Source organism: Haloactinopolyspora alba (genome assembly GCF_003014555.1).
In the GTDB taxonomy this organism is placed as follows: Bacteria; Actinomycetota; Actinomycetes; order Jiangellales; family Jiangellaceae; genus Haloactinopolyspora; species Haloactinopolyspora alba.
Map to the genome: position 1 here is coordinate 1 of NZ_PYGE01000031.1, position 45212 is coordinate 45212.

Below are 45212 nucleotides of genomic sequence, written 5' to 3' on the forward strand. Positions count from 1 at the left end.
AGCGCGAAGAACCCCTCACGCACCTCATACGGCAACGCCCTCGGCAATCACAACACCCTCTCCACTAGGCGTTGCTTACACCGATAGATTCCACCCCTCGTGATGCGTGCGAACGCCTGGTGATGCTGCCGCTGTAGCGCCGCGACGGTGAGGGCGGGCGCCGGAAGCCGCTCCGGTCAGGAGCGGCGGGTGCCGGTTCCGGTTCGGCGTCCCTGCAGCAGGCCCTGCGCGATGGCGTGGTCGGCGCTGGCCCGCCCGGCGCCGATGGTCGCGAGCAACAGGCTGGCCACGCCGAGCGCGAGCACCAGTTCCGCGCCGCCCTGGTCGACGAACATGCCGTTGCCCGAGTGCACGAACATGTACGCGCCCAGCATGTCGAGGGTGAGCAGGATGCCGAACAGCGGGGTCAGTACACCGAGGACGAGCGCCGCGCCGCCGATCAGCTCGATCAGTGCCGCGAACCACGCCGACGCCGTCGGCAGCGGGACGTCGGACTGCTCGAACCCGGCGATGACGGCGTCGATGCCGGTGGTCGACAGCTTCTGCCAGCCGTGGGCGACGAAGACGGCGCCGATACCTACGCGGGTGATGAGGATGGCGAGGTCACGGAGGAAGGGCTGCAACGCGGTCTCCCGGTCGGTGCGGCTGGGGCGGAAACATCGTTCCACAGGTGTCTGACATATCAACGGTCGTCCCTGGCGACGCTCCCACGGCCGCGACGATACCGTGACGCCGCCCGGCGGCTCCACTGCGCTGCGGCTAGGGTCGTGGACCGTGAGTGACATGACCTACCGCCAGCTCGGCGACTCCGGACTGACCGTCTCGGCTGTCGGCGTCGGCTGCAACGCTTTCGGTACCCGCATCGACGCCGACACGACGACGGCGCTGGTGCACCGCGCCATCGACCTGGGGGTGACGCTGTTCGACACCGCCGACGTGTACGGCCGCGGCGAGAGCGAGAAGCTGCTCGGCTCGGCCCTGGGACCGCGGCGCGACGACGTCGTTCTGGCCACCAAGTTCGGCATGGACATGCAGGGGGCGAACGGGCCGGACTGGGGCGTGCGCGGCTCGCGGCGTTACGTCCGCAAGGCCGTCGAGGCGAGCCTGCGCCGGCTGGGAACCGACCGGATCGACCTCTACCAGCTGCACACCCCGGACCCGCACACGCCCGTCGAGGAGACCCTGTCCGCGCTGGACGAGCTGGTGCGCGAGGGGAAGGTCCGCTACGTCGGATCGTCGAACTTCGCCGGCTGGCAGGTCGTCGACGCCGACTGGGTCGCGCGTAGTCACGGCTACGAGCCGTTCGTGAGCGCGCAGAACAAGTACTCGCTGTACGACCGGTCGGCGGAGACGGAGCTGGTGCCCGCGGCCGGGCGCGTCGGTGTGGGTGTGCTGCCGTTCTTCCCGCTGGAGTACGGGTTGCTGACGGGCAAGTACCGCCGTGACACCCCGGCACCCGACGGCAGCCGGCTCGCCGCGCAGCGGCAGGCGCACCGGCTCGCGGGCGCCGATTTCGACCGGATCGAGGCGCTCGAGGCCTTCGCCGCCGAACGTGGCGTCGGCATCCTTGACGTGGCCATCGCCGGGCTGGCGGCGGAACCGTCCGTGGCCTCCGTCATCGCCGGGGCGACCAGCGCGGGCCAGGTCGAGGCGAACGTCGGCGCGCTCGCCTGGAAGCCCACCCCCGACGATCTCGCCACGCTCGACGACTTGCGTTAGTGCTGCGAGGCATCGGGTCGCGCTCCGGGAACCTCGCCACGCCCGGCCCTGGCCAGGGAGTCGACAACGACTGGAGGAGGCGGTCGGTGAGTTCTCCCTTCTCGGCGAACTCGGGCGGCAGCGGGGCGTACCAGCCACGCCGTTCAGAGCGATTCGTCACGACTCCACCGCAGGTCGGAACGCCGGATGCGAGGATCCGAGTATGGCCGCTGTGGTTCGCCTCCTGACCTTCGTGGACATTGACGACAGGGCCGCTCCTCCCGAAGTCCGCGACGCTCCTGTCGTGGATCGCCCGGCCCCGGAAGGCGTGGAACCGGCCGTCGCCTCCATCGGTTCCGGACCATACGTTGACGATCCGCGCGAAATGTCGTGTTCAGCATTGCACCTGGCGGTCCTCGATGACGGTCGTCGGTTGACCTTGCTCGATGACCGAGGCTGGAGTGCACACGGCGCCCCCGACATTTGGCGCCGGACGTCGGTCGAGGAGATAGAGGCGGACGCTCGCATGGTGGTCGGGCCGGACGAGCCGTACGGCAGGCATGCGGCAGCGGACATGGAGGCGGAACACTGGGCGCATCTCGCCGGGATCCTCCGGCGACAGGGCGTGCTCGCCAATGCCGACGAATTGAGTCGGCTGCCGCACCATGTCGAGCTCAGCGAGCGGTTGCAAACCCGTATCACCAGCACATGACACCACGTCCACTCTCCTCTGAGCTATCACCATCGAGTCAGCTGCGGACGGCGTGCGCGGCCCGCACCATGGCCTCCAGCGCCGGCTCGACCTGCTCGTATGCGCGTGTCTTCAGCCCGCAGTCGGGGTTGACCCACAGCCGTCGGGCCGGGACGGCGTCGCGGGCTGCCTTGAGCAGCACCTCGATCTCGTCGGCGTCGGGCACGCGCGGCGAGTGGATGTCGTAGACGCCCGGCCCGATGCCGCGGGCGAAGCCGGACGCGGCCACGTCCGGCAGGATCTCCATCCGGGACCGGGCGGCCTCGATGCTGGTGACGTCGGCCCCGAGCCCGTCGATGGCCGCGACCACGTCGCCGAACTCCGAGTAGCACAGGTGGGTGTGGATCTGTGTCGTGTCCGCGACGCCGGAGGTGGCGAGGCGGAACGCCTCCACCGACCAGCGCAGGTAGTCGTCCTGGTCGGCGGCGCGCAGCGGCAGCAGCTCGCGCAGCGCGGGTTCGTCGACCTGGACGATGCGCAGCCCCGCGGACTCCAGGTCGGCGGTCTCGTCCCGGATCGCCAGCGCCACCTGCCGGGCGGTGTCGGCCAGTGGCTGGTCGTCGCGGACGAACGACCACGCGAGCATGGTGACCGGACCGGTGAGCATGCCCTTGACCGGGCGCTCGGTGAGCGACTGCGCGTACGTCGCCCAGTCGACGGTGATCGGCGCCGGGCGGGACACGTCGCCGTACAGGATCGGCGGGCGGACACAGCGCGAACCGTACGACTGCACCCAGCCGTTGATGGTGGTGGCGAACCCGTCGAGGTGCTCGGCGAAGTACTGCACCATGTCGTTGCGCTCCGCCTCGCCGTGTACCAGGACGTCGAGCCCCAGCCGTTCCTGCAGCCGGACGACGCCGGCGATCTCGGCACGCATCCGCGAGGTGTACTCGGCCGGGTCGAGGCGCCCGGCCGTGTACGCGGCGCGCGCGGCACGGATCTCGGCGGTCTGCGGGAACGAGCCGATGGTGGTGGTCGGCAGCGGCGGGAGGCCGAGCGCTGCCTGCTGCGCGGCCTCGCGGTCGGCGTAGTGTCCGCGGTGCAGTTGCGCGGGCTCGATCGCGGCGGCGCGTGCACGGACCCGGTCGTCGACGACGTCCGGCGCACCCGCGCGATCGGCGCGGGCAGCCGTGAGCGCGGCCGTCGCGGCGGAGCGGCCTTCGCGCAGTCCGCGGCCCAACGCGGCGACCTCGGCGACCTTCTGGTCGGCGAACGCGAGCCAGGACTTCAGCCGGGGGTCGAGTCCGGTCTCGGCGTCGACGTCGTAGGGAACGTGCAGCAGTGAGCAGGACGTGCTGACGGCGACGTCGCCGGCGAGCTCGCGCACCGCCTCGAGCCGGTCGAGGGCCGCATCGAGGTCGGCCCGCCAGATGTTGCGCCCGTCGACGACCCCGGCGACCAGGGACTTGTCCGCGAGTCCGGGTACATCGGCGAGCGCGTCGACACCGGTCCCGGCGACGAGGTCGACGCCGACGGCCTCGACCGGGGTCGACAGCAGTGCCGGCAGCGCGGCGCCGAGGTCGCCGAAGTAGGACGCGACCAGGAGGTTCGGCCTGCGTGTGACCGCACCCAGGCGCTGGTAGGCACGGGTGACGGCGGCGGTGTCGTCGTCGGAGCGGTCGGCGACGTAGCTGGGTTCGTCCAGCTGGACCCAGCGGACACCGGCGTCGGTCAGCGCGCCGAGCAGTTCGACGTAGACCTCGACCAGGTCGTCCAGCCGGTCGAACGGGCGGAACCCGTCCGATGCGTCCTCACTCGGCTTGGACAGCAGCAGGAAGCTGGCCGGACCCAGTAGTACCGGACGTGTCTCGATGCCCTGCGCACGTGCTTCGCGGTACTCGGCCAGCGGTTTGTCGCCGGCGAGACGCAAGCGTGTCTCCGGTCCGACCTCGGGCACCAGGTAGTGGTAGTTCGTGTCGAACCACTTGGTCATCTCGAGTGGGGCGACGTCGTCGGAGCCGCGGGCCATGGCGAAGTAGGTTCCGGTGTCGTCGAGCCCGAGCCGCGCGTAGCGTTCCGGCACCGCACCGACCAGGCAGGCCGCGTCGAGCGTCTGGTCGTACAGCGAGAACGTGTTGGAAGGGACGCTGTCGAGCCCGAGGTCGACCAGCCGGCGCCAGCTGCGCGAGCGCAGGTCCGCGGCGACGCGGTGCAGTTCACCGACGTCGATGCGGCCGGCCCAGTGGTTCTCGAGGGCGCGTTTCAGTTCCCGGTGCGGGCCGATCCGCGGGTAGCCCAGGACGGTGGCGCCGATGGGTTCATGGACGGGTGTCACGTGGCACTCCTCGCTTGCCGGTCCCCGCGATCGTAGGTGTGACCGGCTGCTCGATCGATGTACTGCCCATTATATAGACTATTTCGTCTCGTATTATGAGATAATGCTGTCTCATGCTCAGTGATCGACGCGCGTGCCGGCGCGGGGTGGATGCGGCCTGTCGGGGGACGGTGGTGCCGCCTGATCGCCGTTGGTCATCGTTTGTACAAACAATGAGGAATTCTTGCCCGTGCAATTTTGAGATTGTTCCGGCAAGTATTTCCGGCAAGGTCACCGAAATGGTCACCGCACGCATTTCTGAAATGGTAGGCTCCTCGCGGTTTCCGGTTCGGAGGCCACTTTCGGTTCATTGCCTGTCTGGTGGAGTGAGGTGATGCAACGCTGTTGACCTGCGTGAATGACGTGTCGAGAAGTGCCGCATTCAGCCGTAACCCCTTGTTCTCGCAAGAAAGGATTCATCATGAGACTTCGTAAGCTTGCCGCAGCAGTGATCGCCCCGACGGCCGTCGCGGGCCTCGTGTTCGCGACGCCGGCGGCCGCGTCCGCCGAGACGGAATCGTCGGCGCAGGCAGCGCTCGAGCTGGAACTCGAGTCGAGTCTCGAGTCGACCGTCGAGAGCCGTCTTGCCGCCGACGGCATCACCCTCGACGCCACGGTCGACGTCACCGTCGACAGCGCCATCGCGGTGGACGTCGAGCTCGAGGGCACGGTCGAGTCCGAGGTCGGCGCGGAGCTGGAGGCCGAGATCGAGGCCGACCTCGAAGCCGGCATCGACGCGGCCGTGATGGCTCAGCTCGAAGCCGAGTACGGACACGTCCTGGACCTGTACGCCTACCTCGGCCTCGAGACCGGCGTGGACGTCGACGCCGACCTGCAGGTCGACGCTGACGGCACGGCCGGACTCACCGTCGAGGTCGACGCGGACGCCGGCGTCGATGCCCTGCTGGAGCACATCGCCGGGTGAGCCCCGGCACCGTCGTGTGACGCCCGCGCCGCCGCGTGGCCGTCCGGTAGCCGCACCCGGGCATGGTGCGGCTACCGCAACCGGTCACGCGGCGGCGTCGTCGACGGCGCGCATGATCCGCTTCTCGGAGACCGGGTACGCGGTGCCGAGTTCCTGAGCGAACAGGCTGACCCGCAGCTCCTCGATCATCCAGCGGATCTCGGCGTGCTGCGGCCCGGGTGCGTGTCCCGGAGGCAGCGCGTCCACCAGCTCCTGGTACGCCTCGGTCACCCGCTCGACGGCGCCCAGCTGGGTGCGGTCACGTTGCGGGCTCGTCGGCAGCTTCTCGAGGCGTCGTTCGACCGCGCGCAGGTAGCGCACCAGGTCCGGCAGCCGGCGACGGCCGGTGGTGGTGACGAAGCCGGGCGCGATCAGCCGCGCCAGGTGCGCCTTCGCATCCACCAGCGACGCCGCCAGCGTCAGGCTCGTCGTGCTCTTCAGCGCGGCTTCCACCCGGTGTGCCACCGTGAGGGCCTTCTCGACGCCGGCGACGACGGCGAACACGTCCTCGATCAGGCCACCGCGGACCTTCTCGCGCAGGGCCGCGAACGCCGCATCGTCCCACGGTGGCCCGCCGGCTGCGCTGATGAACCCGTCGATAGCGCAGGTCACAGCGTCCTCGAGCAGGTCGGCGACGGACCCGTCCGGGTTTCGGCTCAGCACGAGTTTCGACTCGTTGGTGAGATGCCGCTGCACGAACGGCACCGGTGACGGAACGCTCAGCGCCAGCAGCCGGCGCACGCCGGTCCACATCGCGCGCGCCTGCTCTGCCTCGGAGTCGAGCACCCGGACCGCCGCGCTGTCGCCCTCGTCGACGAGCGCCGGGTAGCCGGTGACGACGTGCCTGCCGCGGCGCTGCTCGAACGTCCGCGGCAGTTCGCCCACGGTCCATTCGGTCAGCCCGGTCCGTTCGATGCTGCTGGCCGCGGCCGCCACCTCGGACCGGATCCGCGGGCGCAGCCGGTGTGCCAGCGCGGCGAGGTCCTTGTCCTCGCCGAGCGTGGCGCCGTCCGTGTCGACGACCCGGAAGGTCACCTGCAGGTGGTCGGGGATGCGGTCGAGCTGGAAGTCGCCGGGCGCGACCGGGACGCCACGCAGCTTCGTCAGCACCGTCGCCAGCGCCTCGGTCAGCGCCACGTCGGTGTCGCCGTCCAGCCGGGTCGTGGCTTCGGCGGCGGTGTCCGGCGCCGGGACGAACGAGCGGCGCAGCGTTTTCGGCAGCGACTTGATCAACGCCGTGACCAGGTCGGTGCGCAGCCCGGGCACCTGCCAGTCGAAGCCGGTGCCGTCGATCTGGTTCAGCACCGCCAGCGGGACGTGCACCGTGACGCCGTCGGCGCTGGTCCCCGGCTCGAACTGGTAACTCAGCGCCAGCTCGTGGCCGTCGCCGGTGTGCCAGACGTCCGGGTAGTCGTCCTGGCTGACGGATTCGGCCTCCTGGTTGATCAGCAGGTCGGTGGAGAACGTCAGCAGATCGGGCTGCTCGCGATGCGCCTTCTTCCACCAGCTGTCGAAGTGCCGCCCGGAGACGACGTGCGCGGGGATGCGCCGGTCGTAGAACTCGAACAGGGTCTCGTCGTCGACGAGGATGTCGCGGCGCCTGGCGCGGTGCTCCAGCTCTTCGACGTCCTCGAGCAGCGCCCGGTTGTCGTGGAAGAAGTCGTGGTGGGTGCGCCAGTCGCCCTCGACCAGGGCGTGCCGGATGAACAGCTCACGGCTGAGCTCGGGGTCGATGCGGGCGTACGGCACCTTGCGGCGCGGCACGATGACCACGCCGTAGAGCATGACCTTCTCGAAGGCCATCACCGCCGCCGCCTTCTGTTCCCAGTGCGGCTCGCTGTACGTCCGTTTGACCAGGTGCTCGGCCAGCGGCTCCGCCCACGCCGGGTCGATGCGCGCGTTCACCCGCGCCCACAGCCGTGACGTCTCGACCAGTTCGGCCGACATCACCCAGCGCGGGGGCTTCTTGAACAGCGCCGATCCGGGGAAGACCGCGAACTTGGCGCCCCGGGCGCCCTGGTACTCGTTGCCGGCCTCGTCCTTGACACCGATGTGCGACAGCAGCCCGGCCAGCAGCGACCGGTGGATCTTCTCCGGCGTCGCCTCCGTATCGTTCAGCGTGACGCCGACCGGCTTGACCAGGGAGCGCAGCTGGCCCTCGAGGTCCTGCCACTCCCGGACCCGCAGGTAGTTCAGGTACTCCGAGCGGCACAACTTGCGGAACTGGTTGGACGACAGCGCCTGCTGCTGTTCGCGCAGGTAGCGCCAGAGGTTCAGGTAGGTGAGGAAGTCCGACGTGGGCTCGGCGAACCGGGCGTGCTGGGCGTCCGCGGCGTCGCGGCTGTCGGCCGGCCGCTCACGCGGGTCCTGGATGGACAGCGCGGCGGCGATGATCAGCACCTCGCGGGTGCTGCCGTTGCGGTCGGCCTCGAGGATCATGCGGCCCAGTCGCGGATCGATCGGCAGCTCGGCCAGCGAGCGGCCGATCCGGGTGAGCCGGTCGGAGCCGTCCCGTGCCTGGGTGTCGGTCCCCAGCGCCCCCAACTCGACCAGCAGGTTGACGCCGTCGGCCACGGCCCGCCGGTCGGGTGGGTCCAGGAAGCCGAACTCCGCGACGTCGCCGAGCCCCAGCGCGGTCATCTGCAGGATCACCGCGGCGAGGTTCGTGCGCAGGATCTCCGGGTCGGTGAACGCCGGGCGGGACTCGAAGTCCTCCTCGGAGTACAGCCGGATGCACACGCCGTCGGCCAGCCGGCCGCACCGTCCGGCGCGCTGACGTGCCGACGCCTGTGAGATCGGCTCGATCGGCAGCCGCTGGACCTTGGTGCGGTTGCTGTAACGCGAGATCCGCGCCGTGCCGGGATCGACGACGTAGCGGATGCCGGGCACCGTCAGCGACGTCTCGGCGACGTTGGTGGCCAGCACGATGCGGCGGCCGACGCGCTGCTCCGGGTTCTCGAAGACGCGGTGCTGCTCGGCCGCGGACAGCCGTGCGTAGAGCGGCAGAACCTCGGTCGGCGGGCCCGTCGTGTGTTCGAACCGCTTGCGCAGCGCGTCGGCGGTGTCGCGGATCTCGCGCTCGCCGCTGAGGAAGACCAGCACGTCGCCGGGCGGTTCGAGGGCCAGTTCGTCGACGGCGTCGACGATGGCCCGGACCTGGTCGCGCGGCTCACTCGCCCTGTCGGTGTCGTCGACACCGTTGTCACCGGGGTCGAGCGGACGGTACCGGACCTCCACCGGATAGGTGCGCCCGGACACCTCGATGACCGGTGCGTCGAAATGCTCGGCGAACCGTTCCGGGTCGATGGTGGCCGAGGTGATGACGACCTTGAGGTCCGGGCGGCGGGGGAGCAGCTGCTTGAGGTAGCCGAGGATGAAGTCGATGTTGAGGCTGCGTTCGTGCGCCTCGTCGATGATCAGCGTGTCGTAGCGGCGCAGCAGCCGGTCCTGGCCGATCTCGGCGAGCAGGATGCCGTCGGTCATCAGCTTGACCAGGGTGTCGTCGCCGGCTTTCTGGGTGAAACGCACCTGGTACCCGACCGCCGACCCGAGCGGGGTGGCGGTCTCTTCGGCGATGCGCTCGGCGACGGTGCGGGCGGCGAGGCGCCGCGGCTGGGTGTGCCCGATGGTGCCGCGGACGCCGCGGCCCAGCTCAAGGCAGATCTTCGGCAGCTGGGTCGTCTTCCCGGAGCCGGTCTCGCCGGCGACGATGACGACCTGGTTGTTCTCGATGGCCGTGGCGATCTCGTCGCGGCGGGCGCTGATCGGCAGCTCGTCCGGGTAGGTGACTGCCGGGACGGCCGACGCCCGCCGGTGCACGCGGCGTTCGGCGGCCGCGACTTCGTCGGTGATCGCGGCGACGGCCTGTTCGCGCGCCTCGTCGTCGCGGACCTTGCGCAGGCCGTCGATACGGCGGCGGAGCCGGGACTCGTCGCGTAGCGAGACCTCGGACAGGCGAGCGCGGAGGTCGGCGACAGGGGAGGCGGACATACCGCATCCAGCTTACGGTGCCGGGCCGGCATGGTTCATCTCGTTATCTGGCGGCCCGGCCATGGCCGCCAGGTGACCGGCGAGCCGGGCGGCCGCCTGGCGCAGCTCCGGAGGCTCCAGCACCTCCGCCTCGAATCCCAGGTGGGCGACGTGCATGGCGATCCAGTCCGGGTCCTGCCCGCCGACGACGAGCACGCACCACCCGTCGTGGCCGTCCTCGACCCGGCCGACCTGGGGCGGCACCAACTCGCGCACCCGGCGCGCCGGCGCACGCAACCTGACCCGGGCGAGATGCCGGTACGGTGACTCGGCCACGGACGTCTGCACGTAGGCGACCGGGTCCGGATGCTCCCTCGGCGGGAATCGCCAGGTGGTCGCCACCACCTCGCGCATCCGGTCCAGACGGAACGTGCGCCAGTCGTCGCGGTCGACGTCCCAGGCCATCAGGTACCAGCGGCGGCCGGTGGCGACCATGCGCACCGGCTCGACCGTGCGCTCGGCCTGGTCGCCGTCGCGGGTGGCGTACCGGAACCGCACACGGACGGCGTCGCGACAGGCACGTGCCAGGGTGACCAGCAGCTCCGCGTCGATCTCGACCCCGGGACCGACGAGGGTCGCGGTGGCGCCGTGCACCGCGCGGACCTCGGCACCCAACCGGCGCGGCATCATCTGGTCGAGCTTCGCGAGCGCCCGCAACGCCGCCTCGCCGGCCCCGGCGACCGTGCCCCCGGCCGCGAGCCGCAGCGACACCGCCGTCGCGATGGCCTCGTCGTCGTCGAGCAGCAGCGGCGGCATCCGGGTGCCCGAGCCGAGCTGGTATCCACCACCGACCCCGGGCGTGGCCTGTACGGGGTAGCCGAGCGCACGCAGCCGCTCCACGTCACGGCGCACCGAGCGGTCGGTGACGCCCAACTCGGTGGCCAGTTCGGTGGCGGTCCAGGACGGCCGGCGCTGCAGCAGTGCGAGCAGCCGCAGCACCCGCTCGGTGGTCGCCTCGACGGTCACCGATTCATCGTCGCACGGAACACGGAACGAATCTGTCCGCTATCTGCGCCATGCTGTCGCCATGACCGACGAAATCTGGAACACGCTGCTACGAGACCAGCTCACCTGGCACTGGACCAACCAGCTGCGCGAGCGCCTCGACGGGCTCACCGACGACGAGTACTTCTGGGAACCGGCGCCCGACTGCTGGAACGTGCGCCCGCGCGGCACCGGCACGGCACCGGTGCAAGGCGGGTCCGGCGCGATGACCATCGACTTCGCGTTCCCGGAGCCCGACCCGCCACCGTTCACCACCATCGCCTGGCGCCTGGGGCACGTGATCGTCGGCGTGCTCGCGATGCGCAACGCCGCACACTTCGGCCGTACGCCCACGGACTACATGTCGTTCGAGTACGCCGCGACCGCCGACGAGGCTCTGGCCCAGCTCGACGAGGAGTACGCCACCTGGCTGGCCGGCGTCGAGGCGCTCGGTGAAACCGGCCTCGCCCGCCCGTGCGGACCGGCGGAAGGGCCGTTCGCGGAGAGCTCGATGGCACGGTTGGTGCTGCACATCAACCGCGAGCTGATCCACCACCTGGCCGAGGTGTGCCTGCTCCGCGACCTGCACCTGCACACGCACCAGCTGACCCGGCAGGAGGCGAGCTGAGATGGCCCGCGACATCCAGATCACGATCGACGCCCACGACCCGCGTGCACTGTCGATCTTCTGGCGCGACGTGCTGGGCTATGTCCATCCCAGCCCGCCCGGCGTCGACCTACCGGACGGTGGCGACCCGCTTGACGCGTGGGACGACTTCCTCGAGCAGGTCGGCGTGCCGGAGGAGCAGCGCAACTCCAGTTCGGCGGTCGAAGACCCGGCCGGGACCGGGCCACGGATCTTCTTCCAGCAGGTGCCCGAGGACAAGGTCGCCAAAAACCGCGTCCACATCGACGTTCGTGCGGCTCCGGGGCTCGAGGGCGACGTGCGGATGCAGGCACTGGAGGACGAGTGCGACCGGCTCGTCGCGTTGGGAGCCACCCGGCTCGAGCGTCATGAGCCCGCCCCGCCGCTCGGTGCGGGGTGGATCGTGCTGGCCGACCCCGAGGGCAACGAGTTCTGCCTCGACTGACGCGCGTCGTCCACGGTGACGCGGACCTTGTCACCAGCCACGCCTTCCGGCCGGACTGCAACGGTCTGGATCGGTGCTCGCGTCCGCGGCAGACTGTCGTCGTTCTTGTGGGGTGACACAGCGGTCATCAATTGCCTCCTGTGTCACCCCTTCGAATTGCGGCCCCGATCGTGTTCAACGTGCTCGGCGCTGTCCGCGCCGGACTCAAGGTCCCGGAGCGTCTGTTGCCGGGTGTCGTTCACGCCTCCTGCTGATCCGCGTCCGCCGTCGACGCGGGTGTGTCGAGCGGGAGAGGAGTGGCGCGGGCCGGGTCGAGCCCGTCACGCTGGGCGTGCCAGCTGAGCGTGATCTCGCTCAGTGGCCCGGACAGCGGCTGGATCAGCAGATACTCCTCGGCGTGCCCGGGCGGGAACTGGTCGAAGCCGAGTGAGCCCTCGTGCACGCTGATCTCGCCGACCTCGAGCCGGACCGCGTAAGCCGTGCCGGGGCCGTCGTTGTACAGCACGTACCGGTGCCGGCTGGTGTGCTCGAAGCGGAAGTGCGGCTCGTCGGGCGGACGTCGTAACTCCTCGGCGACCGGCGTCCGCTCCTGCTGCGACTGGCCGCCATACAGACGCACGGCCCACGCGGCCCAGAGCGAGATGAGGAGCGCGACCACCGACACCACCAGCGCTGCGATCTCCACGTTTCGAATCTAGCGTCCGGGGCTCGGCGCGGGCCATGGTGGGTCGTCAGCGGAAGTCGCCGGCGTGCTGGACGGCCCATTCGGCGAACGTGGTGGCCGGTCGGCCGGTGACCTCCTCGATGGTCGTGGTGGCCGGCTGCGGGTGCGCGGCCAGTTGGGCCATGCCGTCGACGTACCAGGCGGCGTACTCGCCCATGATCGGGGTGAGCTCTGCGACGGCGTCGTCGTGGGTGAGCTCGACGTACGGGACGGGGCGCCCCAGCGCGGCGCCGATCAGGGCGACCCTCTCGGCGCGAGTGAGTGTCTGCGGTCCGGTGAGCTCGTAGGTGCGGCCCGCGTGGCTGGCCTGACGCAGCACGGTGGCCGCGACGGCGGCGATGTCGCCCATCGCGATGGCGGCGTTGGCCGACGACGGGTAGCCGTCGCGGACCTGCCCGGTGGTGCGGATCTGCTCGGCCCAGAGGGCCGAGTTCTCCATGAACTCGCCGGCCCACAGGTGCGTCCAGGCCACGCCGGAGGCCTCGACGCCCGTCACGACCTCGTCCCAGCCGCTGCCCGGTTCACCGGACAGGTCGACGATGTGTCCGACGCCGGCTTCGGCGGCGAGCCGTCTGGGCGATCACGGGAAGATGTGGTGCGGGAGAGGGGACTTGAACCCCTACGTCCGAAGACACGACGGCCTAAACGTCGCGCGTCTACCTGTTCCGCCACTCCCGCGCGGGAGACATCGTATAGCGAACTCCTACGCTACGCTCTGCGGCTCGTCGTGCAGCCGAGGCAGCGTGGCCCGGGTCGGCCCGCGGCGGCTCAGCCCTCGGTGTAGGACATGGACGTGGGGCGCATCCGGCCGCCGACGACGGTGGCCCGTCCGTCCGAGTCGACCGACAGGATGAAGCTCACGCTCTGGGTGATCGACGAGCCGACGATCTCGGCGCCGCCGGGTATGGTGCCGAGCCCGTCGCCGTCGATGGTCACCCGATAGCCGGTGTTGGCGTTCATGGTCTGGGTGCATTCGATCGATGCCAGCGTCATGACGCCGAACTCGGTGGTCAGCCAGCGCACGTGGTCGGTGTTCCGGACCGTGCAGCTGCGGTCGAAGGTGCCGAAGCCGGCCGGCGCGTCGTCGAGCTGGAGCCCGTGCTCGGGGAGGCGGCTCACGCCGCCGGCGTTGGCCAGGTCGACGCCCTCCGGCTCGGTGCCGGTCTCGGCGAACGCCGCCAGTTCGTCGAGTACGGCCATGCCCTGCTCGGCGGCTTCGTCGTCCGCGACCACAGCGGCGCCGTCGGCGATGCTGGGAGCCGGCACGTCGACGTCCGACTCCGGGTGCACGGCGAGGCGGGCGCGCCACGGTGTCGCCGCGTCCGCGCGGGTGAGGTAGTACCAGGACGTGCCGTCGCCGTCGTCGGACTCGGTGGTGACGAACGACCAGAGCGGGTACTCGGTGAGCCTGGGGGCGGCCACGGACGACGGGGTGACGGTGAACGGCTCCCAGGGCTCTTCGCCCTGCGTCTCCTGCTCCTCGTAGCTGAACCGCGAGGTCTCGAGCAGCGTGCCGGTCTCGATGGTCGCGAGCAGCTCACGGTCGCGTTCGGCGTTGGCGGTGTTGTTGGCCTCGGTGTAGTGGGCGAAGAACTCGTCCGCGCCGTCACCGGTGATGGCCTGGACGGACATGACGCGGTCGCCGTTGTCGATCTGCTCGGGTACCTGAGCGCAGCCGGTGACCAGCACGCCGGTGCCCAGCAGCCCCGCCAGCACCGAGACCCGGGCGGTCGGTTTCGGCGGCTCCGGTGGCGGCGGCGCTGGCGGTCCCGGGCGCGGGCCGTGCAGCGGGATGACGTCGCCGTCCGCCTCCGCCCCGGGCCGCTCGTCGTCCGGTGTGGCGTCGCCGGAGGGCTCGGGAGCCGGTGCCGGTGCCTCGTCGCCGTCCTGGCCGGGTGGCACGACGGTGAGGCTTCCGCCGGTGGCGGTCGCGCGTGTCGTCGCGGGCTCGGCTGCCTCGTCACCGGTCTCGGCGGCGGTCGTGTCTTGGCCGGTGTCGCCAGCGGTCTCGTCCGTCGTGTCGTCCGTCGTGTCGGTGGTGTCCCGCCGCCGACGGCGCCGGCGCGCCGAGACGAGCAGCACGACCCCGCCGGCAATCAGCACCAGGCCGAGCACGCCCACGAGGACCGCGGTGACGAACAGGCCGCCGATCTCGGCGCCCACGGCCACGTCGACCGCCAGCGGCCCGCCCGGCGTCGGCTGCGTGACCACCAGCCGCAGCGGCCGTTCGGTGAGCTCGAAGCTGATGGACTGTTCGCCGCTGCCGGATGCGCTCTGCTGCCACCAGCCGAGCCCTTCCGGTGCGGCGCCGGGTGCCGAGGCCTCGCCGTCCACCGACGTCCGGGTGATCTCGCCGCGGAGACCGACCTCGGTGACGGACTCCTGCGCCACACTGTCGAGGTAGGAGTCGACATGCACCGGATGCGCGACACCGACGAACGTCTCGGCGTCGTCGGCGCCGGCGCTGACGTGCAGGGTCGGCCCGGTGACCTCGAACACGGAATGGGTCGTGGACAGCACCGAGGCGTCGGAGTCGATGGTCTCGTCGACGACCGGGACGGTGTCGTCGGGGCCGGTATAGACGGCGGCGCCCGCGCCCGCCAACAGCACCGGCAGGCCGAGCACGATCAGGACGACTCCGAAAACCGTGCGCATGGGTTCCTCGACGTTCGACTGCGTGCGCGGACATGGCGGTCACTGCGCGGACGCGCGACACGCTACCTGTGAGCCGGCCGCGTGCGCGGAGCGGTGTGTCAATCGCCCGCGGCGTCCACGCGGAGATCGCGGCGGAGTTTGGCGACGTGCCCGGTGGCGCGCACGTTGTACATCGCCTTCTCCAGCCGGCCTTCGGGATCGACGACGAACGTGGAGCGGATGACGCCTGTGACGGTCTTGCCGTAGAGCTTCTTCTCGCCGTACGCGCCGTAGGTCTTCATGACGTCCAGACTCTCGTCCGACAGCAGCGGGAACGTCAGCCCGTCGCGTTCGCGGAACTGCGCGAGCTTGTCCGGCGTGTCCGGCGAGACGCCCACCACCGCGAGCCCTGCCGCCTGGAGCGCGGCGAGGCTGTCGCGGAAGTCGCAGGCCTGAGTGGTGCAGCCGGGCGTCATGGCCGCCGGGTAGAAGTACACGACGACACGGTGGCCTCGGTAGGACGACAGCGACACCGGCGCGCCGTCGGCATCGGGCAGGGTGAACTCGGGGGCGGGATCGCCCGGGCTGAGTCGCGAATCGGTCACGCGGACACCGTAGCGACCCGATCCGACATGTTCTCGACATCGTCCCCTGACCGTGGCCGATCTCGGTACGGTAGGGGCATAGTCCGACCAGGAGGTGCCGGTGAACTCCACCGATCCCGCACTGCCGGCGTCCCGGCAGGCGGTCCCCGTGTCGCAAGAGGTACAGGCCGAGATCGACCGCAAGGGACGGTCGGCGGCCCAGATCGAACGCGACATCGCCCAGCGCACCGAACGGTTGTCCGCGACGGTCGACGAGCTCGTCGACCGAGTCGCTCCGGCACGGCTGGCCAAGGACGGCGCCGCCGAGGTGAAGTCGCGGGTGCTGACGCCGGCGGGCCGCCCGCGCCCGGAGATCATCGGGGCGCTCGTGGGCGCCGCCGTCGCCGCCGGTCTGGTGCTGTGGAGGTCGCGGCGCGGCTGACGTGGACACGACACGTACGGTGTTGGGGTGACCGACGACAACCCCGAGAAGCTGCCTATCAGGATGCTGCACGACCGCGTCCTCGTCTCGCTCGACGACGACGAGGGTGAGCGGCGCTCGTCATCCGGCATCGTCATCCCGGCCACCGCCACCATGGGCCGGCGCCTCGCCTGGGCCCGGGTCGTGGCCCTCGGCGCGAACGTGCGGACCGTCGAGATCGACGATCGCGTGCTGTTCGACCCCGAGGACAAGTCCGAGGTCGAGCTGCGCGGCGACACGTACGTCCTGATGCGCGAGCGTGACCTGCACGCCGTGGCCTCGGAACGGCTCTCGGACGGGCAGACCGGCCTGTACCTGTAGCCCGCGCGGGCACTCGCCCGGCTGCGTACCATCGTTGAGGTGCCAGGCGAGCCGAATGATCAACCGTCGGGGCGACGTACCGAGGAAGCGCTCGAGACGATCGCCCGGCGCTCGCGCGAGAGCATGCGCACCCGGCTGCGGCGGGTGCGTCACACGGCGTTGGCGATCGTCCAGTCCGCGTTGGGCGCGGCGCTGGCGTGGGGCATCGCCACCGGGCCGCTGATCGGGCACGACCGGCCGTTCTTCGCGCCGATCGCGGCGCTGATCGCGCTGGGTGGCGGGCTCGGGCAGCGGCTGCCGCGGGTGCTGGAGCTCGTCGGCGGGGTCGCGCTGGGTGTGCTGATCGGCGATCTGCTGATCGTGTGGATCGGCACCGGAGTGGTGCAGATCGCGGTGATCGTCGCGCTCGCCATGACGGTCGCGGTCCTCGTCGGCGGGGGCGCCGTCATCGTTACGCAGGCAGGCGCGTCGGCGGTGCTCGTCGTGACCCTGATCCCGCCCACGGACGGCGAGGCGATCAACCTCGACAGATTCGTGGACACGCTCGTGGGCGGAGGCGTGGCCCTGGCCATGAGCATTCTGGTGCTGCCGCTCAACCCGGTGTCCGCCGCGCGGCGACAGATCGATCCGCTGCTGGTCACGCTGGCGCAGCTGCTGGAGGAGTCCGCGCGGGTGCTGGCCGAACGCGACCGTGCTGCGGCGTCGCAGAACCTCGTGCAGGCCCGCGCCACCCAGGGTGACGTCGACGCCATGCACGCCGCGCTGGAGGGCGCCAACGAGGTGGCGAAGATCGCGCCGGTGCGGTGGCGCAAGAAGGGACACCTGCGCGACTACCTGGACGCCGCGGTGCCGCTGGACCACATGAGCCGCAACGTGCGGGTGCTGTGCCGCCACGTCATCGGGCTGCTGCGGCGCGGCGAGCCGGTGCCGCAGGTGCTGCCGCAGTCGCTGCGCGCGCTCGGCGGCGCGTTGCGGCTGCTCCGGCTCGACCTGGAGCGCGGGGACGAGCCGGGGGAGAGCCGCACGTCCGCCGTCGCCGCGGCCCGGATGGCGACGGAGGCGCTGGAGCACACCGGAGGGTTCTCCGGGCAGGTCGTGGTCGCGCAGGTCCGGTCACTGGCCGTGGACGTGCTGCACGCGACCGGGCTCGGCCGCGACGAGGCACAGGAGCTGCTGCCCGCGGTGCCGGAGGGCCCGGTCAGCTACGGCAACGAGTAGCCGCGGTCGAACAGCGGCGCCAGCAGGTCGCCGTCGTCGTCCACGCGCTCCAGCGCCGCGTCGGTGCCGAACTGCAGCGGTAACGGCCGGCGCGCACCGGAACGGGCAGCCTGCTCGACCTCGTCCCAGCCGACCGGCATGGACACCGACGGCGTTTCACGCCCGCGCAGCGAGTACGGCGCGACGGTCGTCTTCGCGGAGTTGTTCTGGCTCCAGTCGATGAAGACCTTGCCGCGGCGCTCGCGGCGCTCCATCCGGGACAGGATCAGCTTCGGATGGTCACCTTCGAGGCGCTCGGCCAGCCGGTGCGCGTAGTCGCTGACGGTGTCGCTGTCGGCGGAACCGTCCAGCGGGAGGTACATCTGCATCCCCTTCGAGCCGCTGGTCTTCGGATACGCGGGCAGCCCGTCCCGGTCCAGAGCTTCGGCCAGCAGCAACGCCACCTGGCAGCATTCGACGACGGTGGCGGGCTCGCCGGGGTCGAGGTCCACGACCAGCCGGTCGGGTGCCGTCGCCGCGCCGTCGTCGACCCTCCACTGCGGTACGTGGAACTCCAGCACGGCGAGGTTGGCCAGCCACACCAGCGTCGGCAGGTCGTCGGCCAGCACGTAGGTGACGGTGTCGCGGTTCATCGTGCTGCCCGGTGACGGCAGGTCGACGGTGCGGACCCAGGACGGTGTGCCGCGGGGAGCGTTCTTCTCGAAGAAGCTGTCCTCGTCGACGCCGTCGGGCCAGCGCTTGCGGGTGATCGGGCGTCCGGCCAGGTGCGGCAGCAACACCGGGGCGATCCGCGTGTAGTACTCGATGACCTCGCTCTTGACGGTGCCCGTCCGGGGGTACAGAACCTTGTCGAGGTTGCTCAGCGCGAGTCTGCGGCCGTCGACGTCGACGGAGACCTTGGACGATGCCATGCCTGAAGTGTCTCCCGGGCGTGTGGCGCGCTCCACCCCGTGGTGCGGTCGGGTGCCCCTCAGGACAGGTCCGCGTGGTCGGCGACCGCGGAACCGGTGGGCGACGGGGACGGCTCGGACGGTGTGGGATCCGGTGTGCGCGTCTGCGTGGGATCGGGGGTGGGATCCGGAGTGGGGGCCGGGGTGCCGGTGGGCGCCGTCGTCTGGCTGGAGCCCTGCCCGAGCAGGCACAGCCCGAGTTCGATCGGCGACAGGTCGAGCTCGAGGCACAGGCCGTCGGACTCCGTCCCGTCCGGTGACGGTGTGGGCGTCGGCGTCGCGGTCTGCGTGGGCGACACCGGTTCGGTCAGGACGGGGGTGTCCGGGTCGTCCGGCGACGATGTCGGTGAGGACGGGCCCACCGGCGCCGTGCCCGTGGTGTCGTCGTCCGGCGTTGTGCCCGCGGTGGGAGAAGCGGTCGAGGCGATGCCGGGAGTGCCTGTCGGGGCGCCGGTGACTCCGGTGCCGCCGGGGTCCGTCTCGGTGCCGCTGCCGGATCCGGTGCCGTCCGTGCCGGTGCCGCCGCCGTGACCTCCGGTGGAGGTGTCTCCGCCGGGCTCACCGTCAGTGACGCCGCCCGGCGACGCCTCGTCCCCGTCGTCGGACGGTTCGCCCGCGTCGGGGTCAGCCGTGTCCGGCGGGTCGTCGCCGGGTGAGTGGCCGTCCCGGTTCGCTTCACCGGCGTTGCGCTCGGCCTCCGTGGCCGTGCCTGGCGCTGTGTCCCGCGCCGACCCGCCGGAGGTGGCCAGGACCTGGGCGGGCACCTCGCTGATGCCGATGGCCTGGTCCAGGCTCGGGACGAGCACGTTGCCGAGGGTGATGCCGAGTGTCGCAGCGAGCGCGCAGACGGCGACGGCCGGGTACCGGCGGACCTTGGACGTCACCCAGCCGGGCAGCAGGCGGCGGGAACGGAGAAGCCGAGGACCTGGCGTGGGCCTGTCGCCGCGCCATCGCCCTTCGGACTTCTCTTGCCTGGCCTTGCTGATTCGACCGAGATCCCTTCTCACTCTCGGGGGAGATCTGTCGAATTTCGTACGAAGCCGCTACAGATCCGGCCCCCCGGTTGCGCAACCATACTCAGGTCGCTCGAACCCACAAAAGCACTTTGCCTGAATTCGCAGGTCAGGGCGTGTGTTCTGCGTCGATCAGGGGAGCGCCGGCAGCACACGCTTCACCGCGCGGTCGGGTGCCTGGACGTGCACCTGAGCGCCGGACATACAACTGAGCGTCGAACAGCGGCGTTGTCGGGGCTGTGTCCGTCGCTCAGTTGTATGTCGAGCGCTCAGGTGTATGCCGCTGTGGCGCGGCGAGTAAGTCCTGACGGCTTGCATGCTCGTGTGCCCCGCCTTCGCCGTCGCTGTCGAACGGGCGCCGCGGGGCACGTGTCGAGTGGGGTGCGACCCCGAAACCAGCCAGCGGCGGAGCCCTTCGGACTCCGCCGCTGGTCATAAGCGTGGATGCGTGCGCCATCTAGGACTCGAACCTAGAACCCACTGATTAAGAGTCAGTTGCTCTGCCAATTGAGCTAATGGCGCAACGGCTGGAAAGCCTACCATCAGGCAGCCGCGCTCATGAAATCGCGAATCGTCTCTGCCGGAGTGGGTTCGGTGACCCGATCGTGCGGGCCGTGAACCGGCCGGACGAGCCTTGCGTCTCCAGGGATGTGACGGTGAACGAGATCTCGGACGACGAGCTACTCCGGCGTATCGGCCGTGGTGAGCGCGTCGCGTTCGAGACCTACTACGCGCGCAACGCGGCTTGGCTGGCGGTGCGGATCCGGCGGCGGTGCGCCGGTGACGCCGAGCTGACCGCCGACGTCGTCCAGGAGACGTTCCTCGCGGTGTGGCGCGCGGCACGGTCGTACCGGGGGTCCGGCCAGTCGGGCGGCTGGTTGTGGTCGATCGCGACGCGGCGGCTCATCGACGCGCACCGCCGCCGTGCGGTTCGGGTGTCGACGGTCGACGAGCCCGGCGACGGCGCGGTCACGGTGGCCTCTGCCGAGGAGGAGGCGCTGGCCTCGTCGTACGGCGCCGAACTCGCGGCCGCCCTCCGGCGGTTGTCGCCCGAACTGCGGGCGGTGATGCAGGCGACGGTGCTGGACGGGTTGAGCGTGCGGGAGGCCGCGGTCGTCCTGGACGTGCCGGAGGGGACCGTCAATTCGCGCGCGATGCGTGCGCGACGGCAACTACGGGAGGCGCTGTCATGACGTGGCATGTTCCGGAGAGCACCATGCGCGCCTACGTCGGCGACACGATCGCCGACACCGACGCGTGGTCGATCGAGGCGCACCTGACGGAGTGCGAACGGTGCCGGCACCAGGTGGCCGTGACCGCCGTTGGAACACCGACAGCGGAACTGGTGGAACGGTCCTGGAGTGCGGTGGCGACCGCGCCACCGGGGCAGGGCCGGGTCCGCTGTGGTGGCCGGTGGCGCGCGTTCGTCTCGCTGGCCGCGTCCGGGGCCGCGGCGCGAGGCGCGTGGCTGCTGGCGATGGTCGTGATTCTGCTGGCGAGCATGGTGCTGGACCTGACCGGCGCCCGGGTCGGGGCGGCCGGTACGGGTGGCGGCGGACTGCCGTGGCTGACCTTGCTGGCGCCGTTGATCCCGGTGATCGGGGTGGCGGCGACGTACGACGCAGGGCTGGACGACGCCGGTGAGATCGTCGCGTCGACCCCTTCGGGTGGGTTGCGGCTGTTGCTCGTGCGCACGCTGGCGGTGCTCGTGGTGGTCGTTCCGGCGGCGTTCGTCGTCGGCCTGGTGTCCTCGCGGTCCGAGCCCGCGGGATGGCTGCTGCCGTCCCTCGCGCTGACCGCGTCCACGTTGGCGATCGGGTCGGCCGTGGGCGTGGCGACAGGCGCAGTGGCGGTCATGGTCGCGTGGTTCGGCGTCGTGGGCGGGAGGGCGTTCACCGCGCGGACCGAGCCCGCGTACCTGCCTGCCGACACGCCGTTGCTGTGGCTCTCGCTCGCCGCATTGGCGGTGGCCGTCGTCGCACTTCGAGCCGGCGCGTTCTCGCGCCTTCCGTTGCAAGTTTCCGTGTTCCGTCGAAGAGAGGCCGAGCGATGACCACTCCGACCATGATCGGAACCCATGTCGACGTCGACGACCTGGTCGTGCGGTTCCGCAGACGGACCGCACTGTGCGGGGTCGATCTGGAGCTCGGCCCCGGTGTCCACGGGCTGCTGGGCCCGAACGGCGCCGGCAAGACGACCCTGATGCGGGTGCTGGCGACCGTCGCGCGGGCTTCGTCTGGCTCGGTGACGCTGCTGGACCGCGACGTCACCCGGCACACGGAGTTGCGCGAGCTACGCCGCCGGCTCGGTTACCTGCCGCAGCAGTTCGGCTACTACCCGCGGTTTACCGTCCGTGAGTTCGTCGAGTACTTCGCCTGGTTGAAGGAGATGCCCGCCGACGAGGTCCCGACCGCGGTCGACCGCGCGATCGAACGTGTCGGCCTGCTCGACCGGGCGGATGACCGGCTGAAACGGCTGTCCGGGGGGATGATCCGCCGGGTCGGCATCGCGCAGGCGATCGTCAACGATCCCGATGTCCTGCTGCTCGACGAGCCGACCGCGGGATTGGACCCGGAGCAGCGGGTCGAGTTCCGGGACCTGCTCCGCACGGTGGGCGTTGACGCGTGTGTGATCGTCAGCACACATCTGGTCGAGGACGTCACGGTGGCGTGCACGGACGTGACGGTGCTGGACGACGGACGCGCGGTCTTCCGCGGCGGGCCGGACGAACTTGCTGCCGAGGCAGGCGAGGGAACCGACGGCGGCGACAGCCCGATCGAGCGCGGATACACGGCGCTGTTGCGGCGCGTGCGTGCGGAGAGCCGATGACGCGGCTCCTCCGGATCGAGCTGCGCCGTTCCGTCGCCCTGGTCCTGTTCGTCGCGACGGCGGTCGGCGGCACGGCGATGATGTTCAACGACACCGAACAGTGGGTGGGGCGCTGGTCGGGGCTGGCGGTGTATCTGCGGACGGCGCTGGTGGTGCTGGTGCCCATCGTGCTCGCGGCAGCCGCGTGGCAGGGCGGGCGCGAGCGACGGCGGCGCATGGACGAACTGCTGTCGACGGTTCCGCGTCCGCGGCCGCAACTGGTGCTGGTGCGTTGGGGCGTGGTGAGCGCGGGCGTGGTCGCGGGTTGCGTGGTCGTGTGGCTCGTCTGCGCCGCTTTCGTGGCACCGGTGGCGACCTACTCCGGCGGCGGCTGGTGGTGGTTGACCCTGGTCGCTGTCGTGGCCGTCGCCGCCGCGGCAGCGGTCGGCCTGACACTTGGGCAGGTGCTGCCGTGGCGGTTGGCTGCACCGGTCATCGGCGTGGCCGGCTATGCCGGCATCGGGTTGCTGAGCTTCGCCGGCGACTCGGGCCGCATGTGGCTCAGTCCGGTGCTGCCCAGCCACGTCGTCGGCGAGATCCTGCCGGCGTCGGCCAGCGCGCTGCAAGCAGCCTGGTTCGCCGGGCTCGGGGTGAGCGCGCTGACTCTGGCCGGGGCTCGCAAGCGAAAGGTCGTCGCCGCGCCGGCCGCGATGACGCTGGCCATCGGGGCGGTGATCGTGGTCGGTCCCGGCGATGAGCGCTGGACGGAGGACGCGGCCGCTGCCGAGCAGGTGTGCACCGGCGACGTCGTCGACGTGTGCGCCACCCGGCAGATGGGCTTCCTGCTGGACGACTTCGTCGCCGCGACAGGGGAGACGGTGCAGCGGCTGAGCCGGGTGCCGGGGGCGCCGCGGCGGATCCTCGTGAACGCGAACAGCGAGGCTCGGTGGTCGGCGTCGGATCCGGTGCGTATCGGGCTGGAGCGCTACGTCGATTGGCGTGGCGGGCTGTCGATGACCGACGCGTGGGGCTACCGGCTGCGTGACGAACTGGCGACGGCGGTGTTGCCGCCCACGCAAGGCTGCGCCGACTGGCCGGCACCCGACCGCGACCTCGCGGTGGTCTCCGTCGTGGCGCAGCTCTGGGCCGGCGCGACCGGCGATGCCGCCGGTGCCGACGCGGAGGTGCTGGCGCGGTACCAGCGCTTCGCGGACCGCCCGGAGGCCGCGCAGGCACGCTGGATGCAGCGGTACTACGAGGCCGCCCGGAACTGCGACGCTGCCGCTCTGCCCGCACTGAAGCGTGATCTGGCATGAGGGTGCTGTGGTTGCACTGCCGCGCCCGGTCCGCGCCGGCGGTGCTCCTGGGCATGCTCGTGGTCACACTGCTGGCCTGGTGGTTGGCCGATTGGCTGGTGCACCAGTCGTATGCACAGGGGCCGCTGGCTCGCCGGAGCGTGGTGGTTCTCGCGCCGGTGCTCGCGGCGGCACTCGTGTCGGTGTCGTTGGCTGGAGCGGACGACGAGCTCGAACGCTCGACCGCATGGCGGTGGCGACGGATCCGCACCGTCCACGTGACGATCGCCACAGTGGTGTGCAGTGCAGCGCTGACCCTGACCGCGTTGTGGGAACCGGCTCGTTACGGTGCGTACGAACTGGTGCGCAACACCGTCGCGTGCGTGGGCATGGCGGCGGTCGCGGCCTGCGTGCTGGGTGCCGGTCTCGCCTGGGTCCCGGTGCTCGGCTATGCCGCGGTGGTGTTCGTCGTCGGCGGAACTCCTGCGCCGGACAGCGCGTGGTGGACGTGGCCGGTGCAGCTCTCCGACGTGCCCGGGGCGTGGTGGGCCGCGGGTGTCTGGTGGTCCGTCGGAACGGTGCTCTACGGGCTCCTGGGAGCTCGGGTGACCCCCGACCGTGGCGTCTGAGGTGCCGGTGTGCTGTGGCACTGTTGACCCATGGCCAACCAGCCCGAACGCCGCGAGTACGACATCGACATCCCGACCGAGGTCGAATCCGGAACGTACGCCGACTTCGCCTCCATCTGGCACACCGCCGACTCGTTCGTCCTCGACTTCGCCGTGCTCAAGCGTCCGCCGAAGCCCGCCGTGAACGACGACGGCAGCCGCGTCGTCAAGGTGCCCACCCGTGTGGTCACGCGCGTGCGGGTGCCACCGAGCCAGGTGTTCGAGATCATGAAGGGGCTGGAGAAGCAGCTCTCGATGTGGGAGCGCAGCCACGGTTCCAAGCGCAAGCCCCCGGAGGAGGAGTCGTAGGCGACACTGTGGGCAACATCATCCGTATCGTCGTCGGTGTCGGCGGTCTCGTCGCGGCCGGGTGGTCGGCGGTGCGGTCGTTGCGTGCGCGACGGGCGGGGGAGCGGGACACGTTCGCCCGCGCGTGGGCGATACTCGCTGCGACCGCTGTGGTGATGGCGCTGACGCTGGTGCTGTAGCCGCCGGTTACGGCGTGTGCGTGTCGAGCCGGTCGAGTACCCGCTCCGAGAGCACGGTGAGGGCCTTGACGTCGTCGTCGGTGAGCACGTCGAAGAAGAGCTGGCGGACGGTCTCGACGTGCGGGGGCGCGGCCTCCTCGATGGCGCGGCGACCGTCGGGGGTCACGACGACGAACGCGCCGCGGCCGTCGTCGGGGCATTCCTCGCGGGTGACGAGGCCGCGACGGGCCATTCGGGCGATCTGGTGCGACAGTCGGCTCTTCTCCCACTGCAACGACCTGGCCAGGGCGGATACGCGTAGCCTGGCGTCGGGGACGTCGGTCAGGTGGACCAGCACCTCGAAGTCGGGAAGCGAGAGCTGGGAGTCCGCCTGGAGCTCACGCGCCAAGGCGGCTTCGAGCAACTTGTTCATGCGCAGATAGCTTCGCCACGCGTGCTGTTCCTCGTCGTCGAGCCACCGGGTCTCAGCCATGTGGGCTATTGTAGCGGAATAGTTGACACGTCATCCAGACGCGTTAATCTGATGACACATCAACGATATTCGCTCGACGGCTTCGAAGGGAGCCCTCATGACATCCGAGTCCACGTTCGACAACCTGACCGGCGACTACACGCTCGACTCCGAGCACACGCGCATCGGGTTCGTCGCCCGTCATGCCATGGTCACCAAGGTCCGCGGTTCGTTCAACGACTTCGAAGGGGAGATCCACGTCGACGGCGACGACCCCACGAAGTCGAGCGCCCGGGTCGCCATCAAGACCGCCAGCATCGACACCCGCAACGAGCAGCGTGACGGGCACCTGCGGACCAACGACTTCCTCGATGTCGAGACCTACCCGGAGATCACGTTCGTCTCGACCGAGATCCGCAAGCTCGACGAGCACTCGTTCGAGCTCACCGGTGACCTGACGATCAAGGACACGACCCGGCCGGTCACCATCGAGTTCGAGTACCAGGGAACCGCGAAGGACCCGTTCGGCAACGTGCGCATCGGCTTCGACGGTGCCGTCACGATCAACCGCAAGGACTGGGGCGTCAGCTGGAACGCTCCGCTGGAGACCGGTGGCGTCCTGGTCAGCGAGAAGGTGACGCTCGAGTTCGAGATCTCGGCCATCAAGGCCGCCTGATCGGTCGACACTGATCACGGCCTCCGGTTCCTGCCGGTGCACTCTGAGCGTCAGCTGCTGGCACAGGTGATGTGCGCGATCAGGTGACGTTCGCGCGGTGATCGGCGGCGAGGTGTCACCTGATCATGTCCAGCCATTGGACCGTGAATGATCAGGTGACACACTGAGGCGTTTCCGCGTCGATCCGTCACCTGATCGTCCAGTGACCACATGGTGGAGATGATCAGGTGACACCATGCGGAGCGGAGAGCGTCCCCTGCATGCGCGTGCCGCCCGTTGCTTGACCTTGTCGTGACGTCAAGGTTTCTACTGGCGGTATGCGTATCGGAGAGCTCGCCGCCGTCGCCGGCGTGACCAGCCGGACCGTACGGCACTACCACCGCGTCGGGCTGCTGCCCGAGCCCATTCGGCGGTCCAACGGCTATCGCCAGTACGACCTGCGCGCCGCGGTCGAACTCGTGCGGATCCGCAGGCTGACCGAACTGGGGCTGAGCCTGGACGAGGTCGCCGACGTTCTCGCCGACGACGAGGGCAGAGAGCTGCACGAGGTTCTCGCCGCGCTGGACGCGGACCTCGAGCGCCAGCAGGAGTCCATCCGGCTGCGGCGGGAACGCCTCGCCGGGCTGCTCGAACAGGCGCGGGACGGGACGCTCCCGGCCGAGGGGCCGGTGTCGGCGGAACTCGCCGAGCTGTTCGGCGCGATGGCGCGGACCTCGTCGGAACGGCCGGGCCCCGAGCCGGCGATGGCGGCGAAGGAACGCGAGCTCTTCGCGCTGCTCGAGGGATCGTCGACGGACGCGTCCGGCGGCTGGCTCGCCGGGCTCGTCGGTTCCCTCGGGTCCGACCCGGAGGCGCTGCACCGCGCGTACGACCTGTACACCCGGATGGACGAGCTGGCTGGAGCCGGCACCGACGATCCGCGGGTCGCGGAGGTGGCCGGTGCCGTCGTGGAGCTGATGCCCCAGGACGTCATCGACTCCATGGCCGGCGTCGAGGAGTTCGACGTCGACGAGGGTGACGGCTTCGTCGGCGCGTACTTCGCCGACCTCGCGCCCGCACAGGCCGAAGCGGTCCGGCAGGCGATCCGGCTGGTGCAGGAGCGGGTCCGATGATCGCGGCGGTGCAGCGTACGGCGGCGAAAGTATGGGCGGCCGTGCCGCGGCCGGTGCGCCGGCTGCTGCGGCACGAGCTGGTCCTGTGGGCGTGCCTGCTGCGGTGGGTCGCCCGCAGCGGACCGCACGGCGTGGGCCGTGGCGACACCGCCGCCGGCTACAACCGCGGACAGACCGCGATCATGTACGGGATACTGTTCGCCTCGGTCGTCGAGACCGTGGTGCTGGCGTTGATCATCCCGTGGCCGCTCGTACATCTGATCGTCTTGATCGTGGATCTGTGGGGCGTGTGGTTCGCGTTCGCGTTCATCGCCTCGTGCGCGGTGCGCCCGCACGTCGTCGGCGCCGACGGCTCGCTGCGGGTGCGTTACGGTGCGCTCGTCGACATCCGCATCCCGGCCGGGATGGTCGCGTCCGTGCGGGCCGACCGTCGCTACGCCCACGGCGGCGGGCTGCTGAATCTGAGTGATGACGACACCGTCGGCCTGGCGGTCGCCGGAGAGACGAACGTCACGGTCGAGCTCGCCGAGCCGGTGCGGTTCAGCCGGCCGATGGGCAAACCCGCCCGGGCGAGGACGGTGCGCTTCTACGCCGACGACCCGCGCGCCGTCGTGGCGGCTCTGGGAGCGGACCAGTCACGAATCCGGTGACGCGTCGTCGTCGAACCGGGCCCGCGCCTTCCGGACGTCGGGCAGGTTCGCCGTGCTCCAGTGCAGTAGCGCGTCGATGAGCTCTTGGAGCGTCTTGCCCAGCGGCGAGATGCGGTACTCGACGGCGACGGGTCGCGTGCTCGTGACGACACGCTCGACCATCCCGTTGCGTTCGAGGCGCCGCAGGGTGGCCGTGAGCGACTTCTGGGTCACGACCGGGATCGCCCGGCGTAGTTCGTTGAACCGCGAGGGCCGCTCGCACAACGCGTCGAGCACCTGCAGTGACCACTTGTCGAGCACCTGATCGAGCAGTTCGCGGTGCTCGGCCGTGATCTGGGAGTGGTCGAAGCCGGCATGGGTGGTTTCGGTCATGAAACCTAGTCTCGTTGAAGTTCCCTCTGTTCACCAAGTAGACATTGGATACCTACTCGAACGGCAACCGAAGGGACAACCCGTGACGGTCCAACTGACCACCCCAGAGGGCATGTTTCAGCCCGTCCCGTACCACCACGTCTCGATCGGCACCGGGACCCGTCAGGTGCACGTCGCCGGTCAGATCGCGCGGGACACCGAGGCGAACCGCGTCGCGACGGGTGACCTCACCGGCCAGGTGGCGCAGGCGCTGCGCAACACCGCACGCGGCCTGGCCGGCGCCGGAGCGAGCTTCTCCGACGTCGTGCGCCTGCGGTTCTTCGCCACGCAATGGAGCCCCGACAAGATGGACGACTTCATGGCCGGCATCGAACGCGTCACCGACGAGCTCGGCATTCCGCAGCCGCTGCCGCCCGCGTCGCTGATCGGCGTGGACTACCTGTTCGAGCCCGACGTGCTGGTCGAGGTCGAGGCGTTCGCCGTCCTCGACTGATGCGGTGACGACCCTTCGTAGCGGGTGGCGATCGCGGCGGCGCGATCACGCAGGGAGGTGCGCAGCCACTGCGGGGTGAGGGCTTCGGCGTCCGTGGCGAGCTGCCACAGCGCCCATTCGGCGTGTCTGGAGTCCTGGAAGGTCACGTCCAGCCGCAGCCATCCGTCCGCGTCGGATTCTTCGGCGCGGACGGCCAGCGCGGTGCCCACCAGCTCGTCGCGCCGCGCCGGATCCACCCGCACCAGCACGGCGACCTGCGCACCACCGGTACGGAATCGCGTGCTGCGTTCCTGCCAGACCCGGGCCAGATCGACCCGGGCGGCTCGCTGAGCGGGTTCGGTGAGTTCCTCGGCCGCCACCATCCGGGACAGCCGGTAGGTGCGGTCGGCCCCGGACCTCGTGGCCAGCAAGTACCCCTGGTCGCGCACGGTGACCAGACCGATCGGATCGACCGTGCGCCACTTCGGGGCCTGATCCGCCGCCGCGTAGTGGATGCGCAGCTTGTGTCCGGCGAACACGGCACGCCGGACCTCGGCGACGACGGAGTCGGGCACCTCGTCAGCGACCAGCCGCCGCGAGAGGAGGTCGGTCTCGGGATCGACGAGCAGCCGCTCGGCCACGTCAGCGGCGGCGCCCCGTTGGCTTTCCGGCAACGCGTCGACGACCTTGAGCATCGCCGACGCGAGCGCCGAGCCGAGGCCGATGGTGGGCGTGCCACGCCGGGACCCGGCGATCAACAGGGCGAGCGCTTCGTCGTGGTTCAGGCCGGTGAGGTCGGTCCGGAAGCCGGGCAGCAACGCGAATCCGCCGTGCCGGCCGCGTTCGGCGTAGACCGGGACACCGGCTGCGGACAGCGCCTCGACGTCACGGAGCACGGTGCGGCTGGACACCTCCAGCTCGCGGGCCAGTTCGGTCGCGGAGAGGCGGCCGCGCTGGCGCAGCAGCAGAACCAGTGAGACCAACCGATCGGCGCGCATACGCCGATTCTGCCGGGAGCGCACGACACCGGCTGTCCTGTGCTCCGGGAAGCTGCCACCCTGGCCTTCAGGCCGGTGAGGAGGTGACACACATGGAGCCGTCCGAACAGCCGGCGGAACTCCGTCTCGCCGAACTCCACGGGTTGCTCGTTGCCGACCGCGAGCGCACGTCCGAGCTCGTGTCTTCGCTCACCCGGAACTTCACGTCGATCGTCGAGGCGACGCGGTTCACCGCGACCGATGACGAGCACGACCCCGAAGGATCGACGATCGCCTTCGAGCGCTCACAGACGAGCTCGCTGCTGGCGAAAGCCAACAATCACCTGGCCGACGTGGACAAGGCCTTGGCGAGGATCGCCGACGGCAGCTACGGCCGGTGCGAGCGCTGCGGCGAAGCCGTCTCCCGCGAGCGGCTGCTCGCGCGTCCGGCGGCCCGCACCTGCATCGCCTGCGCGGAAGCACGACCCTCCGCAGACACCCCCGGACACTGACTCCGCCGACGAATACACGACCAAAGGTGTCGTGCTTTGCCGGAAGGCTCGGCGCCGTACGGACTCTCGGCGCAATCGATTGGAGCCGCTGTGGCAGTGGAACGAACGGCAGTCAACCCGGTGACGTGGTCGACGGAGATGGGGTTCAACCAGGGTGAGATCGTCTCCGGGCACACCCGCACCCTGTACTGCTCCGGACAGACCGCGACGAGCGGTGACGGCGGACCCCAGCACGACGGTGACATGGCCGCGCAGGTGGGGCTGAGCCTCCACAACCTGGAGGCCGTGCTCGGCGCGGCCGGCATGTCCCTCGCGAACCTCGTCCGGCTCAACGTCTACACGACCGACGTCGATCTGCTCGTCCAGCACTATGGTGTGCTGGCGTCACGGCTGGGCGCGGCCCGGGTGGCGCCGACCACCACGATGCTCGGTGTGACACGGCTGGCGATTCCCGGCCAGATGGTCGAGCTCGAAGGGACCGCCGTCGCGTGACTCGTCGACGAGCACCGCACTGAGAAGCGACGAGGGCCGAACCGTCGACCGAGGGTGACCCCGGCAGCCGACGGTTCGGCCCTCGCGCGTCGTGGGGTGAGTGACGGGATTTGAACCCGGCAAGTGGTCCCAGCTAGTCGAAGAATCTGCAGGTCACGACGGTTCTCCACCGTCCGTCAGCACCGCTCGTAGGCACTCAGACGTGCCTCGGGTGTTGCCATGGCAACAGGAGAATCCGTGTCCGACAGCGCATCCACCCCGGCTCCGAAGAAGAAGCACCGCTTCCTGAAGTTCGTCGGCGCCGTCATCGTCATCATCGTCGCGATCGCGATCTTCGCGCCCGGTGGCGACGACTCCACCACCACGACCACCGACGCCGGCGGCTCGTCCGGCGGCGACTCCGCGCCGGGCATCGGCGACGAGGCCGTCGACGGTGACTTCACCTTCGTGGTCCACTCCGTCAAGAACGGGCCCGACTCCATCGGTGACGAGTTCACCAGCATGCAGCCGCAGGGCAAGTTCGTCCTCGTCGAGATGACCGTGACGAACCACGGCGACTCCGCCGGCTCGTTCTTCGGCGACAACCAGTACCTGATCGACGCACAGGGCCGTGAGGCGAGCGCTGACACCGAGGCGGCGCTGTACCTGCCGGACTCGAAGTCGCTGTACGAGGAGATCAACCCCGGTAACTCGGTCAAGGGAACCGTCGTGTTCGACATCCCGGCTGACGCGAAGCCTGCCGAGCTGCGGCTGCACGACTCCGCATTCTCCGGCGGCGTCACGGTGGAGGTGCGCTGATGGCCGCCGTCCCTCCGCCTCCAGGTCCGTCGAAGCGTCGGCGCGTGTCGCTGACCGCTCTCGCTGCCGTCGTCGTCCTGGCCGTCGGCGTCCTCACCGGCTGGGCCGCCAGCGAAGGCCAGACCCGTGAACAGCAACTCGGCGTCGACGTCGCCGGCGCCGTGATCCCTGGCAGCCAGGACGAGATCGACGCGGCCGACTCCCGCGCCGACGACGCACAGTCGGAACTCGAGGACGTCCAGGCGCAGCGGGACGACTACCGGCAACAGATGCTCGAGGAACGCGCCGCCAAAGAGCGTGCGCAGCGCGAGGCCGATGAGCGCGCCGTGGCGCTCGACAAGCGAGAGAAGGCGCTCGACGAGCGAGCCGCCGCGCTGGACGAGCGCGAGTCCGCGATCAGTGAGACCGAACAGCAGATCGAAGCGTCGACGATCGGCGATGGGGTCTACGTCGTCGGCGAGGATGTCGCCGCTGGCGAGTACCGGACCGACGGCGCCGACGGCTCGAACCCGGTCGGGTGCTACTACGCGTTCAAGTCCGGGACCGGTGCCGACGCGGAGATCATCGACAACAACATCGTCGATGGTCAGGCGCGCGTCACGTTGTCCGAGGGCGACGTCTTCGAGTCGAAGGCGTGCGATGAGTGGACGGCGGTGTCCTGATGCACGCCGCTCGCGCCAACCGCCGCCCCCACGCCCTCGCGCTGCTCGGCCTGGTGGTGATCCTCGCGCTCGCCGCTTTCGCGCTCGTCTACGACGACCGGGCGAGCTCGGCACCGCCGGTGGAGGACTACCACGACCAGGGCCACTGGCCCGGGCCGAACCCGACCGTGTGCGTGCAGGACGAGACCCGCGGTTTCCCGGTCACGGAGGCCGCCGCCGAGTTCGCCGGAACGCCGGTGAGGTTCGTCGTCGAGACCGACTGCAGTGGCTACGGCAACGTCGTCCAGGTCGAGCCGGACATCAACCCGGACTCCACGGCGGCCGGATGGTTCCGGGCGCAGCGCGACGACGACGGCTACTACGAGTCCGCCATGATCTGGCTCAACGTCGACCAGGCATTCCGGCTCGACCCGCACGCCTGGCGGATGATCCTCGTCCACGAACTCGGCCACGCCGCCGGCCTGTCGCACACCGACGGACACGGCAGCGTCATGGACCCCGTCGACACCAGTGACGCCGACGGCCTCACCGACGCCGACCGGGCCCAGCTCGACGAGCTGTACGCCCGGTGACCGAGCCGGAGCCGCACCCCACCGACTGCAACTGCTGGTACTGCGAGAACGACATCCCGCCGCCAGCTGACGAACCTGACGAGGAGATCAACCCATGAGGCGACTCACGATCACAGCGGCGCTGGTGCTGCTCGCGCTGACCGGATGCACCAGCGACGCCGAGCTTGGCGACGGCGAGGTCACCGACCGCGGCGCCCTCGACACGGGCAAGCGGGTCGGCGGGTTCGACGAGCCGGCGAAAGTCGGCCGCACGTACGAACCGCCCGAGGACTCGCCGCGGTTCGACTGCCGCATCCACGGCAACGAGCGGTGCGGCGGCCCTGTCGGCGACATGTGGGCCAGCACCACCGCCGGCATCCCCGCGTGGCTGCTGCCGGAGGTGGACTGATGGGCATCATGTACATGGGCATCTATTCCGACCGGATCGGCGACCACGAGGGATACGCGGCCCAGCTCCTGCCCGACGGCACCGAGACCAGCATGGTCCTCGACCTGAGCGAGATCACCGGACACCGGGCCGCGTGCGAGTGCGGCTGGCGCGGCGCCACCGTGCACCCACCGACCGAAGCCGGCGAGCAGCAAGCCGACGACGAGTGGGAGGCGCGCCACCTCGAGCCGCTCGTCGACACCGAGGCAGCGCGCCACACCGTCACCGGCGCCGTCCTGGTCCGGTTCATGCGGGAACTCGCTCGGCAGGCCGATCGCCGTCCCCGCGTCGACGGCGACAGGTACGACGGGCACGCCCTTGGCCTGTGCGACGCGAACAATCAGCTCGGCGACCTGCTCGACGAGCTCACCCGACAGGAGGTCACTGCATAGATGGACGAGCCCGGCTCGGTGCTCCCACACCGGCCGGGCTCTTGCCCACCACCTGAATGCGCAGGAGGCAGACCATGTCCGACCCTATCGAGCGTGAGCGCCGCCGTCGCGGCCTCACCATCCTCACCGCCGTAGTGCTCGCGTGCGCAGCCTTCGTGCTGTACGTGGCGCTGTCGTGAGCGCCCCGCTACTGCCCGCCTGCGCGCAGCGGATCTACGCGCAGATCGAGGACTCTATGGCCACCTGGGCCGCCCGGTCCGCCGATCCGTCGCCCGGCTCGCTGGCCGCGCTGCGGACCGCGATCGACCGCACAGGGGATCTCATCGTCGAGCTGCAGGTGTACCGGGACCAGTTGCACGCGGAGTACACGGCGCACGCAGTATCAACGGTTGATACACGGATCGATCGAGGCGACACCGACCACGTCCGACCAGGTGCCACCTCGGAGGACTAGGTGGACAATCTTGCTTCTTCGGGCGGGAAGCACGAAGATCGCAGTCTGACCGTTGAGGACTTTGGGGGGCGGCTTTGCCAGACCCGGGCTACTACGGTGCCCGCAGTACACGTGATGGCGGGACGTGGCACTTCTACCGCGATGTGGCGGGGAAGGCGGTCGCCAAGCGGGAACTGTGGGCAATCTGCGAAGGAAGTGAGCAGGAACGAGCGATGCGGACTGCGGAAATTGGCGAAGTTCTCCGCCGTGCGACAGGTGGGGATCTTTGCTGGTGGAAGCCTGGGGAGGGTGGCGACGTCCGGGACATCCAGCGTGCACCGTACCTTCTCGAGCTTCGATGGGAGCTCGAGCCGTTCGACGGTGAGATCCCTCCCGTCCTGACGCGACTCTACTTTGCCGAGCCGGAAGACTACGTTGAACTGCTGCTGGGTCTTCGGTTCGGTACCAAGGACGTGCGCGACCCGGACAGCCACGACCGGCAGAACGATGACATCGATGTCGCGGAGCGGCGACGCGTAGAGGGTCGGCGATGGCACTGGGGTCTGGCGTAGAGACTTGAGTCTATGCAACAGTTGGCGCATGGATGAGCTAGAAGAACTGTTGGGCGTCAACTCCGAGAGCCCAGCGCAGCGTCTAGCTTCAATCTTGGTGCGCGAAGACGTCGACCTGCTCTCGGAGTTGCGAGACCGCCGTAAGGCTAGTGGTCTCACACAGGCCGAGGTTGCTGAGCGCTTGGGAGTAACTCAGGAGACCGTGTCAGCGTTCGAGCGGCTAGGCAACGACCCTCGACTGTCCACCGTACGCCGATACGCGGCGGCGATCGGCGTCGTAGTCCGTCACGAGACCGAAACCTTCGAGCCAAGCCGTGACTCAGTCCGACACGCATTCGGTACATCCCGCAGTCGTCGAGCCGCGATCCAAGACTTCGCCGGCCTGGCAGGTTGGGCGAAGCGGCACGACTCGGTGAAGGAGTGGAAGGTGCATGCCGGACAAGCTGACCGTTGATGACCTGCACTCGAAACTCAGACTGGAAGGTGTGACGGTCATCCGGCTCGAGGTGGAGGCTGTTACAGCGTCGTCCGCTGACGACTCCGAAGAGTCTGACGAGCACGACGACGACGGCGAACAGCTCCCGATAGCTGGCGTTCTCCCCAACGACAACCAGCTGTCGGTCGCTGCATCCTACGAATTGGTGAAGGACGACGTAGCCGCCAGTGCGCTCCTGTTTGCCGACTATCGCTCGGCCGATTCGCAGTTGACGATCGACAAGGACCGGGATGAGGAAGCGCTCACCGAGTTCGGCCGCCAGATCGTCGACAGCGTGTTGCGACCGCGGATGGAAGCTGTAGTCGCGTGTGGGATCAGCCTGATCGGCCCGATGACACGGGTACCTGCCTTACCGCCCGACGCTCCGTTCTTCGTCGGCATGCCTGACGGCTCCGATGACATAGGTGAGTAGCCGCAACGCACGAACGCCCCGCCCTCGACTCGAGGGCAGGGCGTTCGTCTGTTGGCCTACCTGCAGTGCCGCTGACGCCACCACGCGAGCGCCCAGCAGGTGGGCGAGGCGCAGAGATCTAGCGATTCGCGTGCGCCGGCACCCGGCGGCCGGTACGGTGCGGCTCGTGTCGGTCGGCTTGGTCTCGTCCTTGTGAGCATTAGACGCTGGGCTGGCCGGCACCTTTAGGCGCCCGAGGTGGTGTCAGGGCCAGGCATGTTCCCGTCCCGCCTTTCTCCCGCGGGGTGGGGCGGGACGCATGTCCTCGAGCTGCGCATCGATGCTGGCGCCTACTCGCCGCACTCGACGCAGTAGACGATCTCTTCCGGGCGGAGCGGGTCGTCGTAGTACGTGGTGGAGTCGTGCTCGGTGACACGGCCACAGTGGTCACAGTGCTGGCGTCGGGTCGTGACGATGCGCATACCTCGACGATGCTCAGCGGACTCCACCCCGGTCGACAGTTTTGACACCCTTTGACACCGATCTTCATTGACCCGGAGCAACGGCGCGTGTGAGGTTCGAAGTGCCTGTGCAGGGACGGAACATGGGAGGTCGAAGTGGTGGAGTTCATCGGCATGGACCCCGGCTCGCCGACGGATGAGTGCCCGGCGGTGTACGTGGACCCGATGACCGGAGACATGTACCAGCAGGGACGGGTCGTCACCGACCCCGAGCTGCTGGCGTCGATCACCGGGCACGCGCCGATCGCCGCGGATGAGGCGGTCGTGTGGCAGCCGGCGCGGCTCGCGCCGACGGTGGCGGAAGCGGCCACGGGACAGTACGACGCTGGCCCGGCAGGGCCCTGGTGAGCTGACGTTCGAGCGGTTCCTGGCGACGGCGCGTCGCTCGGCGATCCATGTCGAGATGCGCGAGTCCTACGGCGAGAACCCTGACTTTCAGCGGTGGCGCGAGACGGGGTCGACGGAGTTCGACTGGTCGAAGTGGCACGAGATCGTGGGCTCGGCGGTCGAGCGCGGTGTGCAGATGCGCCGCGTGCGGGTGGTCTCGGAGCCGGTGTCGGACTACATCCGGTGGGAGCACGCGATCAGCGACGGCAACGTCAAGGCCGGCGAGGATCTGCGCTGGCTCCCGCGTCGGCAGGCCTACGACCTGCTGCTGCCGGGCGCGGATCTGTGGATGATCGACAACCGGCTGGTGCGGTACAACTTCAACGCCGGCGACGGCACCAGCCTGCGGCAGTACGAGTACGTCAGCGACCCGCGGAAGGTCGCCCAGGTGGTCGCGGCCGTGGAGATGATCTGGGAGCGCGCCATCCCGCACGCCGACTACGTACCTACGTGAGTTTGTCGATCGCGTCGCGGATCAGCCCGGCCGCGGCGTCGCCGTGCACGGCGAGGGCGAACAGGCGCTGCCAGGCACGGACGTACATCTCGACCTCGGCCGGGTCGGTCACCGACAGATATCCGGAGACGAGCTCGACCGACACGAGCCGCTGGTCGATGATGTTGAATGACTCGTCCGGGGACATGCTGCTGCGGTAGGTGTCCATCGGGATGATCCCGAGCGAGACCGACGGCCAGTGCATGACGTTCAGCAGGTGCTGCAGCTGCTCGATGTGCACCTCGACCTGGTACGGGCGGTAGCGCAGCACCGGCTCCTCGAGCACGAACACCCACCGGGCCTCGGGGCGCAGCAGTACGCGCCGGCGGTCCATCCGTTCGGCGACGGCGGCGGGGACGTCGTTGACCTCGACGCCCTGTTCGCGGCGGATCATGGTCAGTGCCGCGGTGGTGTAGGCCTCGGTCTGCAGTAGGCCGGGGATGACCTTGATCTGGTATGCCCGGTACTGCGTCAGGTTCTCGAACATGTCCCGCACCGATTGCTGCGCCGACTTCAGTCCGCCGCGGTTGAGCTGCTGGTAGGTCACCCACGTCCCGGCGACGGACGCCTGCTCGGCCAGCAGTTCCTCGGTGCGCAACTCGGAGGCGCCGCAGATGCGGCACCACAGCCGGACATGGTCCGGGCTGATGGTCCTCCGGCCGCGCTCGATCATCGACACCATCGACGAGTCCGCCCAGCCGGCGGCGCGTGCGAATGCCACTCCGGAGATCTGCACGTCGGTGCGCAGCTCGCGGAGCTTGTCGGCGAGTCTCGTCCGGGCGGCCTGTGCGGACGAGGACGGCGATGCAGGCATCGCCCCCTATCATCCCAGCGACGGCGCCAGCTCACTCCTCCTCCGGCCCCCGCCGGTGCACATCGCACGGCTTGAGCCACGCACCGGTGGTGGCGAGCCGCCGGTCGACGAACTCCACGTAGACGTGGCCGGCGTCCCACCGGGTAGCAGTCGCGTCGATCCACTCGACTCCGTCGTCCTCCCAGACGATCCGCGCCGTGACTGGGATGCCGTGGCGGTGCTTGTGGAAGTCGCGGGGTCGTCGCGGCCAGTGCCAGTTCAGCACCCGCCGGAGTTCGCGGACGTGCGGCGGTTGCTGGCGCTGACGGTCTGCACCCATGCCGCCAGTATCGAACACAAGTGCGGACATGCGAAAGCGCCCCGCCCACCCGTGAGGGTGAGCGGGGCGCGAGTTTGGTCCGGGGTGTGTGCTAGCTGCTACCTACCCGGGTCGGCGTGGTCTTGCGGCGGGCCAGCTCGACGCCGCCGGGCACGAGCACGGCACCGCCGAGGGCGGTCCACATGGCTACCGAGGATTCCTCGACGTAGCCGTAGACCACGAGGATCGCGAGGACCGGCGCCAGTAGCCCGTACAGGTAGCGCCGGATCGGCTCGGTGCGGGCGAAGAACTTCGTCATGATGGTGTCTCCTCTGCTGGTTCGTGCCTGATGCCGGAGCGGATCTGGTCGATCTCGGCGAGCGCGTCCATGAGCTGGGTGCGGATGCGGTCGATCTCAGCGAGGTAGTAGCTACGTTCGTCGGCCAGCTGCTGCCGTAGTCGGCCGTTGTCTGCCTCGAGTTCGTCGCGGGCCTTGGACACGGTGGCCAACGCCTGCGCCGTCGCTTGGAGGTTCACCGACTCAACCTCGGCCGGCTGGCGGCGCCGCCACCGCTCGCGTCCCCACTGGATGAGCGCGACGAGGGTGCCGCCGCCGGCGACTGCGGCGACGAGGCGGACAATGTCGGGCGCCGTCACTGGGCGCCCTCGTTCTCCACGAGGGTGGCCGCGAGCTCATCCATGGCTCGCCGCATCAGGGTCTCGACTTCCTCGGCCGTGGCGGGAACGCCACTGAGGTTCGTCGCGCGGTGGATGGCTGTGCCGAGCTGGCGGCCGTACGGCGAGTCGCGGTCGGCGGCGGCTTCGATCGCCTTCTTCATGTGGCGCCGCGTGAGCCGGCCGAACAGCGCGTTCAGGATGTCACCGAACTTGCGCCCGTACGGATTCCGCCTCGTCTGGGCGTCCTCGAGCGCCTGTAGCAGCCCGGCGCGCACGGCTGCCTGCACCTCTTCGGATGTCATCTCGTCCTCCTCCTCGCCGCCGACGATCTGTCGCGCGCGCTCGATGATTCGATCAACGGGCAGTGCACCCGGGTCGCCGTGGGTGTTTCCCGGCGCATGCAGGTGTCCGAGCCAGCCCTGGAACGCCGCGAACTGCGACCACGACATCCGTGCGCTCGTGTCGCCGTAGCTCGCCGGGTACGGCAGCCAGTTCTCGGCGGCCGTGATGGGCACGTCCCATTCCCGGTGCATCCAGGCCACGTACTCGGCAAGGTCTTCGATCGCGCCGTCCGACAGCTCGGTCACGTGCGGGTAGCCGTACTGCTGCGCGAATGACTCGTCCGACGAGCAGACGATCTCGATCTGGACGACGTCCTCGCGGTTCGTCTGCCGTCTGCCGTCGTTGCGCAGCGCGCGTGCCGATCGGTTGAGCGGGAAGTGCTGGCGCCACTCTCGCTTACGCGGGTCGTAGGTCAGCTGTGGTGCGGATGCCCCGCCCGAGTAGCCGGGCCAGCTGCCGGTCTCGGTCGTGTGCCACAGACCCTTGTTCGGCGTGATCGTGGCGTTCCCCTGGCCGAACCACTGTGCCGTGCGGTCGGCCTTCGGGTAGTAGATCGCCCTCGCCATGGCTGTCTCCCGTCAGAGCGGACGGAGATATTCGATCTCCATGAACGTGTACGCCTTGACCAGGCGGAGGTTCCTGCCGGTGTTCTGCGCCACGGTGAACATGACCGTCCCGCCGGCGTTGAGCGGCGCTATGACGCGGCTGCGGATCGTGAATGGGCGGCCGCCGGAGAATGTTGTGTACCTCGCCGAGATCGCGCCGAGATTCCCGCCGCTGCCGTCGGTTGGGTCGGTGACGTTGAGTCGAATGGTGACGTTCACCGACCCGACGGCGCGCGCGTTGTCGAACCTGGCGACGGCGTTCACCCGGTAGTAGCCGTCCAGCGGCACGGCGCGGTTCCAGGAGAACCCGTCCACGGTGAACCGGTTGCCGCCGTAGCGCGACGACAGGGTGCCCGGCGAGGTAGGGCCGGTGGGCTCGATGGTCTTGTGCTCCGCGGCGATACCGCGGTAGACGGGGGCGCGGTCGAGGCTGGTGTCGGCGTTGGTGACGGCGGCCGCGACGTCGGTCCGCAGGGTTGTGACGTCGCCGTCCTGGCGCGCGAGCTCGTCCTCGATCGCGGTGGCGAGGTCGACGCTCATGCCGGCGACGTCCGGCGGGTCCGTCTTGAGGGGGTACGGCAGGCCGTAGATCGGGGTCGAGTCAGGCATCGCTCACGCCGCCGGCCGGAGGAAGACGATCTCGTAGAAGCTCGCGTAGGAGTTCCCGCCGATGATGTTGACCGTGCCGCCGGTGTTCTGCAGCACGCCCATCTGGACGTTCTCGCCGGCCTGGAAGAACTCCGACGCCGTGGCGGCGGTGGTGAGGTTGCTGCCGTTGGTGTCGGAGACGCCGATGTCGGTGGCGATCGGCGTGCCGGTCGTGGGGTCGGTCGCCGAGGTGGAGTTCTTCCGGATGATCACCTGGAACGCGCCCGGGCTGCTCGCGCCTGCCCACAGAGCGACCATGTGCACCTCGTAGAACCCATCCAGCGGGAACACAACGATGTTCGACGAGCCACCACCGGTGAACCCGCCCTCGGCGATGGTGAAGTCGAAGAACCCCGGATCGGTCTCGCCACCGGATGGGATGCCGCCGGTGCCGCGCTTGATCGACCGGAAAATCGGCTTGTTCAGGACATAGTCGGTGAGGCTGGTTTCCAGTCCGTCGATCTCGCTCTGCGCGGTACCGATGTCGCCGTCGATGCGGGACAGCTCACGCTCGGCCGCGACGGCGAGGCGGCGGCCGAGGCGTGCACCGTTCGGGTCGTTACTCCCAGCGTCGTACGGCAGTCGATACTTCGGCGTCTCGGGCATCACAACCCCCGCTTCTCGATGCCGTAGGGCTGGCAGTTCACGGTGCCGCTGCCGGTGCCAGACGTGATGCGGGCGCGGATCTCGACCTCGACGGCGCCGTATGTTGCGTCCCGGACCGCCTGGGGCAGCATGGTCGGGCCGATGTCGTAGACCTGGCGCGCCGTCGAGCTGATAGGCACGGCGCCGAACTCGGTCTGGTTGACGAGCACCTGCAGCCTGGCCGTCGCGCCGCTGGTGACTTCTGCCCAGATGCGGCAGTACAGCGCGGGGTGGGTGAGGCGCAGTCTGCCCTGCCAGATGGTGTCGTAGGACGTCGAGCTGGTGGCCGACGACCCGTTGGTCCGCGTGTTGTACATGGGAACGTCGGTGTACGGGCGCGACAGGTAGCGCGGGTCGTTCTCGTCGGAGTCCATCGCGACGTACCCGGCGCCGGTCTGCAGCTGGAAGCCGCCGGCCTCCTTGGTGTGGAACACGAGCGTGCCGTCCGGGTCACGTATGTGGACGACCTCGGGCCCGCCTGGCGACGCCGGCGCGGCGCCGATCAGGTCGGTGCCGTCGTCCTGCTGGACGTAGAACCCTTGCCCGACGATCTCGCCGGTGGCTTCGATGATCACGCGCCCGGCGAAGAAGTGCGACGCGCCGTTGATGTGGTACGTGCCGACCTCGCCGCCACCTCCGAGCCGACGGCCGAGCCGCACGGCCATGTTGCCGTCGGTGTCGGTCACCTTGATCTCGCCGTCCTCGACGATGAGGTCGTCGCCGCCCTGCAGCAGGATCCGCCCGCCGTCGACGGTGAGGGTGCCCTGGCGGATGGTCACGTCGGCCGCGGTAGAGGGGTCTCCGATCAGGCCGAGCACCACGTACTGGTTGCGCCATTTCAGCAGCCCGACGACGTCGCCCGGCCGGGTGGACATCGCCTCGATGCGCCCGTACACCGGCAGGTCACGGAACATCACGCCGCCGACGTTGACCTCGTTGGTGCCGTGCTCGACGTCCCAGGCAACGACGGTGCCCTGCCGGAACTCCATCGTCGTGGGGGTGCCGGCCTTGAGGCGGGAGGCGATGTCCTCGGACCTACGCATCGGCTCGCCCCTCCTCGTCGGGGACATAATCGACCTGCTCGGTCATGGTCGCCGTCATCGCGCCCGCAGCCGTGAGCGGGATGGTCAACTCCTTGATCACGTAGGTGCGCTGCTCGGCGGTGTCGCGGTCGCGGACGCTGACCGGGTCGAGCACCTCGAGCGCGGGGTTCGGCACCGCGGACAGGTCCGCGGAGTACGGCAGGCCGAGGTTCTGCCGCAGCATCGACCGGGCGGCCTCGCGGCACTGCGCGTCCGTCTTCAGGAACTCGCTGGTGAAGAACTTCGGCACCTTGCCGTAGCGGCCGTAGTAGTACGTCGGCGACTCGGGGTTGTTGTCGCGCACCACCGCCCGCACCGGCGGCTTGTCGTCCGTGCCATCGCCTTCGGCAACCACGGCGTTGTAGACGCCGTCGCGCGACAACTCCCGCGACAGTTTGAGCAGTACCCCGCCACGGCCGCCGGTGAGCGTCGCAATGGGCACGGTCGGATCTGGTGGCGTCTCGACCCGGAACGTTCCGTCCTCAGCAACGTAGAAGACCTTGCCGTAGGACGCGGCCAAGTCGCGAAGGAACTCGTACCGCTTTCGCTCGACGACGACGGCGCGGCCGACCTGCTCAGCGTCGGTGCCGTCGTCGAACGTGACTGTCGCACTGGGGTAGATACCACGAACGAGGTCGAGGAAGATGTCGCCGACCGTCTGTGTGGCGGGGTACTGCACCGGCTGCTCGAGGCGGCCTTCGATGATCCCGGACATGCGGTCCCGGCCGCCGATCTGCACCGGCCGGTCGGAGTCGCCGTCCTGCGCGGGGTCCCACATCCGGTAGTACCCGAGGCCGACCCACTCGACCGTGACGCCGTCGAGGGACACGCCGCGCTCGACGAACAGCTCATTGCCGTACGGGGTGATCAAGCCGTCCGCGTGCGTGTCCCACTGGTAACCCGGCGTGGTCAGGTCGAGCGTGTGCCGGATCGCCGCAGACGCGTCGCCGTACACGTCGCCGCCGATGACGGGGATCTCCGTCCCGTCCGGGTCGAGGCTCTCCTGGTACGTCTCGACGACGCGGGCCCGCGCGGCCATCGAGTGCGAGCCGGCGACCGCGGCAAGGAACGCGTCGGACACGGGCCTCACGGGATGATCACCGCAGCCGGCGTGGCGATGTAGTCGAGCACGTCGGCCCACGAGTCGAACGACGCGACCACGTCGGCCCAACTGCCGAACTCCTCGATGAGCCCGTTCCAGGTCATGGTGTTCGCGACGATCTGCGGCGCCGGCGGTGCGACCTCGGTCAGCGGCAGCACGAACCGGCGCAACCCCGAGTGCACGCCGACACGATGCTTACTGGTGTCTCCGATGAAGAAGTACCCGGTCGGCACGTCGGGCTCCGGGTAGTCCGGCGGGATCTGCAGGAGCATGACGTCGCCCGCGGCGAGGATGAAGTCGAACTCGCGCGCGTCCTGGATGGAGTCGCGGTACACCGAGAGGTTGTACGAACGCGACCCACGCAAGTCGGTGACCGCGACTGGCAACGACCGGCCGACGACGTCGAACACGCCGCCGCGGGCCGGCTGGGCGACCTCGCCCGCGGTGGCGATTCGGATCGGCCGGTTCAGGAACGGCCGCGTCACGCTCTTGAGCCAGGGCCCGTCGATCGTCGGGGTGATCGACGCGACGTGCCGGTCCAGCGCATCGCGCAGCGTGCGGACCTTCAGCGACCGCGACGCGATCGCGTCCATGACCATGTCGAAATCCGACTTGCTGATCTGCGTCGTGGCGGTGACCGCCGGTGTGCTCACCCGGAAGTACGTCACGTAGAGGATCTCGTCGGACGCCGGAGTGTCGTCCATCCGTATCCGCACGCCCATGGTCGCGGCGCCGGCGGGGGCGGTGGCGGTGAAGCTGAACGTCTGCACCGCCGGGCCGAGCTCGATCTGCGCGCTCTGATCGCTGCTGATCGGGTTGCCCTGCGCGTCGTACCACCAGAACACGACGCTGGTCGGCACCGAGCGCGGACTGAGCACGTCCACGAACCCGGTCGCCTCGATGTGATACGCCCGCCCTTCGGTCGCCGCGATCCCGGACTGGCCCATCTCAATGGGCGTGACGCTGCCTGACGGCGTCACCTCCGCCGAGCCGCCCGCGGTGGACGACCACGCCAGGGTCCCGCCGGCGGTCGCGGCCCAGCCGGCGACGTCGCTCACGAACTCCGCGTTCGAGTTGATCGGCGCCTGGTCGCCAGGGCCTGCACGCATGTCGTCGATGTACAGCAGATCCGACGCGGCCGGCGTGCCGCCGATCAGCACGCCCGGGTTCAGGAACGCGGCGCTCGCCGGCGCTGACGCGGTGACGCGACCCTCGACCCACTCGCCTGCCGGAAGTGTGCCGACCTGGATCGTGTCCGAGGACAAGAACGCCCGCGCGTCGTCGAGCCACATGGCCCGCAACTCGACCCCGTCAACACCGTTCGGCGCGTACAGCCACACCGCCACCGTGTAGTCCATCCCGACCGTGACCGCCGGAGCCACGCTGTTGAACAGCGACACCGTCACCGTCCCGCTCGCGTCGGGCGTGACGAGCCCGGACGCAGCGCCGTCGTGCGCCTGCACAGTGGACCGCTCGAGGGTGGCGGCGGACACGAACCAGTCGCTGGTGTCGGTCTCGAAGCCGGGGTTGGGGTGCAGGTTCGTGGTGATCTGGTCGTCCACGATCTGGTGGAACACGAGGTTCATCCAGGCGGCGTCGTTCGACGCGGTCTTGTCGAGCATCCCGCCGGCAGCCACGAGATTGTCCGGGTTGAGTTGGTCACCGGAGAGCTCGCTGATGCTCGACGCCGCGTGGATGCGGTACGGCATGACCTCCGGGACGCCGGCGACCTGCAGGTGCGTGGCGCTGCCGACCGACGCGAGGATCGTGCGGCCGGACCGGAAGCCGGCCTTGCGCGTCAGGGACTCGACGGAGTTGCCGTCGGCGGTCGCGCCGTACCGCCCGTGCGGATACGCCAGGTTGTAGTGCCCGCCCGGATCGGGGTAGTTCGTGGCGAGCCAGTCGCGCAGCTCGGCCATGTCGGCCTGCGCCTCGGCCGTGGTGACGCCCTCGTAGGACGCGCCGTGCACCACGCCGGAGTAGGCGTGCCCGCCGATCTCCCACCCGGACGCGACCGCGTCGGCCAGGTCCGCCGACGTGACCGTGTCCGGGTCGCTGTCGACGCGGTCGGCGATGATGTAGGTCGTGGCAGTGAGGCCGAGCGCGTCCATCTTCGGCTTCCCCA

56 protein-coding genes and 2 tRNA genes are annotated in these 45212 nt (G+C 69.8%); 32 read left to right on the forward strand and 26 right to left on the reverse strand.

Going from position 1 to position 45212, the window contains the following annotated elements:
- Nucleotides 1-176: 176 nt before the first annotated feature.
- Nucleotides 177-668, reverse strand: a complete 492-nt coding sequence (locus CLV30_RS24685; protein ID WP_205741075.1) for a DoxX family protein — start codon at nt 666-668, stop codon at nt 177-179.
- Nucleotides 669-783: 115 nt separating this feature from the next.
- On the opposite strand from CLV30_RS24685, the gene CLV30_RS24690 reads away from it, so the two are divergent.
- Both CLV30_RS24690 and CLV30_RS24695 read left to right on the forward strand, forming a co-directional pair.
- Complete coding sequence (locus CLV30_RS24690; RefSeq protein ID WP_106539917.1) at nt 784-1719, forward strand: aldo/keto reductase; 936 nt, start codon at nt 784-786, stop codon at nt 1717-1719.
- A gap of 202 nt (nt 1720-1921) precedes the next feature.
- Nucleotides 1922-2410 carry a hypothetical protein gene (locus tag CLV30_RS24695; protein ID WP_165358738.1) on the forward strand — a complete coding sequence of 163 codons (489 nt, stop codon included), beginning with the start codon at nt 1922-1924 and terminating at the stop codon, nt 2408-2410.
- Between the two features lie 37 nt (nt 2411-2447).
- Here CLV30_RS24695 and metE read toward each other — a convergent pair whose 3' ends face one another.
- A complete protein-coding gene (metE, locus tag CLV30_RS24700; protein ID WP_106539918.1) occupies nt 2448-4724 on the reverse strand; it encodes a 5-methyltetrahydropteroyltriglutamate--homocysteine S-methyltransferase in 2277 nt (758 codons plus the stop codon).
- Nucleotides 4725-5184: 460 nt separating this feature from the next.
- Here metE and CLV30_RS24705 point away from each other — a divergent pair, with 460 nt between their 5' ends.
- Nucleotides 5185-5688 carry a hypothetical protein gene (locus tag CLV30_RS24705; protein ID WP_129711107.1) on the forward strand — a complete coding sequence of 168 codons (504 nt, stop codon included), beginning with the start codon at nt 5185-5187 and terminating at the stop codon, nt 5686-5688.
- Between the two features lie 84 nt (nt 5689-5772).
- Here the strand turns inward: CLV30_RS24705 and hrpA are convergent, their stop codons facing one another.
- Together hrpA and CLV30_RS24715 are read right to left on the reverse strand one after the other, a co-directional pair.
- Nucleotides 5773-9717 carry an ATP-dependent RNA helicase HrpA gene (gene hrpA / locus CLV30_RS24710; protein WP_106539920.1) on the reverse strand — a complete coding sequence of 1315 codons (3945 nt, stop codon included), beginning with the start codon at nt 9715-9717 and terminating at the stop codon, nt 5773-5775.
- A 12-nt stretch (nt 9718-9729) separates the two neighbouring features.
- Entirely contained in the window at nt 9730-10722 is a 993-nt protein-coding gene (locus CLV30_RS24715) for a helix-turn-helix transcriptional regulator (RefSeq protein ID WP_106539921.1), read from the reverse strand.
- Nucleotides 10723-10783: 61 nt separating this feature from the next.
- Between CLV30_RS24715 and CLV30_RS24720 the strand changes: the two genes are divergently transcribed.
- Both CLV30_RS24720 and CLV30_RS24725 read left to right on the forward strand, forming a co-directional pair.
- Nucleotides 10784-11368, forward strand: a complete 585-nt coding sequence (locus CLV30_RS24720; RefSeq protein WP_106539922.1) for a DinB family protein — start codon at nt 10784-10786, stop codon at nt 11366-11368.
- A 1-nt stretch (nt 11369) separates the two neighbouring features.
- Nucleotides 11370-11831, forward strand: coding sequence for a VOC family protein (locus CLV30_RS24725; RefSeq protein WP_106539923.1), 462 nt, complete (start codon nt 11370-11372; stop codon nt 11829-11831).
- 238 nt (nt 11832-12069) lie between these two features.
- On the opposite strand, the gene CLV30_RS24730 is transcribed toward CLV30_RS24725, so the two are convergent.
- The 5 genes from CLV30_RS24730 to bcp form a co-directional block, all read right to left on the reverse strand.
- Complete coding sequence (locus tag CLV30_RS24730; RefSeq protein ID WP_106539924.1) at nt 12070-12516, reverse strand: hypothetical protein; 447 nt, start codon at nt 12514-12516, stop codon at nt 12070-12072.
- Nucleotides 12517-12562: 46 nt separating this feature from the next.
- The gene (locus CLV30_RS24735) at nt 12563-13051 is read right to left on the reverse strand and encodes a Rossmann-fold NAD(P)-binding domain-containing protein (protein WP_106539925.1); all 489 of its coding nucleotides are present in this window, start codon (nt 13049-13051) and stop codon (nt 12563-12565) included.
- Between the two features lie 97 nt (nt 13052-13148).
- Nucleotides 13149-13233 (reverse strand) — tRNA-Leu (locus CLV30_RS24740).
- 90 nt (nt 13234-13323) lie between these two features.
- Nucleotides 13324-15210 (reverse strand): DUF8094 domain-containing protein, encoded by a 1887-nt coding sequence (locus CLV30_RS26795; protein ID WP_165358737.1) that lies wholly within the window; start codon nt 15208-15210, stop codon nt 13324-13326.
- Nucleotides 15211-15308: 98 nt separating this feature from the next.
- Nucleotides 15309-15794: a thioredoxin-dependent thiol peroxidase gene (gene bcp, locus CLV30_RS24750; protein ID WP_106539926.1), complete on the reverse strand. Its 486-nt coding sequence runs from the start codon at nt 15792-15794 to the stop codon at nt 15309-15311.
- Nucleotides 15795-15894: 100 nt separating this feature from the next.
- Between bcp and CLV30_RS24755 the strand changes: the two genes are divergently transcribed.
- From CLV30_RS24755 to CLV30_RS24765, 3 genes are all read left to right on the forward strand, one after another.
- Nucleotides 15895-16215, forward strand: a complete 321-nt coding sequence (locus CLV30_RS24755) for a DUF3618 domain-containing protein (RefSeq protein ID WP_165358736.1) — start codon at nt 15895-15897, stop codon at nt 16213-16215.
- Nucleotides 16216-16278: 63 nt separating this feature from the next.
- Nucleotides 16279-16575 (forward strand): GroES family chaperonin, encoded by a 297-nt coding sequence (locus CLV30_RS24760; RefSeq protein WP_106539965.1) that lies wholly within the window; start codon nt 16279-16281, stop codon nt 16573-16575.
- A gap of 39 nt (nt 16576-16614) precedes the next feature.
- The gene (locus CLV30_RS24765; RefSeq protein WP_205741071.1) at nt 16615-17793 is read left to right on the forward strand and encodes an FUSC family protein; all 1179 of its coding nucleotides are present in this window, start codon (nt 16615-16617) and stop codon (nt 17791-17793) included.
- Here the strand turns inward: CLV30_RS24765 and ligD are convergent.
- The 3 genes from ligD to CLV30_RS24780 form a co-directional block, all read right to left on the reverse strand.
- Nucleotides 17778-18704 (reverse strand): non-homologous end-joining DNA ligase, encoded by a 927-nt coding sequence (gene ligD / locus CLV30_RS24770; RefSeq protein WP_106539928.1) that lies wholly within the window; start codon nt 18702-18704, stop codon nt 17778-17780. The genes CLV30_RS24765 and ligD overlap by 16 nt on opposite strands.
- 59 nt (nt 18705-18763) lie before the next feature.
- A complete protein-coding gene (locus tag CLV30_RS24775; protein WP_106539929.1) occupies nt 18764-19627 on the reverse strand; it encodes a hypothetical protein in 864 nt (287 codons plus the stop codon).
- 578 nt (nt 19628-20205) lie between these two features.
- Nucleotides 20206-20278 (reverse strand) — tRNA-Lys (locus tag CLV30_RS24780).
- Between the two features lie 134 nt (nt 20279-20412).
- On the opposite strand from CLV30_RS24780, the gene CLV30_RS24785 reads away from it, so the two are divergent.
- Genes CLV30_RS24785 through CLV30_RS26800 form a run of 7 tightly spaced genes read left to right on the forward strand, consistent with a single transcriptional unit; the run spans nt 20413 to nt 25015 of the window.
- Nucleotides 20413-20949, forward strand: a complete 537-nt coding sequence (locus CLV30_RS24785) for an RNA polymerase sigma factor (RefSeq protein WP_165358735.1) — start codon at nt 20413-20415, stop codon at nt 20947-20949.
- Nucleotides 20946-21809: a zf-HC2 domain-containing protein gene (locus tag CLV30_RS24790; protein ID WP_129711106.1), complete on the forward strand. Its 864-nt coding sequence runs from the start codon at nt 20946-20948 to the stop codon at nt 21807-21809. The genes CLV30_RS24785 and CLV30_RS24790 overlap by 4 nt, the downstream gene beginning before the upstream one ends.
- Nucleotides 21806-22585 carry an ABC transporter ATP-binding protein gene (locus tag CLV30_RS24795; protein ID WP_205741070.1) on the forward strand — a complete coding sequence of 260 codons (780 nt, stop codon included), beginning with the start codon at nt 21806-21808 and terminating at the stop codon, nt 22583-22585. Before CLV30_RS24790 ends, CLV30_RS24795 begins: the two co-directional genes overlap by 4 nt.
- Nucleotides 22582-23880 carry a hypothetical protein gene (locus CLV30_RS24800; RefSeq protein ID WP_106539932.1) on the forward strand — a complete coding sequence of 433 codons (1299 nt, stop codon included), beginning with the start codon at nt 22582-22584 and terminating at the stop codon, nt 23878-23880. Before CLV30_RS24795 ends, CLV30_RS24800 begins: the two co-directional genes overlap by 4 nt.
- On the forward strand, nt 23877-24488 hold the full coding sequence (locus tag CLV30_RS24805) for a hypothetical protein (protein ID WP_129711105.1): 612 nt from the start codon (nt 23877-23879) through the stop codon (nt 24486-24488). Before CLV30_RS24800 ends, CLV30_RS24805 begins: the two co-directional genes overlap by 4 nt.
- A gap of 30 nt (nt 24489-24518) precedes the next feature.
- Nucleotides 24519-24836 carry a DUF3467 domain-containing protein gene (locus CLV30_RS24810; RefSeq protein ID WP_106539934.1) on the forward strand — a complete coding sequence of 106 codons (318 nt, stop codon included), beginning with the start codon at nt 24519-24521 and terminating at the stop codon, nt 24834-24836.
- 8 nt (nt 24837-24844) lie between these two features.
- A complete protein-coding gene (locus tag CLV30_RS26800; RefSeq protein WP_165358734.1) occupies nt 24845-25015 on the forward strand; it encodes a hypothetical protein in 171 nt (56 codons plus the stop codon).
- A gap of 7 nt (nt 25016-25022) precedes the next feature.
- On the opposite strand, the gene CLV30_RS24815 is transcribed toward CLV30_RS26800, so the two are convergent.
- Nucleotides 25023-25487: a MarR family winged helix-turn-helix transcriptional regulator gene (locus tag CLV30_RS24815; protein ID WP_106539935.1), complete on the reverse strand. Its 465-nt coding sequence runs from the start codon at nt 25485-25487 to the stop codon at nt 25023-25025.
- A gap of 97 nt (nt 25488-25584) precedes the next feature.
- Between CLV30_RS24815 and CLV30_RS24820 the strand changes: the two genes are divergently transcribed.
- The 3 genes from CLV30_RS24820 (at nt 25585) to CLV30_RS24830 (ending at nt 27904) form a co-directional block, all read left to right on the forward strand.
- Nucleotides 25585-26142, forward strand: coding sequence for a YceI family protein (locus CLV30_RS24820; RefSeq protein ID WP_106539936.1), 558 nt, complete (start codon nt 25585-25587; stop codon nt 26140-26142).
- A 317-nt stretch (nt 26143-26459) separates the two neighbouring features.
- Nucleotides 26460-27254 (forward strand): MerR family transcriptional regulator, encoded by a 795-nt coding sequence (locus CLV30_RS24825; protein WP_106539937.1) that lies wholly within the window; start codon nt 26460-26462, stop codon nt 27252-27254.
- A complete protein-coding gene (locus CLV30_RS24830) occupies nt 27251-27904 on the forward strand; it encodes a hypothetical protein (RefSeq protein ID WP_106539938.1) in 654 nt (217 codons plus the stop codon). The genes CLV30_RS24825 and CLV30_RS24830 overlap by 4 nt, the downstream gene beginning before the upstream one ends.
- On the opposite strand, the gene CLV30_RS24835 is transcribed toward CLV30_RS24830, so the two are convergent.
- The gene (locus CLV30_RS24835) at nt 27890-28276 is read right to left on the reverse strand and encodes a winged helix-turn-helix transcriptional regulator (RefSeq protein ID WP_106539939.1); all 387 of its coding nucleotides are present in this window, start codon (nt 28274-28276) and stop codon (nt 27890-27892) included. The genes CLV30_RS24830 and CLV30_RS24835 overlap by 15 nt on opposite strands.
- Nucleotides 28277-28358: 82 nt before the next feature.
- Here CLV30_RS24835 and CLV30_RS24840 point away from each other — a divergent pair, with 82 nt between their 5' ends.
- Nucleotides 28359-28769 (forward strand): RidA family protein, encoded by a 411-nt coding sequence (locus tag CLV30_RS24840; protein ID WP_106539940.1) that lies wholly within the window; start codon nt 28359-28361, stop codon nt 28767-28769.
- Here CLV30_RS24840 and CLV30_RS24845 read toward each other — a convergent pair.
- Nucleotides 28712-29746 carry a helix-turn-helix transcriptional regulator gene (locus CLV30_RS24845; RefSeq protein ID WP_106539941.1) on the reverse strand — a complete coding sequence of 345 codons (1035 nt, stop codon included), beginning with the start codon at nt 29744-29746 and terminating at the stop codon, nt 28712-28714. The two genes, CLV30_RS24840 and CLV30_RS24845, sit on opposite strands and share 58 nt — an antisense overlap.
- A gap of 92 nt (nt 29747-29838) precedes the next feature.
- Here CLV30_RS24845 and CLV30_RS24850 point away from each other — a divergent pair, with 92 nt between their 5' ends.
- The 11 genes from CLV30_RS24850 (at nt 29839) to CLV30_RS24900 (ending at nt 35493) form a co-directional block, all read left to right on the forward strand.
- The gene (locus tag CLV30_RS24850) at nt 29839-30237 is read left to right on the forward strand and encodes a TraR/DksA family transcriptional regulator (protein ID WP_106539942.1); all 399 of its coding nucleotides are present in this window, start codon (nt 29839-29841) and stop codon (nt 30235-30237) included.
- Between the two features lie 96 nt (nt 30238-30333).
- Complete coding sequence (locus CLV30_RS24855) at nt 30334-30729, forward strand: RidA family protein (RefSeq protein WP_106539943.1); 396 nt, start codon at nt 30334-30336, stop codon at nt 30727-30729.
- A gap of 237 nt (nt 30730-30966) precedes the next feature.
- Nucleotides 30967-31527, forward strand: coding sequence for a DUF4352 domain-containing protein (locus tag CLV30_RS24860; protein ID WP_106539944.1), 561 nt, complete (start codon nt 30967-30969; stop codon nt 31525-31527).
- Nucleotides 31528-31571: 44 nt separating this feature from the next.
- A complete protein-coding gene (locus tag CLV30_RS24865) occupies nt 31572-32189 on the forward strand; it encodes an Rv1352/Rv1906c domain-containing protein (protein ID WP_106539945.1) in 618 nt (205 codons plus the stop codon).
- A complete protein-coding gene (locus tag CLV30_RS24870; protein ID WP_129711104.1) occupies nt 32189-32761 on the forward strand; it encodes a matrixin family metalloprotease in 573 nt (190 codons plus the stop codon). Before CLV30_RS24865 ends, CLV30_RS24870 begins: the two co-directional genes overlap by 1 nt.
- A gap of 94 nt (nt 32762-32855) precedes the next feature.
- On the forward strand, nt 32856-33149 hold the full coding sequence (locus tag CLV30_RS24875; RefSeq protein ID WP_106539947.1) for a hypothetical protein: 294 nt from the start codon (nt 32856-32858) through the stop codon (nt 33147-33149).
- Entirely contained in the window at nt 33149-33580 is a 432-nt protein-coding gene (locus CLV30_RS24880) for a hypothetical protein (protein WP_106539948.1), read from the forward strand. Before CLV30_RS24875 ends, CLV30_RS24880 begins: the two co-directional genes overlap by 1 nt.
- A gap of 175 nt (nt 33581-33755) precedes the next feature.
- Complete coding sequence (locus tag CLV30_RS24885) at nt 33756-34034, forward strand: hypothetical protein (RefSeq protein WP_106539949.1); 279 nt, start codon at nt 33756-33758, stop codon at nt 34032-34034.
- Between the two features lie 212 nt (nt 34035-34246).
- Entirely contained in the window at nt 34247-34585 is a 339-nt protein-coding gene (locus tag CLV30_RS24890; RefSeq protein WP_106539950.1) for a hypothetical protein, read from the forward strand.
- Between the two features lie 28 nt (nt 34586-34613).
- Nucleotides 34614-35039, forward strand: coding sequence for a helix-turn-helix domain-containing protein (locus tag CLV30_RS27990; RefSeq protein ID WP_106539951.1), 426 nt, complete (start codon nt 34614-34616; stop codon nt 35037-35039).
- Entirely contained in the window at nt 35017-35493 is a 477-nt protein-coding gene (locus tag CLV30_RS24900) for a hypothetical protein (RefSeq protein ID WP_106539952.1), read from the forward strand. Before CLV30_RS27990 ends, CLV30_RS24900 begins: the two co-directional genes overlap by 23 nt.
- Nucleotides 35494-35822: 329 nt before the next feature.
- Here the strand turns inward: CLV30_RS24900 and CLV30_RS27660 are convergent, their stop codons facing one another.
- Nucleotides 35823-35954 (reverse strand): hypothetical protein, encoded by a 132-nt coding sequence (locus CLV30_RS27660; RefSeq protein WP_276320021.1) that lies wholly within the window; start codon nt 35952-35954, stop codon nt 35823-35825.
- A 135-nt stretch (nt 35955-36089) separates the two neighbouring features.
- On the opposite strand from CLV30_RS27660, the gene CLV30_RS24905 reads away from it, so the two are divergent.
- Complete coding sequence (locus CLV30_RS24905) at nt 36090-36341, forward strand: hypothetical protein (RefSeq protein WP_146154810.1); 252 nt, start codon at nt 36090-36092, stop codon at nt 36339-36341.
- Nucleotides 36342-36396: 55 nt separating this feature from the next.
- On the forward strand, nt 36397-36834 hold the full coding sequence (locus CLV30_RS24910) for a DUF6879 family protein (protein WP_205741068.1): 438 nt from the start codon (nt 36397-36399) through the stop codon (nt 36832-36834).
- Here CLV30_RS24910 and CLV30_RS24915 read toward each other — a convergent pair.
- The 10 genes from CLV30_RS24915 to CLV30_RS24960 form a co-directional block, all read right to left on the reverse strand.
- Complete coding sequence (locus tag CLV30_RS24915; RefSeq protein ID WP_106539954.1) at nt 36827-37687, reverse strand: helix-turn-helix domain-containing protein; 861 nt, start codon at nt 37685-37687, stop codon at nt 36827-36829. The two genes, CLV30_RS24910 and CLV30_RS24915, sit on opposite strands and share 8 nt — an antisense overlap.
- 31 nt (nt 37688-37718) lie before the next feature.
- Nucleotides 37719-38006 carry a hypothetical protein gene (locus tag CLV30_RS24920; protein WP_106539955.1) on the reverse strand — a complete coding sequence of 96 codons (288 nt, stop codon included), beginning with the start codon at nt 38004-38006 and terminating at the stop codon, nt 37719-37721.
- Nucleotides 38007-38097: 91 nt separating this feature from the next.
- Entirely contained in the window at nt 38098-38304 is a 207-nt protein-coding gene (locus CLV30_RS24925; RefSeq protein ID WP_106539956.1) for a phage holin, read from the reverse strand.
- Nucleotides 38301-38642 (reverse strand): hypothetical protein, encoded by a 342-nt coding sequence (locus CLV30_RS24930; protein WP_106539957.1) that lies wholly within the window; start codon nt 38640-38642, stop codon nt 38301-38303. Before CLV30_RS24930 ends, CLV30_RS24925 begins: the two co-directional genes overlap by 4 nt.
- Entirely contained in the window at nt 38639-39571 is a 933-nt protein-coding gene (locus CLV30_RS24935; protein WP_106539958.1) for a hypothetical protein, read from the reverse strand. The genes CLV30_RS24930 and CLV30_RS24935 overlap by 4 nt, the downstream gene beginning before the upstream one ends.
- Before the next feature lie 12 nt (nt 39572-39583).
- Nucleotides 39584-40219 (reverse strand): hypothetical protein, encoded by a 636-nt coding sequence (locus CLV30_RS24940; RefSeq protein WP_106539959.1) that lies wholly within the window; start codon nt 40217-40219, stop codon nt 39584-39586.
- A 3-nt stretch (nt 40220-40222) separates the two neighbouring features.
- A complete protein-coding gene (locus CLV30_RS24945; protein WP_106539960.1) occupies nt 40223-40864 on the reverse strand; it encodes a hypothetical protein in 642 nt (213 codons plus the stop codon).
- On the reverse strand, nt 40864-41946 hold the full coding sequence (locus CLV30_RS24950) for a hypothetical protein (protein WP_106539961.1): 1083 nt from the start codon (nt 41944-41946) through the stop codon (nt 40864-40866). The genes CLV30_RS24945 and CLV30_RS24950 overlap by 1 nt, the downstream gene beginning before the upstream one ends.
- Nucleotides 41939-43066: a DUF5047 domain-containing protein gene (locus tag CLV30_RS24955; RefSeq protein ID WP_129711103.1), complete on the reverse strand. Its 1128-nt coding sequence runs from the start codon at nt 43064-43066 to the stop codon at nt 41939-41941. The genes CLV30_RS24950 and CLV30_RS24955 overlap by 8 nt, the downstream gene beginning before the upstream one ends.
- Nucleotides 43067-43071: 5 nt before the next feature.
- Nucleotides 43072-45212 (reverse strand): polysaccharide deacetylase family protein (locus tag CLV30_RS24960; RefSeq protein WP_211300116.1); only part of this gene is annotated, 2141 nt, incomplete at its 5' end.

Excerpts from the sequence above, each read along its gene's own strand:
- CLV30_RS24890 (WP_106539950.1), top strand. The coding sequence starts at position 34,247 with ATGCGGACTGCGGAAATTGGCGAAGTTCTCCGCCGTGCGACAGGTGGG.
- hrpA (WP_106539920.1), bottom strand. The coding sequence starts at position 9,717 with ATGTCCGCCTCCCCTGTCGCCGACCTCCGCGCTCGCCTGTCCGAGGTC.
- CLV30_RS24695 (WP_165358738.1), top strand. The coding sequence starts at position 1,922 with ATGGCCGCTGTGGTTCGCCTCCTGACCTTCGTGGACATTGACGACAGG.
- CLV30_RS24945 (WP_106539960.1), bottom strand. The coding sequence starts at position 40,864 with ATGCCCGAGACGCCGAAGTATCGACTGCCGTACGACGCTGGGAGTAAC.
- CLV30_RS24925 (WP_106539956.1), bottom strand. The coding sequence starts at position 38,304 with ATGACGAAGTTCTTCGCCCGCACCGAGCCGATCCGGCGCTACCTGTAC.
- CLV30_RS24705 (WP_129711107.1), top strand. The coding sequence starts at position 5,185 with ATGAGACTTCGTAAGCTTGCCGCAGCAGTGATCGCCCCGACGGCCGTC.
- CLV30_RS24900 (WP_106539952.1), top strand. The coding sequence starts at position 35,017 with ATGCCGGACAAGCTGACCGTTGATGACCTGCACTCGAAACTCAGACTG.
- CLV30_RS24850 (WP_106539942.1), top strand. The coding sequence starts at position 29,839 with ATGGAGCCGTCCGAACAGCCGGCGGAACTCCGTCTCGCCGAACTCCAC.
- CLV30_RS24725 (WP_106539923.1), top strand. The coding sequence starts at position 11,370 with ATGGCCCGCGACATCCAGATCACGATCGACGCCCACGACCCGCGTGCA.
- CLV30_RS24790 (WP_129711106.1), top strand. The coding sequence starts at position 20,946 with ATGACGTGGCATGTTCCGGAGAGCACCATGCGCGCCTACGTCGGCGAC.
- CLV30_RS24795 (WP_205741070.1), top strand. The coding sequence starts at position 21,806 with ATGACCACTCCGACCATGATCGGAACCCATGTCGACGTCGACGACCTG.
- CLV30_RS24845 (WP_106539941.1), bottom strand. The coding sequence starts at position 29,746 with ATGCGCGCCGATCGGTTGGTCTCACTGGTTCTGCTGCTGCGCCAGCGC.
- CLV30_RS27660 (WP_276320021.1), bottom strand. The coding sequence starts at position 35,954 with ATGCGCATCGTCACGACCCGACGCCAGCACTGTGACCACTGTGGCCGT.
- CLV30_RS24830 (WP_106539938.1), top strand. The coding sequence starts at position 27,251 with ATGATCGCGGCGGTGCAGCGTACGGCGGCGAAAGTATGGGCGGCCGTG.
- CLV30_RS26795 (WP_165358737.1), bottom strand. The coding sequence starts at position 15,210 with ATGCGCACGGTTTTCGGAGTCGTCCTGATCGTGCTCGGCCTGCCGGTG.
- CLV30_RS24800 (WP_106539932.1), top strand. The coding sequence starts at position 22,582 with ATGACGCGGCTCCTCCGGATCGAGCTGCGCCGTTCCGTCGCCCTGGTC.
- CLV30_RS24825 (WP_106539937.1), top strand. The coding sequence starts at position 26,460 with ATGCGTATCGGAGAGCTCGCCGCCGTCGCCGGCGTGACCAGCCGGACC.
- CLV30_RS24910 (WP_205741068.1), top strand. The coding sequence starts at position 36,397 with ATGCGCGAGTCCTACGGCGAGAACCCTGACTTTCAGCGGTGGCGCGAG.
- CLV30_RS24810 (WP_106539934.1), top strand. The coding sequence starts at position 24,519 with ATGGCCAACCAGCCCGAACGCCGCGAGTACGACATCGACATCCCGACC.
- CLV30_RS24820 (WP_106539936.1), top strand. The coding sequence starts at position 25,585 with ATGACATCCGAGTCCACGTTCGACAACCTGACCGGCGACTACACGCTC.
- CLV30_RS24920 (WP_106539955.1), bottom strand. The coding sequence starts at position 38,006 with ATGGGTGCAGACCGTCAGCGCCAGCAACCGCCGCACGTCCGCGAACTC.
- CLV30_RS24815 (WP_106539935.1), bottom strand. The coding sequence starts at position 25,487 with ATGGCTGAGACCCGGTGGCTCGACGACGAGGAACAGCACGCGTGGCGA.
- CLV30_RS24880 (WP_106539948.1), top strand. The coding sequence starts at position 33,149 with ATGGGCATCATGTACATGGGCATCTATTCCGACCGGATCGGCGACCAC.
- CLV30_RS24690 (WP_106539917.1), top strand. The coding sequence starts at position 784 with ATGACCTACCGCCAGCTCGGCGACTCCGGACTGACCGTCTCGGCTGTC.
- CLV30_RS24915 (WP_106539954.1), bottom strand. The coding sequence starts at position 37,687 with ATGCCTGCATCGCCGTCCTCGTCCGCACAGGCCGCCCGGACGAGACTC.
- ligD (WP_106539928.1), bottom strand. The coding sequence starts at position 18,704 with ATGGCATCGTCCAAGGTCTCCGTCGACGTCGACGGCCGCAGACTCGCG.
- CLV30_RS24720 (WP_106539922.1), top strand. The coding sequence starts at position 10,784 with ATGACCGACGAAATCTGGAACACGCTGCTACGAGACCAGCTCACCTGG.
- CLV30_RS24935 (WP_106539958.1), bottom strand. The coding sequence starts at position 39,571 with ATGGCGAGGGCGATCTACTACCCGAAGGCCGACCGCACGGCACAGTGG.
- CLV30_RS24760 (WP_106539965.1), top strand. The coding sequence starts at position 16,279 with ATGCTGCACGACCGCGTCCTCGTCTCGCTCGACGACGACGAGGGTGAG.
- CLV30_RS24835 (WP_106539939.1), bottom strand. The coding sequence starts at position 28,276 with ATGACCGAAACCACCCATGCCGGCTTCGACCACTCCCAGATCACGGCC.
- CLV30_RS24870 (WP_129711104.1), top strand. The coding sequence starts at position 32,189 with ATGCACGCCGCTCGCGCCAACCGCCGCCCCCACGCCCTCGCGCTGCTC.
- CLV30_RS24805 (WP_129711105.1), top strand. The coding sequence starts at position 23,877 with ATGAGGGTGCTGTGGTTGCACTGCCGCGCCCGGTCCGCGCCGGCGGTG.
- CLV30_RS24950 (WP_106539961.1), bottom strand. The coding sequence starts at position 41,946 with ATGCGTAGGTCCGAGGACATCGCCTCCCGCCTCAAGGCCGGCACCCCC.
- CLV30_RS27990 (WP_106539951.1), top strand. The coding sequence starts at position 34,614 with ATGGATGAGCTAGAAGAACTGTTGGGCGTCAACTCCGAGAGCCCAGCG.
- CLV30_RS24875 (WP_106539947.1), top strand. The coding sequence starts at position 32,856 with ATGAGGCGACTCACGATCACAGCGGCGCTGGTGCTGCTCGCGCTGACC.
- CLV30_RS24940 (WP_106539959.1), bottom strand. The coding sequence starts at position 40,219 with ATGCCTGACTCGACCCCGATCTACGGCCTGCCGTACCCCCTCAAGACG.